The 55,169-nt window shown below is 55.2% G+C and carries 60 protein-coding genes, 2 tRNA genes, 1 other RNA gene, 1 pseudogene and 1 other annotated feature (2 of these 65 only partly in view); of the genes and pseudogenes, 30 read left to right on the plus strand and 34 right to left on the minus strand.

Annotated elements, in window-relative coordinates; all coding sequences use genetic code 11:
* Window positions 1-39: the start of a crotonase/enoyl-CoA hydratase family protein gene (locus tag AB6V08_RS07020; protein WP_368542017.1), read on the minus strand. Its footprint begins 831 nt before the window's first position; the window shows 39 of its 870 coding nt (coding positions 1-39); its start codon is at window positions 37-39; its stop codon lies off the left edge, out of view.
* Between the two features lie 193 nt (window positions 40-232).
* On the opposite strand from AB6V08_RS07020, the gene AB6V08_RS07025 reads away from it, so the two are divergent.
* From AB6V08_RS07025 to osmB, 3 genes are all read left to right on the plus strand, one after another.
* Window positions 233-415 (plus strand): protein YciZ/DeoL, encoded by a 183-nt coding sequence (locus AB6V08_RS07025; protein WP_368542018.1) that lies wholly within the window; start codon window positions 233-235, stop codon window positions 413-415.
* A gap of 42 nt (window positions 416-457) precedes the next feature.
* A complete protein-coding gene (gene yciT / locus AB6V08_RS07030; RefSeq protein ID WP_368542019.1) occupies window positions 458-1,210 on the plus strand; it encodes a DNA-binding transcriptional regulator YciT in 753 nt (250 codons plus the stop codon).
* 262 nt (window positions 1,211-1,472) lie between these two features.
* The gene (gene osmB, locus AB6V08_RS07035; protein WP_368542020.1) at window positions 1,473-1,691 is read left to right on the plus strand and encodes an osmotically-inducible lipoprotein OsmB; all 219 of its coding nucleotides are present in this window, start codon (window positions 1,473-1,475) and stop codon (window positions 1,689-1,691) included.
* Between the two features lie 104 nt (window positions 1,692-1,795).
* On the opposite strand, the gene yciH is transcribed toward osmB, so the two are convergent.
* The 5 genes from yciH to pgpB form a co-directional block, all read right to left on the minus strand.
* Complete coding sequence (gene yciH, locus AB6V08_RS07040; RefSeq protein WP_368542021.1) at window positions 1,796-2,122, minus strand: stress response translation initiation inhibitor YciH; 327 nt, start codon at window positions 2,120-2,122, stop codon at window positions 1,796-1,798.
* Window positions 2,122-2,859 (minus strand): orotidine-5'-phosphate decarboxylase, encoded by a 738-nt coding sequence (gene pyrF, locus AB6V08_RS07045; protein ID WP_368542022.1) that lies wholly within the window; start codon window positions 2,857-2,859, stop codon window positions 2,122-2,124. Before pyrF ends, yciH begins: the two co-directional genes overlap by 1 nt.
* A 184-nt stretch (window positions 2,860-3,043) precedes the next feature.
* On the minus strand, window positions 3,044-4,213 hold the full coding sequence (gene lapB / locus AB6V08_RS07050; protein WP_368542023.1) for a lipopolysaccharide assembly protein LapB: 1,170 nt from the start codon (window positions 4,211-4,213) through the stop codon (window positions 3,044-3,046).
* Window positions 4,214-4,219: 6 nt separating this feature from the next.
* A complete protein-coding gene (locus tag AB6V08_RS07055; RefSeq protein WP_368542024.1) occupies window positions 4,220-4,528 on the minus strand; it encodes a LapA family protein in 309 nt (102 codons plus the stop codon).
* Window positions 4,529-4,676: 148 nt separating this feature from the next.
* Window positions 4,677-5,444, minus strand: a complete 768-nt coding sequence (gene pgpB / locus AB6V08_RS07060) for a phosphatidylglycerophosphatase B (protein ID WP_368542025.1) — start codon at window positions 5,442-5,444, stop codon at window positions 4,677-4,679.
* A 197-nt stretch (window positions 5,445-5,641) separates the two neighbouring features.
* Between pgpB and ribA the strand changes: the two genes are divergently transcribed.
* On the plus strand, window positions 5,642-6,232 hold the full coding sequence (gene ribA, locus AB6V08_RS07065) for a GTP cyclohydrolase II (RefSeq protein ID WP_182271649.1): 591 nt from the start codon (window positions 5,642-5,644) through the stop codon (window positions 6,230-6,232).
* Window positions 6,233-6,271: 39 nt separating this feature from the next.
* On the opposite strand, the gene acnA is transcribed toward ribA, so the two are convergent.
* The 6 genes from acnA to topA all read right to left on the minus strand — a co-directional run bounded on the left by acnA (window position 6,272) and on the right by topA (window position 13,760).
* A complete protein-coding gene (gene acnA, locus AB6V08_RS07070; protein ID WP_368542026.1) occupies window positions 6,272-8,947 on the minus strand; it encodes an aconitate hydratase AcnA in 2,676 nt (891 codons plus the stop codon).
* Window positions 8,948-9,111: 164 nt separating this feature from the next.
* Entirely contained in the window at window positions 9,112-9,210 is a 99-nt protein-coding gene (gene ymiC / locus AB6V08_RS07075; protein ID WP_368542121.1) for a small membrane protein YmiC, read from the minus strand.
* 138 nt (window positions 9,211-9,348) lie between these two features.
* On the minus strand, window positions 9,349-9,519 hold the full coding sequence (locus AB6V08_RS07080) for a hypothetical protein (protein ID WP_368542027.1): 171 nt from the start codon (window positions 9,517-9,519) through the stop codon (window positions 9,349-9,351).
* Between the two features lie 2 nt (window positions 9,520-9,521).
* On the minus strand, window positions 9,522-9,662 hold the full coding sequence (locus AB6V08_RS07085; RefSeq protein ID WP_368542122.1) for a YmiA family putative membrane protein: 141 nt from the start codon (window positions 9,660-9,662) through the stop codon (window positions 9,522-9,524).
* Between the two features lie 338 nt (window positions 9,663-10,000).
* Entirely contained in the window at window positions 10,001-10,975 is a 975-nt protein-coding gene (gene cysB, locus AB6V08_RS07090) for an HTH-type transcriptional regulator CysB (RefSeq protein WP_006175683.1), read from the minus strand.
* A 187-nt stretch (window positions 10,976-11,162) separates the two neighbouring features.
* On the minus strand, window positions 11,163-13,760 hold the full coding sequence (gene topA / locus AB6V08_RS07095) for a type I DNA topoisomerase (protein WP_368542028.1): 2,598 nt from the start codon (window positions 13,758-13,760) through the stop codon (window positions 11,163-11,165).
* 399 nt (window positions 13,761-14,159) lie between these two features.
* On the opposite strand from topA, the gene AB6V08_RS07100 reads away from it, so the two are divergent.
* Complete coding sequence (locus AB6V08_RS07100; RefSeq protein WP_014070502.1) at window positions 14,160-14,411, plus strand: YciN family protein; 252 nt, start codon at window positions 14,160-14,162, stop codon at window positions 14,409-14,411.
* 34 nt (window positions 14,412-14,445) lie between these two features.
* Here the strand turns inward: AB6V08_RS07100 and sohB are convergent, their stop codons facing one another.
* The gene (gene sohB, locus AB6V08_RS07105; RefSeq protein ID WP_368542029.1) at window positions 14,446-15,492 is read right to left on the minus strand and encodes a protease SohB; all 1,047 of its coding nucleotides are present in this window, start codon (window positions 15,490-15,492) and stop codon (window positions 14,446-14,448) included.
* Between the two features lie 250 nt (window positions 15,493-15,742).
* On the opposite strand from sohB, the gene AB6V08_RS07110 reads away from it, so the two are divergent.
* Together AB6V08_RS07110 and cobO are read left to right on the plus strand one after the other, a co-directional pair.
* Window positions 15,743-16,504 (plus strand): YciK family oxidoreductase, encoded by a 762-nt coding sequence (locus AB6V08_RS07110; RefSeq protein ID WP_368542030.1) that lies wholly within the window; start codon window positions 15,743-15,745, stop codon window positions 16,502-16,504.
* A complete protein-coding gene (gene cobO / locus AB6V08_RS07115; protein ID WP_368542031.1) occupies window positions 16,501-17,100 on the plus strand; it encodes a cob(I)yrinic acid a,c-diamide adenosyltransferase in 600 nt (199 codons plus the stop codon). The genes AB6V08_RS07110 and cobO overlap by 4 nt, the downstream gene beginning before the upstream one ends.
* A 36-nt stretch (window positions 17,101-17,136) precedes the next feature.
* Here cobO and rluB read toward each other — a convergent pair whose 3' ends face one another.
* The 3 genes from rluB to rnm form a co-directional block, all read right to left on the minus strand.
* Entirely contained in the window at window positions 17,137-18,012 is an 876-nt protein-coding gene (gene rluB / locus AB6V08_RS07120; protein WP_368542032.1) for a 23S rRNA pseudouridine(2605) synthase RluB, read from the minus strand.
* Between the two features lie 95 nt (window positions 18,013-18,107).
* Window positions 18,108-18,728, minus strand: a complete 621-nt coding sequence (locus AB6V08_RS07125; RefSeq protein WP_368542033.1) for an L-threonylcarbamoyladenylate synthase — start codon at window positions 18,726-18,728, stop codon at window positions 18,108-18,110.
* Window positions 18,725-19,618, minus strand: coding sequence for an RNase RNM (gene rnm, locus AB6V08_RS07130; protein WP_368542034.1), 894 nt, complete (start codon window positions 19,616-19,618; stop codon window positions 18,725-18,727). The genes AB6V08_RS07125 and rnm overlap by 4 nt, the downstream gene beginning before the upstream one ends.
* Before the next feature lie 127 nt (window positions 19,619-19,745).
* On the opposite strand from rnm, the gene trpL reads away from it, so the two are divergent.
* From trpL to yedF, 8 genes are all read left to right on the plus strand, one after another.
* Window positions 19,746-19,790, plus strand: a complete 45-nt coding sequence (gene trpL / locus AB6V08_RS07135; RefSeq protein ID WP_106993556.1) for a trp operon leader peptide — start codon at window positions 19,746-19,748, stop codon at window positions 19,788-19,790.
* Window positions 19,767-19,861: a sequence feature (Trp leader region), on the plus strand. It overlaps the preceding gene by 24 nt.
* Window positions 19,862-19,886: 25 nt before the next feature.
* Window positions 19,887-21,449, plus strand: coding sequence for an anthranilate synthase component 1 (locus AB6V08_RS07140; RefSeq protein WP_368542035.1), 1,563 nt, complete (start codon window positions 19,887-19,889; stop codon window positions 21,447-21,449).
* Window positions 21,449-23,044 carry a bifunctional anthranilate synthase glutamate amidotransferase component TrpG/anthranilate phosphoribosyltransferase TrpD gene (gene trpD, locus AB6V08_RS07145; protein WP_368542036.1) on the plus strand — a complete coding sequence of 532 codons (1,596 nt, stop codon included), beginning with the start codon at window positions 21,449-21,451 and terminating at the stop codon, window positions 23,042-23,044. Before AB6V08_RS07140 ends, trpD begins: the two co-directional genes overlap by 1 nt.
* Window positions 23,045-23,047: 3 nt before the next feature.
* Window positions 23,048-24,406, plus strand: coding sequence for a bifunctional indole-3-glycerol-phosphate synthase TrpC/phosphoribosylanthranilate isomerase TrpF (trpCF, locus tag AB6V08_RS07150; protein ID WP_368542037.1), 1,359 nt, complete (start codon window positions 23,048-23,050; stop codon window positions 24,404-24,406).
* Window positions 24,407-24,416: 10 nt separating this feature from the next.
* Window positions 24,417-25,610 (plus strand): tryptophan synthase subunit beta, encoded by a 1,194-nt coding sequence (gene trpB, locus AB6V08_RS07155; RefSeq protein WP_368542038.1) that lies wholly within the window; start codon window positions 24,417-24,419, stop codon window positions 25,608-25,610.
* Window positions 25,610-26,419 carry a tryptophan synthase subunit alpha gene (gene trpA / locus AB6V08_RS07160; protein WP_368542039.1) on the plus strand — a complete coding sequence of 270 codons (810 nt, stop codon included), beginning with the start codon at window positions 25,610-25,612 and terminating at the stop codon, window positions 26,417-26,419. The genes trpB and trpA overlap by 1 nt, the downstream gene beginning before the upstream one ends.
* A 176-nt stretch (window positions 26,420-26,595) precedes the next feature.
* On the plus strand, window positions 26,596-27,807 hold the full coding sequence (gene yedE, locus AB6V08_RS07165) for a selenium metabolism membrane protein YedE/FdhT (RefSeq protein WP_368542040.1): 1,212 nt from the start codon (window positions 26,596-26,598) through the stop codon (window positions 27,805-27,807).
* Window positions 27,804-28,037, plus strand: a complete 234-nt coding sequence (yedF, locus tag AB6V08_RS07170) for a sulfurtransferase-like selenium metabolism protein YedF (RefSeq protein WP_003856774.1) — start codon at window positions 27,804-27,806, stop codon at window positions 28,035-28,037. The genes yedE and yedF overlap by 4 nt, the downstream gene beginning before the upstream one ends.
* A gap of 43 nt (window positions 28,038-28,080) precedes the next feature.
* On the opposite strand, the gene ompW is transcribed toward yedF, so the two are convergent.
* The gene (gene ompW, locus AB6V08_RS07175; RefSeq protein WP_368542041.1) at window positions 28,081-28,713 is read right to left on the minus strand and encodes an outer membrane protein OmpW; all 633 of its coding nucleotides are present in this window, start codon (window positions 28,711-28,713) and stop codon (window positions 28,081-28,083) included.
* 262 nt (window positions 28,714-28,975) lie between these two features.
* On the opposite strand from ompW, the pseudogene AB6V08_RS07180 reads away from it, so the two are divergent.
* The 4 genes and pseudogenes from AB6V08_RS07180 to yciA form a co-directional block, all read left to right on the plus strand.
* A pseudogene (locus AB6V08_RS07180) lies at window positions 28,976-29,065 on the plus strand (YkgJ family cysteine cluster protein); the annotation flags it as partial.
* Window positions 29,066-29,090: 25 nt separating this feature from the next.
* Window positions 29,091-29,834 carry a YciC family protein gene (locus AB6V08_RS07185; protein ID WP_368542042.1) on the plus strand — a complete coding sequence of 248 codons (744 nt, stop codon included), beginning with the start codon at window positions 29,091-29,093 and terminating at the stop codon, window positions 29,832-29,834.
* A gap of 57 nt (window positions 29,835-29,891) precedes the next feature.
* Window positions 29,892-30,431 (plus strand): septation protein A, encoded by a 540-nt coding sequence (locus AB6V08_RS07190; protein ID WP_368542043.1) that lies wholly within the window; start codon window positions 29,892-29,894, stop codon window positions 30,429-30,431.
* A gap of 104 nt (window positions 30,432-30,535) precedes the next feature.
* Complete coding sequence (gene yciA, locus AB6V08_RS07195) at window positions 30,536-30,931, plus strand: acyl-CoA thioester hydrolase YciA (protein ID WP_368542044.1); 396 nt, start codon at window positions 30,536-30,538, stop codon at window positions 30,929-30,931.
* A gap of 41 nt (window positions 30,932-30,972) precedes the next feature.
* Here yciA and tonB read toward each other — a convergent pair whose 3' ends face one another.
* Window positions 30,973-31,719, minus strand: a complete 747-nt coding sequence (tonB, locus tag AB6V08_RS07200) for a TonB system transport protein TonB (RefSeq protein WP_368542045.1) — start codon at window positions 31,717-31,719, stop codon at window positions 30,973-30,975.
* Window positions 31,720-31,925: 206 nt separating this feature from the next.
* Here tonB and AB6V08_RS07205 point away from each other — a divergent pair, with 206 nt between their 5' ends.
* A complete protein-coding gene (locus tag AB6V08_RS07205) occupies window positions 31,926-32,222 on the plus strand; it encodes a YciI family protein (protein WP_368542046.1) in 297 nt (98 codons plus the stop codon).
* 28 nt (window positions 32,223-32,250) lie between these two features.
* Here the strand turns inward: AB6V08_RS07205 and leuE are convergent, their stop codons facing one another.
* The 3 genes from leuE to AB6V08_RS07220 all read right to left on the minus strand — a co-directional run bounded on the left by leuE (window position 32,251) and on the right by AB6V08_RS07220 (window position 33,467).
* Window positions 32,251-32,886 carry a leucine efflux protein LeuE gene (gene leuE, locus AB6V08_RS07210; protein WP_368542047.1) on the minus strand — a complete coding sequence of 212 codons (636 nt, stop codon included), beginning with the start codon at window positions 32,884-32,886 and terminating at the stop codon, window positions 32,251-32,253.
* A gap of 160 nt (window positions 32,887-33,046) precedes the next feature.
* Window positions 33,047-33,175: a KPN_01571 family protein gene (locus AB6V08_RS07215; RefSeq protein ID WP_368542048.1), complete on the minus strand. Its 129-nt coding sequence runs from the start codon at window positions 33,173-33,175 to the stop codon at window positions 33,047-33,049.
* Window positions 33,176-33,293: 118 nt separating this feature from the next.
* Window positions 33,294-33,467, minus strand: coding sequence for a YciY family protein (locus tag AB6V08_RS07220; RefSeq protein ID WP_368542049.1), 174 nt, complete (start codon window positions 33,465-33,467; stop codon window positions 33,294-33,296).
* A gap of 141 nt (window positions 33,468-33,608) precedes the next feature.
* Between AB6V08_RS07220 and cls the strand changes: the two genes are divergently transcribed.
* Both cls and AB6V08_RS07230 read left to right on the plus strand, forming a co-directional pair.
* Entirely contained in the window at window positions 33,609-35,069 is a 1,461-nt protein-coding gene (gene cls / locus AB6V08_RS07225; RefSeq protein WP_368542050.1) for a cardiolipin synthase, read from the plus strand.
* Between the two features lie 33 nt (window positions 35,070-35,102).
* Window positions 35,103-35,432 (plus strand): HI1450 family dsDNA-mimic protein, encoded by a 330-nt coding sequence (locus AB6V08_RS07230; RefSeq protein ID WP_003856748.1) that lies wholly within the window; start codon window positions 35,103-35,105, stop codon window positions 35,430-35,432.
* Between the two features lie 31 nt (window positions 35,433-35,463).
* Here the strand turns inward: AB6V08_RS07230 and AB6V08_RS07235 are convergent, their stop codons facing one another.
* The 7 genes from AB6V08_RS07235 to AB6V08_RS07265 all read right to left on the minus strand — a co-directional run bounded on the left by AB6V08_RS07235 (window position 35,464) and on the right by AB6V08_RS07265 (window position 43,395).
* A complete protein-coding gene (locus tag AB6V08_RS07235; protein ID WP_368542123.1) occupies window positions 35,464-36,300 on the minus strand; it encodes an ion transporter in 837 nt (278 codons plus the stop codon).
* A 47-nt stretch (window positions 36,301-36,347) separates the two neighbouring features.
* Window positions 36,348-37,352: a murein tripeptide/oligopeptide ABC transporter ATP-binding protein OppF gene (oppF, locus tag AB6V08_RS07240; protein WP_368542051.1), complete on the minus strand. Its 1,005-nt coding sequence runs from the start codon at window positions 37,350-37,352 to the stop codon at window positions 36,348-36,350.
* Window positions 37,349-38,362, minus strand: a complete 1,014-nt coding sequence (locus tag AB6V08_RS07245; protein ID WP_368542052.1) for an ABC transporter ATP-binding protein — start codon at window positions 38,360-38,362, stop codon at window positions 37,349-37,351. Before AB6V08_RS07245 ends, oppF begins: the two co-directional genes overlap by 4 nt.
* Before the next feature lie 11 nt (window positions 38,363-38,373).
* On the minus strand, window positions 38,374-39,282 hold the full coding sequence (oppC, locus tag AB6V08_RS07250; RefSeq protein ID WP_368542053.1) for an oligopeptide ABC transporter permease OppC: 909 nt from the start codon (window positions 39,280-39,282) through the stop codon (window positions 38,374-38,376).
* A 14-nt stretch (window positions 39,283-39,296) separates the two neighbouring features.
* On the minus strand, window positions 39,297-40,217 hold the full coding sequence (gene oppB, locus AB6V08_RS07255) for an oligopeptide ABC transporter permease OppB (protein WP_368542054.1): 921 nt from the start codon (window positions 40,215-40,217) through the stop codon (window positions 39,297-39,299).
* A gap of 122 nt (window positions 40,218-40,339) precedes the next feature.
* Window positions 40,340-41,974: an oligopeptide ABC transporter substrate-binding protein OppA gene (gene oppA / locus AB6V08_RS07260; RefSeq protein WP_368542055.1), complete on the minus strand. Its 1,635-nt coding sequence runs from the start codon at window positions 41,972-41,974 to the stop codon at window positions 40,340-40,342.
* Window positions 41,975-42,747: 773 nt separating this feature from the next.
* On the minus strand, window positions 42,748-43,395 hold the full coding sequence (locus AB6V08_RS07265) for a YchE family NAAT transporter (protein ID WP_368542056.1): 648 nt from the start codon (window positions 43,393-43,395) through the stop codon (window positions 42,748-42,750).
* Window positions 43,396-43,873: 478 nt separating this feature from the next.
* On the opposite strand from AB6V08_RS07265, the gene adhE reads away from it, so the two are divergent.
* Window positions 43,874-46,552, plus strand: coding sequence for a bifunctional acetaldehyde-CoA/alcohol dehydrogenase (adhE, locus tag AB6V08_RS07270; protein WP_368542057.1), 2,679 nt, complete (start codon window positions 43,874-43,876; stop codon window positions 46,550-46,552).
* A gap of 80 nt (window positions 46,553-46,632) precedes the next feature.
* Here adhE and tdk read toward each other — a convergent pair whose 3' ends face one another.
* Window positions 46,633-47,247, minus strand: a complete 615-nt coding sequence (tdk, locus tag AB6V08_RS07275; protein ID WP_368542058.1) for a thymidine kinase — start codon at window positions 47,245-47,247, stop codon at window positions 46,633-46,635.
* Between the two features lie 551 nt (window positions 47,248-47,798).
* Here tdk and hns point away from each other — a divergent pair.
* Window positions 47,799-48,212, plus strand: coding sequence for a histone-like nucleoid-structuring protein H-NS (gene hns, locus AB6V08_RS07280; RefSeq protein WP_368542059.1), 414 nt, complete (start codon window positions 47,799-47,801; stop codon window positions 48,210-48,212).
* 207 nt (window positions 48,213-48,419) lie between these two features.
* Here hns and galU read toward each other — a convergent pair whose 3' ends face one another.
* From galU to rssA, 3 genes are all read right to left on the minus strand, one after another.
* On the minus strand, window positions 48,420-49,328 hold the full coding sequence (gene galU, locus AB6V08_RS07285) for a UTP--glucose-1-phosphate uridylyltransferase GalU (RefSeq protein ID WP_368542060.1): 909 nt from the start codon (window positions 49,326-49,328) through the stop codon (window positions 48,420-48,422).
* A 196-nt stretch (window positions 49,329-49,524) separates the two neighbouring features.
* The gene (gene rssB, locus AB6V08_RS07290) at window positions 49,525-50,538 is read right to left on the minus strand and encodes a two-component system response regulator RssB (RefSeq protein ID WP_368542061.1); all 1,014 of its coding nucleotides are present in this window, start codon (window positions 50,536-50,538) and stop codon (window positions 49,525-49,527) included.
* A 91-nt stretch (window positions 50,539-50,629) separates the two neighbouring features.
* Window positions 50,630-51,532 carry a patatin-like phospholipase RssA gene (rssA, locus tag AB6V08_RS07295; protein ID WP_368542062.1) on the minus strand — a complete coding sequence of 301 codons (903 nt, stop codon included), beginning with the start codon at window positions 51,530-51,532 and terminating at the stop codon, window positions 50,630-50,632.
* A 116-nt stretch (window positions 51,533-51,648) separates the two neighbouring features.
* On the opposite strand from rssA, the gene AB6V08_RS07300 reads away from it, so the two are divergent.
* From AB6V08_RS07300 to AB6V08_RS07320, 5 genes are all read left to right on the plus strand, one after another.
* A complete protein-coding gene (locus AB6V08_RS07300; protein ID WP_368542063.1) occupies window positions 51,649-52,107 on the plus strand; it encodes a YchJ family protein in 459 nt (152 codons plus the stop codon).
* A 48-nt stretch (window positions 52,108-52,155) separates the two neighbouring features.
* On the plus strand, window positions 52,156-52,998 hold the full coding sequence (gene purU / locus AB6V08_RS07305) for a formyltetrahydrofolate deformylase (protein ID WP_368542064.1): 843 nt from the start codon (window positions 52,156-52,158) through the stop codon (window positions 52,996-52,998).
* A 155-nt stretch (window positions 52,999-53,153) separates the two neighbouring features.
* Window positions 53,154-53,238, plus strand: a tRNA-Tyr gene (locus tag AB6V08_RS07310).
* Window positions 53,239-53,281: 43 nt separating this feature from the next.
* Window positions 53,282-53,412, plus strand: a non-coding RNA gene (locus AB6V08_RS07315) — RtT sRNA.
* 35 nt (window positions 53,413-53,447) lie between these two features.
* Window positions 53,448-53,532 (plus strand) — tRNA-Tyr (locus AB6V08_RS07320).
* Between the two features lie 167 nt (window positions 53,533-53,699).
* On the opposite strand, the gene AB6V08_RS07325 is transcribed toward AB6V08_RS07320, so the two are convergent.
* Complete coding sequence (locus AB6V08_RS07325; protein ID WP_368542124.1) at window positions 53,700-54,143, minus strand: Lrp/AsnC family transcriptional regulator; 444 nt, start codon at window positions 54,141-54,143, stop codon at window positions 53,700-53,702.
* Window positions 54,144-54,250: 107 nt separating this feature from the next.
* Between AB6V08_RS07325 and AB6V08_RS07330 the strand changes: the two genes are divergently transcribed.
* Window positions 54,251-55,147, plus strand: a complete 897-nt coding sequence (locus tag AB6V08_RS07330) for a DMT family transporter (RefSeq protein ID WP_368542065.1) — start codon at window positions 54,251-54,253, stop codon at window positions 55,145-55,147.
* On the opposite strand, the gene narI is transcribed toward AB6V08_RS07330, so the two are convergent.
* Window positions 55,144-55,169, minus strand: partial view of a respiratory nitrate reductase subunit gamma gene (gene narI, locus AB6V08_RS07335; protein WP_368542066.1) — the 3' end only. Its footprint extends 652 nt past the window's final position; 26 of the gene's 678 nt are visible here — the last part of the coding sequence; the start codon falls outside the window, past its right edge — the gene reads right to left on this strand; it ends in the stop codon at window positions 55,144-55,146. The genes AB6V08_RS07330 and narI overlap by 4 nt on opposite strands.

Genomic DNA, 55,169 nt, shown 5'->3' on the forward strand with positions numbered 1-55,169 from the left:
GGTAAACAATTTGCAGGTTGCCTGATTGATAACTGTCATAGCCTAATTCCTCATATAAAAAAGCGCCTTGCGCGCAGAATTAGACTAATCCACAGCATCTACTCACTGCATGAGTCGGGATAAAATTATCACTTTCGTTTATGTGCTTTCCTTTGCGCATTTTTTCCCTTCTCTTTTGATCCTAATTTCTGCATCATTGAAAATATTAACTTTTCGCTCCTGGGGTGAGATTATGTCTAAGATTGATGCACAGACCGTGGCACAACGTATTGATACCGTGCTGGATATCCTGGTGGCGGGCGATTATCACTCTGCTATCCGTAATCTTGAGATTCTGAAATCTGAATTACTGGCGCAAAACGGCGCCGAAACGGCACCCGATAGCGCGCAACCAAAAGCCCCGTGGGAAGTGTAATCACCACGTTTTCGACCTCGTTTTGCTTTATTAATGGATGCTATGAACTCCCGACAACAAATCATTTTGCAGATGGTCATCGATCAGGGACGCGTGAGCGTGGTCGACCTCGCTAAAGCCACTGGCGTATCTGAAGTCACAATCCGTCAGGATCTGAACCTTCTGGAAAAACAGAGTTACCTGCGTCGTGCGCATGGCTACGCCGTTCCGCTGGACAGTGAAGACGTCGAAACCCGCATGATGAACAACTATGCGCTGAAGCGTGAGCTGGCCGAGTTTGCCGCCTCTCTGGTCAACAACGGCGAGACCGTGTTCATCGAAAACGGCAGCAGCAATGCGCTGCTGGCGCGCACGCTGGCTACGCAGAAAGACATCACCATCATTACCGTCAGCAGCTACATTGCTCACCTGCTGAAAGAAACGGATTGTGAAGTGATCCTGCTTGGCGGCATCTACCAGAAAAAAAGCGAAAGCATGGTGGGCCCGCTCACCCGTCAATATGTTCAGCAGGTGCACTTCAGCAAGGCTTTTATCGGCATTGATGGTTGGCAGGCGGATACCGGCTTCACCGGTCGGGACATGATGCGTTCTGACGTGGTTAACGCCGTGCTGGAAAAAGAGTGCGAGGCGATTGTTCTGACGGACAGCTCGAAATTTGGCGCGGTTCACCCGTATACGATGGGCCCTCTCTCCCGCTTTAGCCGCGTCATCACTGACGAACGTCTGAGCGATGAGCACCGCCAGCAGCTCGAAACTACCGGCCTGACGGTCGATATCGTCAAAAAATCCGCGTAATACTTTTCTGCGTCTGATTAACGGGCGCAGATTATTTCCTCTCTGAGAGAATTCCTGGACTCCCTTTAAGACTTTTTACCTGTATAACCTGCTATAAACTCGTAAAATTAATGTTAGCGATATAACAGGAAGTGACTATCACCTGCGTGATTACGTAACGCCTGCGCGACCAGGTTTCACGGGAAAAGAAATTTATGTATGCCACCAGGCTATACTTAAAGTGCGTTTCTTTCCGTGGATCGATAATTCAGGAGAAATAATTATGTCTTTAACCAGCAAAAAATTAACCGCGGCTGTATTAGCTGTTGCTCTGGCAATGTCTCTGAGCGCTTGTTCTAACTGGTCTAAACGTGACCGTAACACAGCCATTGGTGCCGGCGCCGGTGCTGTAGGTGGTGCGGTCTTAACGGATGGTAGTGCGCTGGGTACATTAGGTGGTGCTGCTGTCGGCGGTATTATCGGTCACCAGGTGGGTAAATAATCTACATAACGGCATCCACCGGTATAAAGATATATTAAGTACATTTCAGGTCTGACTTACACGCATTAAAAAAGAGCCACGGTTTTCGCCGTGGCTCATTTATTTTATCCGCCTGCCAGTTTTACTTTCATGCCTTTGGCTTCAAGCAGCGTTTTAATTAAATCGCGCTTATCGCCCTGGATCTCGATAATACCGTCTTTCACGGCCCCGCCGCAGCCGCATTTCTTTTTCAGCTCTGCCGCGAGCTTTGCCAGTTCGGCATCGTCAAGATCGATGCCGGTCACCAGGCATACGCCCTTACCTTTTCTTCCGCTGGTCTGGCGCTGAATGCGCACAATGCCGTCGCCCTTTGGACGTTCAACGGATGCTTTAGGCTCATCGATACGCCCGGTTTCGGTGGAATAGACCAGGCGGCTGTTAGCGTCGTTCATTACGCCCCCTTCTTCAGCGATGCGTTAATGTCTTTCAGGGTTTGCGCTGGATCCGCAGACTGCGTGACCGGACGGCCAATTACCATGTAATCCACGCCTGCGGTCAACGCCTGCTCTGGCGTCATGATGCGGCGCTGATCGCCCGCCGCGCTGCCGGCCGGGCGGATACCCGGCGTGACAAGCTTAAACGCCTGACCCAGTTCAGATTTGAATCGCGCGGCTTCCTGAGCGGAACACACCACGCCGTCCAGACCGCAGCTCTGCGTCAGACGAGCCAGGCGTTCGGCGTGCCCGGCAGGTGACAACGTCACGCCCAGATCGCGCAGGTCGTTTTCGTCCATGCTGGTGAGAACGGTCACCGCAATCAGCAGCGGCGCGTCTTTACCGTACGGCACCAGCGCTTCGCGGGCAGCCGTCATCATCCGCGCCCCGCCCGAGGCGTGGACGTTCACCATCCAGACGCCGAGTTCTGCCGCAGCGGCAACGGCGTGGGCGGTGGTATTTGGAATATCGTGGAATTTGAGGTCGAGGAAGATTTCAAAACCGCGCTGTTGCAGATCGCGAACAATCTGAGGCCCAAACAGCGTGAACATCTCTTTACCGACTTTCAGGCGGCAGTCACGGGGATCAATGCCATCGACGAAGGCCAGTGCGGCATCGCGGTTATTGTAATCAAGCGCAACAACAACAGGAGAATCAGTAACTACGCGGGAAGTGGAGGATGTAACAGACGTCATGACCAGCCCTTTTCGTCTATGGGCGCGCAGCGGCGCGGAACAGATAAACGGCGAGCATTCTACCTGTCAGGGCGGCAAATTAACAGAATCGATTTTCTTTCCTGCCAGGCCAAATGCCGCACGGAGCCGCATAATCTAAAAAAGCCTTTAGTATGTTGTAACTAAAATACTGGCTTTTAAAAAATTACTGCCCGTCCAGACCGCGAATCGGCTTGATGGTGGACCAGGCGCGGCACGAAGGACAGTGCCAGTAAAGCGTATAGGCAGTGAAACCACACTTCTGGCAGCGGTAGCGCGGCTTGCTGCGCACCTGCTCGCCTACCATGTCGCGCAGCACCATCAGGCTCTCCTTGGCGCGCCCTTCTTCCGCATCGTTGAGGTGGTAATCCATCAGCTTATGGAACACGCGCATTGTCGGATGACGCTGCAGCTGACGCGTGATATACACCTGCGCCGTGTCGCTGCCCTCGTGCTCCTCGACGATATCAGACAGCATCAGCTCGGCCGTTGCGCCCGTATTCTCTTCCACGCAGCGGCGCAGGAACGCGACCCACTCATCCTGCTTGCCCAGCTGCTGATAGCAGGTTTGCAGCATTTCCAGCGTTTCGCTGACCAGCTCTTTATCCTGATCGATGACCCGCAGCAGGCACTCTACCGCTTTCGCGAAGTCGCCTTTCGCCATAAACACGCGGCCCATCATGATGGAAATGCGCGCGCTGTTGCGATCGGCGGCGGCGCCTTTCTTCAGCAGCGTCATGGCTTTTTCCATGTCGTCGTTGCCCATCTGCTGCAACGCCAGCTCGCAGTAGAAGTGTGCGATCTCGACGCGCTGTTTGTCTTTCCCGAGCTTCACCAGGCGCTCGGCGGTATCGATGGCTTTCTGCCAGTCGCTGGTTGCCTGATAAATCTGCAGCAGCTGCTGCAGCGCGCTGATGCGAAAATCGGTTTCATCCACCAGCTGTGAGAACATGTCTTCCGCGCGATCGTACAAGCCGGCCGCCATATAGTCGCGGCCCAGCTGCTGTACGGCCAGCAAACGCTGATCGTAGGTTAACGATGCGCTTTCCATGAGGGTCTGGTGAATGCGGATGGCGCGGTCAACCTCGCCGCGCGAACGGAACAGATTGCCCAGGGTGAGATGCGCCTCTACGGTGCCGGTATCCTCTTTAAGCATGTCGAGGAACAGGTCAACCGCTTTGTCCTGCTGATTACTCAGAAGGAAGTTCACCCCCGCAACGTAGTCGCGGGAGAGTCGGTTGGCTTCATCCTGCTTAGTTTGTTGCGCACTTCTGCGGCCCATATACCAGCCATAGGCTGCGGCTACAGGCAAAAGCAGAAACAACAACTCCAGCATAGTCGATTATTCCTTGACTACCGGCACACCAGAGCTAGCTGGGATGTCAGTTGCGGGCGCAATTTGCAGTTCGAGGCGTTTAATTTTGCGTTCAGCGCGTGCAAGCGAAACGCGCACTTTCAGCCAGAACAGGCCACACACCAGCCAGCCGATAATAAAACCGGCAGCGAACAAGACGGCAAGCAGGCTCGATACGCGATACTCGCCCTGGGCCAGCAGATAGTTAAACGTAACCTGCTGATCGTTTTGCGCGCCCAGGGTGACCGAAATGACAAAAATCGCCAACACCAGTAAGAAAATAAGTAAATATTTCACATGACTTCCCGTTATGTGGATCAAGCGAATAAAGTGTGTTCAATTTACCGCAATCAGCCTTATAAACTACCATTTTAGTGACGGGCGCGAAACGGAAAAAGTAACGCGCCCGTATAGGATTTATGGGTAAAATGCGGAATATCAACCGTCAGACGTCGCTTTCGTCACGTTCCGCAATTTCTTTCTTCTCTTCCGGCGGCGGAGCCAGCGGCCCACAGACTTTCTGCGCAAGCCAGGTGGCAAGGGTTACCAGCAGCCAGGAGATCAGCGTGGCGACCACTAAATCACGCGGCCAGTGCATCCCCAGCAGCAGACGACTGCCCATCACCGCCGTCGCCCAGACCAGCAGCACCGCGATTGTCACCGTGCGTCGGCGCGGCCACAGCAGACCTACCGCAAGTAACGCCCAGCTCGCCGCAAACATGGTATGCCCGGACGGGAACGCGAAGCCGGTCTCCTTTTGCCAGTGCTTGCGCAGGAATTTCGGCACGTCCTGCTGCTCGGAAAGCTGCTCTTTCACCAGCGCACCGCGATCCTTACGCTTTAAATTGTAGAACTCATCTACCGGGACATGGTGCGTTTTTTCCAGCCAGACCACGAATGGACGTGGCTCCTGCACGCGATCTTTCACCCACGACTTCAGCCCCTGTCCGACCAGAATGGCGCACGCGAGGATAGCAAAGAGCATAATCGCCGGGCGCAGTCGAAAGCGCAGACACCACAGAAACCACGCGCAGAGCAGCACGTGGGTAATGATTCCCCAGGGTTGAGTGACCGTTTCCGTTACCCAGTACAGCGTTTTAAGCCAGGTGGCGTTTTGGCCGGGCTCCCATGCCCAGCCTGAAATCCAGACCGCCAGAGGCATAATCAGTAACAGGGCCGCACCGGCAGCCGTTCGTCGTGCGATGGAAAGCATGTCATCTCCTTGTTTGCTAAGCCCAACAATCATAACTGAATTTTCTGAGAAGCGTAGAGATGTCGGATTGTGCGTTTAACGTGCGTATAGCATGGCGGTCATTAGGCGAAGTTGCTGAGCTTGTGGCAAAATGATCGGATACAGAAAGCCAAACAGGCGATAGACGCGAAACGTGTCAGCATACTCTGGAGAATCACATGCAGCTTAAACGTGTGGCAGAAGCCAAACTGCCAACCCCATGGGGCGATTTCCTGATGGTGGGTTTTGAAGAACTGGCAACCGGACAGGATCACGTCGCCTTAGTTTTCGGCGACATTTCGGGGCAGACGCCGGTGCTGTCTCGCGTCCATTCGGAGTGTCTGACGGGCGACGCGCTGTTCAGCCTGCGCTGCGACTGCGGTTTCCAGCTGGAAGCGGCGCTGTCCCACATCGCGGAAGAAGGCCGCGGCGTGCTGCTTTATCACCGTCAGGAGGGCCGTAACATCGGTCTGCTGAACAAGATCCGCGCCTATGCGCTGCAGGATCAGGGCTACGATACGGTTGAAGCGAACCATCAGCTCGGCTTTGCCGCTGACGAACGCGACTTCACGCTGTGTGCCGATATGTTCAAGCTGCTGGGGGTCGATGAGGTGCGTCTGCTGACCAATAACCCGCGCAAGGTGGAGATCCTCACGGAAGCAGGCATCAACATCGTTGAGCGCGTCCCGCTGATCGTCGGCCGCAATCCAAAAAATGCCCACTATCTCGACACCAAAGCCGCGAAAATGGGCCATCTGTTAAGCGAGTAAAGGTTGTTTGCCCGGCACGCCGCGTGCCGGGCGATAGGTTTAGTCCAGCATCTTACGAATCACGTAATGTAAAATGCCGTCGTTCTGGTAGTACGTCAGCTCGGTGGCGGTATCAATACGGCACCGGCATTCCAGCACTTCCGTTTTCCCGTCCGCTCGCGTCAGCTTCACCGGCACCGTTTTACCCGGCTGCAGGTTTTGCAGTCCGCTAATGTCGATCTGCTCTTCCCCGGTCAGGCCTAAGGTTTTGCGCGTTACTCCCTGCGGGAATTCGAGCGGCAGGATCCCCATACCAATCAGGTTAGAGCGGTGAATACGCTCGAAGGATTCGGAAATCACGACCCGCACGCCCAGCAGGCGCGGCCCTTTGGCTGCCCAGTCGCGGCTGGAGCCTGAGCCATACTCTTTCCCGGCGATGACCGCGAGCGGGATCCCCTCTTTCTGGTAGCTCATGGCGGCGTCGTAGATTGAGACCACTTCCGTCCCCGGCAGACGACGCGTCATGCCCCCTTCCACACCCGGCACCATTTCATTGCGGATGCGGATGTTGGCGAAGGTGCCGCGCACCATTACTTCATGGTTACCGCGTCGCGAACCGTAGGAGTTAAAGTCCCGACGCTCCACGCCACGCCCCTGCAAATAACGTCCTGCCGGGCTATCCGCTTTGATACTCCCGGCCGGCGAGATGTGGTCGGTGGTGACGGAATCCCCGAGCATCGCCAGAATGCGCGCGCCGTGAATATCCTGGAGCGGTGCTGGCTGCGCCTGCATCTCATCAAAGAACGGCGACAGGCGGATATAGGTTGAATCATCCTGCCAGCCGTAGGTATCAGAGCCCTCTACCGCAATGGTTTTCCACTCCGGAGTGCCTTCAAAGACCTCGGCGTACTCTTTACGGAACATCTCGCTGGAGACCTGCTCCACCGCACGGGCGATCTCCCGGGAGGACGGCCAAATATCTTTCAGATAGACCGGCTCGTTTTTGCGGTCGTGCCCGATAGGGTCGGTCACCAGATTGATATTCATGTTCCCGGCCAGCGCGTAGGCCACCACCAGCGGTGGCGACGCCAGCCAGTTGGTTTTGACCAGCGGATGAATACGGCCTTCAAAGTTACGGTTGCCCGAGAGCACCGCGCCAACGGTAAGATCGCCCTGCTTAATCGCCACTTCGATAGGCTCCGGCAGCGGGCCCGAGTTGCCGATACAGGTGGTACAGCCGTAGCCGACCAGGTTAAAGCCCAGCTCGTCCAGATACGGGGTCAGCTTCGCCTTCGCCAGATAGTCGGACACCACCTTCGAGCCGGGCGCCAACGAGGCTTTCACCCACGGCTGCGGCTTAAGGCCAAGCTCAACGGCTTTCTTCGCCAGCAGCCCCGCCGCCATCAGCACGCTCGGGTTCGAGGTGTTGGTGCACGAGGTGATGGCCGCAATCACCACCGCCCCTTCCGGCAGCTGATAAGTGTGCCCGTTCATCACATAGTCAACCGGACGGTGATCTTTCTGCGAGCTGTTCACTTCAAGCTCGTTGCTGGCGGCAAACGCGCTCGGCACGTTGTTGAGCGCCACGCGATCCTGCGGACGTTTCGGTCCGGCGAGGCTCGCTTCAACCGTTCCCATGTCGAGCTCTAGGGTGCTGGTGAAGACCGGCTCATCGCCCGGGTTGCGCCACATGCCCTGGGCCTTGGTGTAGGCTTCGACCAGCGCAACCTGCTCTTCCGAGCGTCCGCTCAGGCGCATGTATTCCAGCGTCACGTTGTCTATCGGGAAGAAGCCGCAGGTCGCGCCATATTCCGGCGCCATGTTGGCGATGGTGGCGCGGTCGGCCAGCGGCAGCGAATCGAGGCCGTCGCCGTAGAATTCAACGAATTTACCCACCACGCCGTGTTTGCGCAGCATCTGGGTGACGGTCAATACCAGGTCGGTAGCGGTGATCCCTTCGGAAAGCTTGCCGATGAGTTTGAATCCCACCACGTCAGGAATGAGCATGGAGACGGGCTGGCCGAGCATGGCGGCTTCCGCTTCGATCCCACCCACGCCCCAGCCAAGCACGCCCAGGCCGTTGATCATCGTGGTGTGGGAATCGGTGCCCACCAGCGAATCGGGATAGGCCACCCACTCTTTGTCCTGGAGTTCGCTCCAGACCGCTTTGCCGAGGTACTCCAGGTTCACCTGGTGGCAAATACCGGTTCCCGGCGGCACCACGCTGAAGCGGCTAAAGGCCTGCTGTCCCCACTTCAGAAAGACATAGCGTTCGTGGTTACGCTCCATCTCAAGGCGAACGTTCTCTTCGAAGGCATCGTCGTCGCCGAAATGGTCAACCGTGACGGAGTGGTCAATGACCAGATCAACCGGAGAGAGCGGATTGACTTTGGACGTGTCCCCGCCCAGGCGTTTCACCGCCTCTCGCATGGCGGCTAAATCCACCACGGCGGGCACGCCGGTGAAGTCCTGCATCAGCACCCTGGCCGGGCGGTAGGCAATCTCCCGATCCGCGTGGGCATCTTTGAGCCATCCGGCTAAGGCGTGGATATCGTCGGCGGTGACAGAGTCTTCGTCCTGCCAGCGTAAAAGGTTTTCCAGTAAGACTTTCAGCGACTTGGGCAACCGCGAAATGTCCCCAAGGCTTTTCGCAGCCAGCGGCAAGCTGTAGTAGTGCCAGGTTTTGTTTTCTGCCTGCAACGTATCCTTACTGGCTTCGCGTAGGGTTAACGACATAAGCTCCTCCTTAATCACAGAGATACCCTGATAATTATCAAGGCCGTAATTAAAGATAACACAAAGATGATGTAACGTTTTGATAACAACCCGAATTGATAAATCTCGGGCGTAAATTCGGAGGAGAGGAAACAAAAAACCCCGCCGCAGCGAGGTTTTATCAATCAGGAGAACGTTAGCCAGATGAGCTGGCACCAGAAGAGAATCGAGAGAGAAAACGCACCCATCCACGACCAGTATTTGAGAGTTGTCATGTTATTCATCATATCGACACCAGACTTTATTAATTAAAGACCCTGAGTCATTGCCTCAGTACTATATTGCTGATGTGTATTTATTAAAGAGTACAAAAGTGCAGAAACAGTCTTAAGACTATTAGCGTAATAACGCTTAAAACTAAATTATTGTTTTTTGGGTTCGTCTTCAGCGAACACGTCAATAAAAGCCTTTTGCTGCGCGGTAAGTTTCCAGGATGCTGGCACGGTCGTTGTCGGTTCCTTACGGGCTTTGATCGCCGTGTCATGATGCTGACACATCTGTTTTACCGTTTCTGTACGCACTGTCACTGCCATATTCAACCCCAATATTTCCAGGCCAGGAGAGCTACCACCACCCAGAACAGGGCGGAGACAACAAAGACCGCCAGCCAGGCTTTACGTTTGAGCACAGGATCCCTTTGCGGTTCTTCAGTTCCTGACGGCATTGCTAACCTCATACAATCGACACCGCTTATCATTTCGATACCAAACAATTGGTACAAGTAATCACCAGTTGAGATAAATCCTAAAGAAACTTTAGCCGAAAAGCCAGTGAATTTACGCATTCATCCCTATGAAATATTCATTCTTTTGACCAGAAATAAATAATTGAAAAGAATAATTTGCGCAGTCGTTAATTAGTTTCTACTTTTGTCGCAAATTCACGACAGTATAACCTTACGAATTAAATGGGTTATGACATTATATGGCAGTGAGATGCAGATGATGATAATTCTGATTTAGCTTTGAGAGGTTATTTCGGTATCTTTCCGCGGGGGAAAGATACCGGGTGTGATTATTTGGCGGGGAGTTTAATGTCTTTAAACATCTCTTCTATATCTTCGTTGGAACGAAGCGCTACGGCGGTATCGACAACATCGCGAGTCAGGTGCGGCGCAAAGCGCTGAATGAAATCATACATATAGCTGCGCAGGAAGGTGCTGCGGCGGAAGCCAATTTTGGTCGTGCTGTGGCTGAAGATATCATGCGCATCCAGGCGCACTAAATCCGGGTCGGAAACCGGGTCAACGGCCATGCTGGCGATAACCCCCACGCCCAGCCCCAGCCGCACGTAGGTTTTAATGACGTCGGCGTCCGTCGCGGTAAATACGATGCGCGGCGTTAAGCCCGCGCGGTTAAACGCCGTATCCAGCTCGGAGCGGCCGGTAAAACCGAAGGTGTATGTCACGAGCGGATATTGCGCCAGCTCCTCAATCGTCACCGATCCCTTCCCTGCCAAAGGATGATCCGGCGTGACCACAATCGAGCGGTTCCAGTGATAGCACGGCAGCATGACCAGGTCGTCGTAAAGATGGAGCGCTTCGGTGGCGATGGCGAAATCGGCGTTACCCTTAGAGACCGCTTCCGCAATCTGCGTTGGCGAGCCCTGATGCATGTGCAGGGAAACGCGCGGGTAACGCTCGATAAAGCCTTTAATCACGCCGGGCAGCGCGTAGCGCGCCTGGGTGTGGGTAGTGGCAATATAAAGAGACCCTTTGTCCGGCCAGGTATGCTCCCCGGCGACCGACTTGATCGCATCGACTTTTGAGAGCACTTCGCGTGCAATGCGGATGATCTCCTGCCCCGCAGGCGTCACCTGGGTGAGATGCTTACCGCTGCGGGCAAAGATTTGAATTCCCAGCTCATCCTCCAGCATACGAACCTGCTTGCTGATGCCGGGTTGCGAGGTATAAAGACCTTCTGCGGTAGAAGAAACGTTAAGGTTGTGGTTGACCACCTCAACGATATAGCGAAGCTGCTGTAGTTTCATGCCGGACCATCCGATTTAGCGCACGCGGTCAATCGTTTAAGACGATTTGATAATAAGAAAAGGGTTAGCTATAACCACTATATCATTTATAGCCTGACTGTATAGTACGGAACAATAAATAATAACGGCGTAATAAAAAAGGGCCGGAAGTCCGGCCCTTTAACAGGTAAGTTACGGTAAGTGCGGATTATTTCTTGCCTTCAACCCATTTACCGTCAACAAAGAAGGCTGACCAGCCGGTCGCTTTCCCGTCTTTCTCGGCAGCGACATACTGCTGCTTGGTTTTACGGCTAAAGCGCACAACCGTCTTGTTGCCTTCTGGATCCTGCTGCGGCGCGTCGGCCAGATAGCGCAGTTTCTCCGGCAGACGATCGCGGAAGCGGTACAGCTCTTCCACCAGCGGCGCGCGGGTTTCACGCGATTTCGGGAAGGTGTTCGCTGCGAGGAAGACCCCGGCAGCACCGTCACGCAGCACAAAGTAGGCGTCTGACTTCTCACACGGCAGCTCTGGCAGCGGAACCGGATCTTCCTTCGGCGGTGCCACTTCACCGTTACGCAGGATCTTACGCGTGTTCTTACATTCGTCGTTGGTACAGGCCATGTACTTGCCGAAACGTCCCATTTTCAGGTGCATTTCAGAACCACATTTCTCACACTCAACGATTGGGCCGTCGTAGCCCTTAATGCGGAACTCGCCCTCTTCGATCTCGTAGCCATCGCAGGTCGGGTTATTACCGCAGACGTGCAGTTTACGCTTCGGATCGATCAGGTAGCTGTCCATCGCCGTGCCGCATTTCTTGCAGCGGCGCTTCGCGCGCAGCGCGTTCGTTTCAGCGTCATCGCCTTCGAGAACGTTGAGAACTTCGTTCTCCGGCACCAGGTTAATGGTGGTTTTGCAACGCTCTTTTGGCGACAGCGCGTAGCCGGAACAGCCGAGGAATACGCCCGTGGTGGCGGTACGGATCCCCATCTTACGGCCGCAGGTTGGGCAGTCGATGCTGGTCAGTACCATCTGGTTAGGCAGCATCCCGCCCTCTTCAGGATCCTTCTCGGCTTTATCCAGCTGGGTGGTAAAGTCGCTAAAGAAGCTGTCGAGTACCTTTTTCCATTCCGCCTGATGGCTGGCCACCTGGTCGAGGCTGTCTTCCATCTGGGCGGTGAAATCGTAGTTCATCAGCTCACGGAAGTTGGCTTCCAGGCGATCGGTAACAATTTCACCCATCTTTTCAGCATAGAAACGACGGCTTTCGACGCGAACATAACCGCGATCCTGAATCGTCGAGATAATGGATGCGTAGGTCGACGGACGGCCGATACCGCGTTTTTCCAGCTCTTTCACCAGCGACGCTTCACTAAAGCGCGCAGGCGGCTTGGTGAAGTGTTGAGCCGGAAGCAGCTCAACGAGGGAGAGGCTATCGCCCTTGTTCACCGCAGGCAGGGTTCTGTCTTCGTCGCCCTTACGCAGCGCAGGCATGACTTTTGTCCAGCCGTCGAAGCGCAGGATACGGCCACGCGCTTTGAGGCGGAAATCGCCCGCCCCCACGGTCAGCGTGGTGGAATCGTACTGCGCCGGCGTCATCTGACACGCCACAAACTGGCGCCAGATCAGCTGATACAGTTTTTGCGCATCGGCTTCCATATCTTTCAGCGATTCAGCGAGGACGGACACGTCAGAAGGACGAATCGCTTCGTGCGCTTCCTGCGAGTTTTCCTTGCTGGCGAACTGATTGGCGCTCTCCGGCAGGTATTTCTTGCCGAAGTTTTCGCTGATATAGCCGCGCACCATGTTCACCGCGTCCTGGCTCAGGTTCGTTGAGTCGGTACGCATGTAGGTGATGTAGCCCGCTTCGTACAGGCGCTGCGCCATCATCATGGTTTTCTTCACGCCGTAGCCCAGACGCGTGCTCGCCGCCTGCTGCAGTGTGGAGGTAATAAAAGGTGCGCCAGGCTTGCTGCTGGTCGGCTTATCTTCGCGCTCCAGCACCTGATAGCGGGCTTTTTCCAGCAGCGCCACGGCTGCCATCGTCTGCTCACGATTCTCAGGACGGAACGGTTTGTCGTTCTGATGGCTCACCTGCAGCGGCAGCGCGTCGCCGCCCGGCGTGGTGACGTTCGCATCAATTTCCCAGAACTCTTCCGGGACAAAGGCTTTGATTTCGCGTTCACGTTCAACAACCAGACGCACGGCAACGGACTGCACGCGTCCTGCGGACAGGCCACGGGCAATCTTTTTCCACAGCAGTGGAGAAACCATGTAGCCCACAACGCGGTCCATAAAGCGACGCGCCTGCTGGGCGTTTACGCGGTCGATATTCAGTTCACCCGGCTTTTCAAACGCCTGGCGAATCGCATTCTTCGTAATTTCGTTAAACACTACACGGCTGTAGCGTTTGTCGTCGCCACCGATAACTTCCCGCAGGTGCCATGCAATGGCTTCCCCTTCGCGGTCAAGGTCGGTTGCGAGATAGATGTGGTCGGCTTTTTCAGCAAGCTGCTTCAGCTCGTTGACGACCTTTTCTTTTCCGGGCAGCACTTCGTACTGTGCGTCCCAGTTGTGCCATGGATTAACACCCATGCGGTTGACAAGCGCGCTACGTTCATCCTTTTTAGGCTTTTTAGCCCCTTTGGTGGAGGTAGAGTCTGCGCTCTTTTTGCTGGCTGAGCCACTGGTCGGCAAATCGCGGATGTGACCAACGCTGGATTTAACCACGTAGTCGTTACCCAGATACTTATTGATCGTTTTGGCTTTTGCCGGGGACTCAACGATGACGAGAGCTTTACCCATATTCACCTTTACCTAATTTAATTCTTCCAGGAATACGCCGCACGTTGATTTCCCTTCCGCTGACGACGAGCCATTGATATTGAGACTGCGTCAGGGGATATCAACCCCTTTTACTTACCGGGCGCCTGATTCACGACGTCCAGGTGATTGAGTTATCGGGTATTTTTCTCTAATCAATGTTAATTCGTGACGAATCCAGGGTCGAATGTCAAGCAATTCTGTTGCCAGAATGACGAAAGCGCACACTGTACCTGATAAAATTCGTTACGCAACTTTATTAGCACGCAAAAGCTGATTGCGCCAATTCGCAAAGCGACGCTTACCCCCTCACATAACAGGGAAAATTTGCCCCGTAAGTCCCTGCGGCGTAAACTATTGCGACTGTTTAAGGAGTAGATTATGCAGAATACAACCCAACCCATTGACCGAGCATCTCTGCTTATTGAAGCGAATAAGCTGATTCGCAACCACGAAGATACCCTGGCGGGAATCGAGGCAACGGGCGTTGAACAGCGCAACGGCGTGCTGGTCTTTAGCGGCGAATATTTCCTTGATGAACAAGGTTTACCGACCCCGAAAAGCACCGCGGTATTTAACATGTTCAAATACCTGGCCCATACGCTTTCCGAGAAGTATCACCTGGTCGATTAACGTAAAACGCGAGGCAGATGCCTCGCGTTTTCGTTTACAGAAGCGGCTTTTGACCGCGCTGTAGCCAGCGCAGCAGCAGACGATCCGCGCTCTCCGCGGCACTGTTAGTGAACCGGTCGAGCATGCGCTTGCGCTGGGTGAAACGCACGCCAACCAGCTCGTGCCCTTCCATCAGCCCTAACAGCAGGTCGTCGCTGGTGCCGACTTCATCAACCAGCCCTTTCTCCTGCGCCTGAACGCCGTACCAGTGTTCACCCGTCGCCACCTGCTCGATGTCCAGCGCAGGGCGCATGCGGTGCACGAAATCTTTAAACAGATGATGGGTTTCATTGAGGTCTTCACGAAACTTCTGACGCCCCTCTTCCGTGTTCTCACCGAGCAGCGTCAGCGTGCGCTTGTACTGTCCGGCGGTGTGCAGCTCGATGTCGATCTCTTTATTCTTCAGGAATCGGTTGAAGTTAGGGATCTGCGCCACCACGCCGATGGAGCCAATGATGGAGAACGGCGCCGCCACAATTTTATCAGCCACGCAGGCCATCATGTAGCCGCCGCTCGCGGCCACCTTATCCACCGCCACCGTCAGCGGGATCTGCTTGTCGCGCAGGCGCTGCAGCTGCGATGCCGCCAGACCATAGCCGTGTACGACACCGCCCGGGCTTTCAAGGCGCAAGACCACCCGATCCTGCGGTTTAAACACCGCTAGCACCGCGGTGACTTCTTCGCGCAATGAGGAGACCTCATGGGCATCCATGCTGCCTTTGAAATCAAGGACGTAGACGCGTGGCTTACTGTCTTCCTGCGGGAGTGCAAGCTTAGCCTTTGCTTTCGCCGCTTTGTCTTCCTGTTTGTGCTTTTTCTTCTGCGCTTTCACCCACTGCTTCTGCTGATGGCTGTCCAGCAGCGCCAGCGACATCTCTTCTTGCATCTCCTTATACTGTTCGCTCAGTCGAGTGATCCTTAACTCGCCGCGCTGACGTTTACGCTGCCTCAGGTTTACGATCAGCACAGCGATTACCGCTATTGCAATCACCACCGTCGCGATCTTGGCCAAAAACAACCCATATTCAGAAAGTAATTCCACGCGTTCCACCTTGATTAACCACGATTCTTCCCCGCCAGTGTACAACAGCCGTTGCCAGGCGTCTTGCTCGTGAAGATACCTCTGCGAGCCGCCTTCAGGAATCCCCCGTTCTGGTCGAAATATTTGCAAATTGTTAATTTCACAGAGAAGCGTCCTGTAGACTGATTGAATTCTCATGCTATTTCGGGCATAAAGCCGAAAAGTGATTAAAAGCAGGCGCAATCCATTTGCCGCGCCCAGAGGAGTCACCGTGCACTATCAACCGCAAAAAAACCTACTACAAAATCGCATTATTCTTGTTACCGGAGCCAGCGACGGGATTGGTCGCGAAGCCGCTCTGACCTACGCCCGGTACGGGGCACACGTCATTCTGACGGGACGCAATGAAGACAAGCTGCGCCGCGTGGCTCAAGAAATCGAAGACGCGGGCGGCGCGCCGGCCCCGTGGTATATCCTCGATTTACTGACCTGCACTCCCGCCTCCTGCCGCGAGCTTGCCCAGCGCATTGCAACCCGGCATCCGCGTCTTGACGGCGTGCTGCACAACGCCGGGTTGCTTGGGGAAGTTCGCCCGATGGATGAACAGGATCCGGAGATCTGGCAGCAGGTCATGCAGGTGAATATCAACGGCACCTTCTTCCTGACCCAGGCGCTGCTTCCTTTATTACTCAAATCCGATTCCGGCTCGCTGGTCTTCACCTCGTCGAGCGTCGGGAGCCAGGGGCGCGCCAACTGGGGCGCCTACGCGGTATCGAAGTTTGCCACCGAAGGCATGATGCAGGTGCTGGCCGAGGAGTATCAAAGCCGTCATCTGCGCGTTAACTGCATCAACCCGGGCGGGACGCGCACCAAAATGCGCGCCAGCGCGTTCCCGAGCGAAGATCCGCAGAAGCTGAAAACGCCCGCCGAAATTATGCCGCTCTATCTCTGGCTGATGGGTGACGACAGCCGCCGCAAAACCGGCATGACCTTTGACGCCCAGCCGGGCCGTAAGCCGGGGATTGCGCAATGAGTGAAGAACGCCACCAGCAGCGCCAGCAGCGCCAGCAGCGTTTAAAGGAACAGGTCGATGCCCGCGTCGCGGCTGCACAGGACGAGCGCGGCATTCTGATTGTGTTCACCGGTAACGGGAAAGGGAAAACCACCGCCGCATTCGGCACCGCCACCCGCGCCGTCGGACACGGTCAGAGAGTGGGCGTGATTCAGTTCATAAAAGGCGAATGGCCCAACGGCGAGCGAAACCTGTTGGAACCGCACGGCGTTGAGTTTCAGGTGATGGCGACCGGGTTTACCTGGGATACGCAAAACCGGGAAACCGATACGGCGGCCTGCCTCGCGGTGTGGGAGCACGCCAAAAGAATGCTGGCCGATCCGGCGCTGAACATGGTGTTGCTGGATGAGATCACCTACATGTTGGCCTACGACTATCTGCCGCTTGAGGCCGTTCTGGATGCACTGCGAAATCGTCCGCTTCACCAGACGGTCATCGTCACGGGTCGCGGCTGTCATCGGGATATTCTGGAACTTGCGGATACCGTCAGCGAACTACGCCCGGTTAAGCATGCGTTTGATGCCGGAATAAAAGCACAGATCGGCATTGATTACTAAGAAAAAAGCCCGGTGAATGCACCGGGCTTTTTATTTTCAATCGTTTTTACCGCGGCTGCCGGAGCGGCGATTGTTGCTCACCTGGCTATGGCGTTTCACCGCACGACGGATCTGGTTCGCCTTCATGCGACGGCGATCTTTTTCCACCGCCACTTTCGAGGTGGTTTCCGGCGTCAGCCCTACCAGCTCGCGCAGGTAGTTAGTCTGGGTTAAATCCAGCTCGGTATAGCCGCCGCGCGGCAGGCCTTTCGGCAGCAGGATGTCACCGTAGCGCACGCGGATCAGGCGGCTGACCTGTACGCCAACGGCTTCCCAAAGGCGACGCACTTCGCGGTTACGCCCTTCGGTCAGCGTAACGTTGTACCACTGGTTGATCCCTTCACCACCGGTAAATTTGATGGTTTTGAAGGCGGCCGGGCCGTCTTCCAGCTGAACGCCGCGGGACAGGTCGCGCAGCTTGTTCTCGTCAACCTGACCGAAAACACGCACCGCGTATTCGCGTTCAACTTCACGGCTTGGGTGCATCAGGCGGTTCGCCAGCTCACCGTCGGTGGTAAACAGCAGCAGACCGCAGGTGTTCACGTCCAGACGGCCAACGGCAATCCAGCGAGCGCCGCGCAGTTTAGGCAGACGGTCAAAGACGGTCGGGCGCCCTTCCGGGTCGTTACGGGTGCAAAGTTCGCCTTCCGGCTTGTAATAAGCCAGCACGCGGCAGATCTGCTCGGCGGACTCTTTTACGGAGATAAGATGACCGTCGATACGGATCTTCAGCCCCGGTACAATTTCTACGCGGTCGCCCAGGGTGGAGACTTTACCGTCCACACTCACGCGACCTGCTTCAATAATGGCTTCGATTTCACGGCGCGAACCGTGGCCGGCGCGCGCCAGCACTTTCTGTAATTTCTCGCTCATTGAGCTTCCTCAGGTGTCGCCTTCACAGGCGTCGAACAGGTCAAAACGCGGCAACGCCCCGTTTTGATGGCCGCGTAGTATAGCCGCTTACACCTTTACAAGAAAGGTTTAACATCGCCCACGCCTTCGCGGATCACTTCTGGCGAATCTTCCGTCAGGTCGATAACGGTGGTGGGCTGCTGACCCAGGTATCCGCCGTGAATAATCAGCTCGACCACTTTCTCCAGACGGTCTTTGATCTCTTCCGGGTCGGACTCGGTAAACTCGCTGCCCGGCAGCATCAAAGAGGTGGAGAGCATCGGCTCGCCGAGCGTTTCCAGCAGCGCCTGGGCAATCGGGTTAGACGGCACGCGCATCCCGATGGTTTTCCGTTTTTCCTGCAGCAGACGGCGCGGCACCTCTTTCGTCCCTTTCAGGATGAAGGTGTAGTTGCCCGGCGTGTTGTTCTTGATCAGGCGAAACGCCACGTTATCAACGTAGGCATAGGTCGACAGCTCGGAGAGATCGCGGCACATCAGGGTAAAGTTGTGGCCGTCCGGCAGCTGACGGATGCGGCAGATCCGCTCCATCGCCCCTTTGTCTTCAATTTTACAGCCCAGCGCGTAGCCCGAATCGGTCGGATAGACGATAACGCCACCTTTGCGGACAATCTCCACGGCCTGGTTAATCAGGCGGGGCTGCGGGTTATCCGGATGAATATAGAAAAACTGACTCATACTTCCCTCTCTTCAAGTTGCTGTGGCTGTTCCCAGAGCTGCCAGACAGGCTCGACGCCAGCGGGAAGCCAGAGCTTGCGCCCCAGCTCTATCCACGCGCAGGGCTGATGGAAATCAGACCCCTGCGAGGCATAAAGGCCAAACTGACGAGCATAGGTCGCGAGCTGCGAACGCTCATTGGGAGCCTGCTGGCACTGCGCGACTTCCATCGCGTCCCCGCCGCACTCGGCGAAGTGGGCCAGCAGCCTTTTCAGCCATTTAGCAGAAAGATTATACCGCCCGGGATGGGCCAGCACCGCCTTACCGCCAGAATGATGAATCACATCAATAGCTTGTTTTATTGTACACCACTGTGGCGGAACGTATCCGGTTTTCCCGCGCGCAAGATAGCGTTTGAACACGTCGGCCATGGTGGTGGCTTTGCCCGCCTCCACCAGAAAACGGGCGAAGTGGCCGCGGGTGACCGCTCCGCCGTTCGCCAGCTTCTGCGCCCCTTCCAGCGCGCCGGGGATATGCGCTTTTTCAAGGCGATCGCCAATCATCTCGGCGCGCTGATTGCGGCGCGTTTTTTGTTCTTGCAAAAATGCGCGCATTGCCGGATGGTCTATATCGATATTGAGGCCAACGATATGAATTTCATGGTTTTCCCAGACGGTTGAGATCTCAACGCCGGTAATCAGGTTGAGCGCTATCCCGCTGCGGGCAATCTCAGCGCGGGCGGCGGGGATCGCATCCGTCGTATCGTGATCGGTTATCGCCAGCGTGCCAACACGCATTTCAACGGCACGGTGGACTAAGGCTTCGGGCGTAAGCAGGCCGTCAGAGGCCTGCGTGTGGCTGTGTAAATCGTAAATTACGGCGTAGGTGGTATCGCTCAAAGCACTTCCCATCACAGGTTAGAAACATCCAGAAAGCCTATGATAACGACTTGCCGCGAAATTCTGAAATCAAGGGTTGACAACACGCCATCGAACTAGTTAACTAGTACGCAAGTTCACACGAGAAAGGTATCTGAAAATGACTGCACATTTCACTCTGCACGGCTGGTGGCGTACTTCCTGACTATCGGGCAGTGTCACACGTCTGCGAAACGCAAACAGATACCAGGCCCGCTCTCAAGCGGGCTTTTTTTTGAACAGAATAAATGAGAAGAACATCATGCAAACAGCCAAACCTGACCTCGAACTGCTGACCTGCGAGGCGGCCTATCGCCACAACCCAACCGCGCTGTTTCATCAGGTATGCGGTGCGCGTCCGGCGACCCTGCTGCTGGAATCTGCGGATATCGACAGCAAGGACGATCTGAAAAGCCTGCTGCTGGTCGATAGCGCCCTGCGCATTACCGCTTTAGGTGACACCGTCACCGTTAAGGCCCTGTCCGACAACGGCGCGGCCCTGCTGCCGCTGCTCGATGCCGCCCTGCCTGCGGGTATCGAAAACGAGCGTCACCCGGAAATGCGCATTCTGCACTTCCCGCCGGTGAGCCAGCTGCTGGATGAAGACGCGCGCCTGTGCTCCCTGTCCGTATTCGACGCCTTCCGCCTGCTGCAAAATCTGGTTACGGTGCCGGAAAACGAGCGCGAAGCGATGTTCTTCGGCGGGCTGTTTGCCTACGACCTGGTGGCCGGTTTCGAAGACCTGCCGGAGACCGAGCAAGGCAACCGCTGCCCGGACTACTGTTTCTACCTGGCGGAAACCCTGCTGGTTATCGACCATCAGAAAAAATACACCCGCATTCAGGCCAGCCTGTTTACCCCGTCCGCCTCGGAGAAAAAACGTCTTGAGCACCGCATCGCGCAGCTGCAGGAGCAGATGACCGAAGAGCCGCCTGCGCTGCCGGTGCAGCGCGTGGAAAAAATGCAGTGCGAGGTGAATCAGACCGACGACCAGTACGGCGCGGTCGTGCGCCAGATGCAGAAGGCGATCCGCGCCGGAGAGATTTTCCAGGTGGTGCCGTCCCGCCGCTTCTCCCTGCCGTGCCCGTCCCCGCTGGCGGCCTATGACGTGCTGAAAAAGAGCAACCCGAGCCCGTATATGTTCTTCATGCAGGACAACGATTTCACCCTGTTTGGCGCGTCGCCGGAAAGCTCACTGAAATACGACGCCACCAGCCGCCAGATTGAGATCTACCCGATTGCCGGCACCCGTCCGCGCGGCCGCCGTGCCGACGGTTCGCTGGATCGCGATCTGGACAGCCGTATCGAGCTGGAGATGCGCACCGACCATAAAGAGCTCTCCGAGCACCTGATGCTGGTTGACCTGGCGCGTAACGATCTGGCGCGTATCTGCACCCCCGGGAGCCGCTACGTGGCGGATCTGACCAAAGTTGACCGCTACTCCTTTGTGATGCACCTGGTTTCCCGCGTGGTGGGCGAACTGCGCAGCGACCTCGACGTGCTACACGCCTACCGCGCCTGCATGAACATGGGCACCCTGAGCGGTGCGCCGAAAGTCCGCGCGATGCAGCTTATCGCTGAAGCCGAAGGCCGTCGTCGCGGCAGCTACGGCGGCGCCGTGGGGTACTTCACCGCGCACGGCGACCTCGACACCTGCATCGTCATTCGCTCCGCCTACGTGGAAGACGGGATCGCCACCGTCCAGGCGGGCGCGGGCATTGTTCTTGATTCTGTTCCGCAGTCTGAAGCTGACGAAACGCGCAGTAAAGCACGCGCGGTATTGCGCGCCATCGCTACCGCACACCATGCACAGGAGATTTTCTGATGGCTGACATTCTGCTGCTCGATAATATCGACTCCTTTACCTACAACCTGGCAGATCAGCTGCGCGCGAACGGTCACAACGTCGTGATTTACCGCAACCACGTTCCGGCGCAGACCCTGATTGACCGTCTGGCCACCATGCAAAACCCGGTGCTAATGCTCTCTCCGGGGCCGGGCGCGCCGAGCGAAGCGGGCTGTATGCCGGAGCTGTTGACCCGCATGCGCGGCAAGCTGCCGATTATCGGCATCTGCCTGGGACACCAGGCCATCGTTGAAGCCTACGGCGGCTACGTCGGCCAGGCGGGAGAAATCCTACACGGTAAAGCCTCCAGCATTGAACACGACGGCCAGGCGATGTTTGCCGGGCTGCCGAACCCGCTGCCGGTCGCGCGCTATCACTCTCTGGTGGGGAGTAATATTCCGGCCGGGCTGACCATCAACGCCTCCTTTGAGGGCATGGTGATGGCGGTGCGTCACGATGCGGATCGCGTCTGCGGCCTGCAGTTCCACCCGGAATCGATTCTGACCTCTAACGGCGCGCGCCTGCTGGAACAAACGCTCGACTGGGCGCTTCAGAAGCTGGAGCAGACCAACACGCTCCAGCCGATTCTGGAAAAACTGTACCAGGCGCAGACCCTGAGCCAGCAGGAGAGCCACCAGCTGTTCTCCGCCGTGGTGCGCGGTGAGCTGAAACCTGAGCAGCTGGCCGCCGCGCTGGTGAGCATGAAGGTGCGCGGCGAAAGCCCGCAGGAGATCGCAGGTGCCGCCACGGCGCTGCTGGAAAACGCCGCCCCGTTCCCGCGCCCTGACTACGCGTTCGCGGATATCGTCGGCACCGGCGGCGACGGCAGCAACAGCATCAATATCTCTACCGCCAGCGCCTTCGTGGCGGCGGCATGCGGCATGAAGGTGGCGAAACACGGCAACCGCAGCGTATCCAGCCGTTCCGGCTCGTCTGATCTACTGGCGGCATTCGGCATCAACCTGGATATGAAAGCCGAACGCTCCCGCGAGGCGCTGGACGATTTAGGGGTGTGCTTCCTGTTTGCGCCGAAGTACCACACCGGTTTCCGCCACGCGATGCCGGTTCGCCAGCAGCTAAAAACCCGCACCCTGTTTAACGTGCTGGGCCCGCTGATTAACCCTGCGCATCCGCCGCTGGCGCTGATCGGGGTTTACAGCCCGGAACTGGTACTGCCGATTGCCGAAACCCTGCGCGTGCTGGGCTACAAGCGTGCGGCGGTGGTTCACAGCGGCGGCATGGACGAGGTATCGCTTCACGCGCCGACGCTGGTTGCCGAGCTGAACAACGGCGAGATCCTGAGCTATCAGCTGGAAGCCGCCGACTTTGGCTTAGCGCCGTATCATCAGGAGGCGCTGGCAGGCGGTACGCCGGAAGAAAACCGTGACATTCTCACGCGCTTATTACAAGGTAAAGGTGAGTCCGCGCACGAGGCCGCCGTGGCCGCCAACGTCGCTATGCTGATGCGCTTGCACGGCGAAGAAGACCTGAAGGTCAATGCACAAAAAGTTCTGGACGTACTGCGCTCAGGTGCAGCCTACGACCGCGTTACCGCACTTGCGGCAAGAGGGTAAAGAATGCAGACCGTTTTAGCGAAAATTGTTGCCGACAAGGCCATCTGGGTAGAAGCCCGTAAACAGCAGCAGCCGCTAGCCAGCTTTCAGAACGATGTGGTGCCGAGCACCCGCCGTTTTTACGATGCCCTGCAGGGTGCGCGCACCGCGTTTATCCTGGAGTGTAAAAAAGCGTCGCCGTCAAAAGGCGTTATCCGCGACGATTTCGACCCCGCGCGCATCGCCGGGATCTACAAACACCATGCGTCAGCCATCTCCGTGCTGACGGATGAAAAGTACTTCCAGGGCAGCTTCGATTTTCTGCCGATCGTCAGCGGCATCGCGCCGCAGCCGATTCTGTGCAAAGACTTTATTATCGACCCGTACCAGATCTGGCTGGCGCGCTTTTACCAGGCCGACGCCTGCCTGCTGATGCTCTCCGTGCTCGACGACGAGCAGTATCGCCAGCTTTCGGCGGTTGCGCACAGCCTGAACATGGGCGTGCTGACCGAAGTAAGCAATGAAGAAGAGCTGGAGCGCGCCGTTGCCCTGAAGGCAAAAGTGGTCGGCATTAACAACCGCGACCTGCGCGATCTGTCTATTGACCTTAACCGCACCCGCGAGCTTGCGCCGCGCCTCGGTGCCGGCGTGACCGTGATCAGCGAATCCGGCATCAACAGCTATGCCAACGTGCGCGAGCTGAGCCACTTTGCCAATGGCTTCCTGATTGGCTCGGCGATGATGGAGCACGACGATCTCAACGCCGCGGTGCGCCGCGTGCTGCTGGGTGAAAACAAAGTGTGCGGCCTGACGCGTGAGCAGGATGCGAAGGCCGCCTATGAAGCGGGCGCAATCTACGGCGGACTGATCTTCGTGGGCACCTCGCCGCGTGCGGTGACCCTGGAGCAGGCGCGCAGCGTGATGGCTGCCGCGCCGCTGAGCTACGTGGGCGTGTTCCGCAATGCCGATATCGCGGACGTCGCGGCCACCGCCGAGGCCCTTTCCCTGAGCGCCGTTCAGCTGCACGGCAGTGAAGACCAGGCCTATATCGATGCGCTGCGCAGCGCCCTTGCGCCGCAGGTGCAAATCTGGAAAGCCCAGAGCGTGGGTGAGTCACTGCCACCGCGCGACCTCAACCATGTCGATAAATACGTGCTGGATAACGGCCAGGGCGGCACCGGCCAGCGTTTTGACTGGTCGCTGCTGAGCGGCGAAAAGCTGGATAACGTCCTGCTGGCGGGCGGGTTAAGCCCGGATAACTGCGTAGAAGCCGCCAAAACCGGCTGCGCAGGCCTCGATTTCAATTCAGGCGTGGAGTCTCAACCGGGAATCAAAGATGCCAGCAAGCTGGCCTCGGTGTTTAAAACTCTGCGTGCATATTAAGGAAGAAAAGATGACGACATTACTTAACCCCTATTTCGGCGAGTTCGGTGGTATGTACGTACCGCAAATCCTGATGCCCGCCCTGCGCCAGCTGGAAGAAGCCTTTGTCAGCGCGCAGAAAGACCCGGCGTTTCAGGCGGAGTTTACCGACCTGCTGAAAAACTACGCGGGTCGCCCGACGGCCCTGACCAAATGCCGTAACCTGACCGAAGGCACTAAAACTACGCTGTACCTCAAGCGCGAAGATCTGCTCCACGGCGGCGCGCACAAAACCAACCAGGTGCTCGGCCAGGCGCTGCTCGCCAAACGCATGGGCAAAACTGAAATTATCGCCGAAACCGGCGCGGGCCAGCACGGCGTGGCGTCCGCCCTTGCCTGCGCCCTGCTCGGCCTGAAGTGCCGCATCTACATGGGTGCAAAGGACATTGAGCGCCAGTCCCCGAACGTATTCCGTATGCGCCTGATGGGTGCGGAAGTGATTGCGGTTCACAGCGGCTCTGCAACGCTGAAGGATGCCTGTAACGAAGCGCTGCGCGACTGGTCCGGCAGCTACGAGACCTCGCACTATATGCTCGGCACCGCGGCGGGCCCGCACCCGTTCCCGACCATCGTGCGCGAATTCCAGCGCATGATCGGCGAAGAGACTAAGGCGCAGATCCTCGAAAAAGAGGGACGTCTGCCGGATGCGGTGATCGCCTGCGTCGGCGGCGGCTCTAACGCCATCGGCATGTTTGCTGACTTTATCGACGACACCAGCGTCGGCCTGATCGGGGTTGAGCCTGCGGGTCACGGCATCGAGTCCGGCGAACACGGCGCGCCGCTGAAGCATGGTCGCGTGGGCATCTACTTCGGCATGAAGTCGCCGATGATGCAAACCGACGAAGGCCAGATTGAAGAGTCTTACTCTATCTCTGCTGGTCTGGACTTCCCGTCCGTGGGGCCGCAGCACGCCTTCCTGAACAGCACCGGCCGCGCGGACTACGTCTCGATTACCGACGACGAAGCGCTGGAAGCCTTTAAAACGCTGTGCCGCCATGAAGGGATCATCCCGGCCCTGGAGTCCTCTCACGCCCTGGCGCACGCGCTGAAAATGATGAAAGACAACCCGGAAAAAGAGCAGCTGCTGGTGGTTAACCTTTCCGGTCGCGGTGATAAAGACATCTTCACCGTTCACGATATTCTGAAAGCACGAGGGGAAATCTGATGGAACGCTACGATAACGCATTTGCACAGCTGAAAGCCCGCCAGGAAGGCGCGTTCGTTCCCTTCGTCACGCTCGGCGATCCGGGGCCGGAGCAGTCGCTCAAGATTATCGACACGCTGATTGAAGCCGGTGCCGACGCCCTGGAGCTGGGCATTCCGTTCTCTGACCCGCTGGCGGACGGCCCGACCATCCAGAACGCCACCCTGCGCGCCTTTGCCGCAGGCGTAACGCCCACCCAGTGCTTCGAGATGCTGGCCGCCATTCGCCAGAAGTACCCGACCATCCCGATTGGCCTGCTGATGTACGCCAACCTGGTGTTTAACCGCGGCATCGACGAGTTCTACGCCGAATGCGCCCGCGTCGGCGTTGACTCGGTGCTGGTGGCCGACGTGCCGATCGAAGAGTCTGCCCCGTTCCGCCAGGCGGCGATGCGCCATAACGTCGCGCCGATATTCATCTGCCCGCCTAACGCCGATGACGACCTGCTGCGCCAGATTGCCTCCCACGGACGCGGCTATACCTACCTGCTCTCCCGCGCGGGGGTAACCGGTGCCGAGAACAAAGCCGCCCTGCCGCTGCACCATCTGGTAGAGAAGCTGGCCGAGTACCACGCCGCGCCGCCGCTGCAGGGCTTTGGTATCTCTTCTCCTGAACAGGTTCGCGCAGCGATTGACGCCAACGCCGCCGGAGCGATTTCCGGCTCGGCGATCGTGAAAATCATCGAGAACAACGTGGATAAGCCGGATCAGATGCTGGCCGAGCTGAAAACCTTCGCCACCGCAATGAAAGCGGCGACCCGCAAAGCGTAACCCCTTCACCGTCTGGCACCCTGCCAGACGGTTTTCCCTCCCCGACTCATCCCGAAGTGTTACGCCAAAATTGATCCCGTCGATATTCTCGGCGTGAATGACTTTTCAATCGCTGCCGTAAGCGTATGATCCGGACTCTTTTACGTTTTAACCCTTCTGAGTTCAGAGGCTTATACATGTCATGGCATCACTTCAAACAGGCTTACCTGGTTAAGTTCTGGTCACCCGTTCCGGCGGTTATCGCTGCGGGTATTCTCTCCACTTATTATTTTGGCATTACCGGCACCTTCTGGGCGGTCACCGGCGAGTTCACCCGCTGGGGTGGGCAGCTGCTGCAGCTGGCGGGCGTGCACGCCGAAGAGTGGGGATATTTCAAGCTCATTCATCTGGACGGCACGCCGCTGACCCGCATCGACGGGATGATGATTATCGGGATGTTCGGGGGCTGTTTCGCCGCCGCGCTGTGGGCTAACAACGTGAAGCTGCGCATGCCGAAGAGCCGGATTCGCATCGTGCAGGCGGTGGCGGGCGGCATTATTGCCGGGTTCGGCGCGCGCCTGGCGATGGGCTGTAACCTTGCGGCCTTCTTTACCGGTATTCCGCAGTTTTCCCTTCATGCCTGGTTCTTTGCCGTCGCCACGGCGATTGGCTCCTATTTTGGCGCGCGCTTCACGCTGCTGCCCTTCTTCCGCATTCCGGTCAAAATGACCAAAGTCAGCGCCGCCTCGCCGCTCACGCAGAAGCCCGACCAGGCTCGCCGCCGTTTTCGCCTCGGCATGCTGGTCTTTTTCGCGATGGTCGCCTGGGCGCTGTGTACCGCGCTCAACCAGCCAAAGCTGGGGCTGGCGATGCTGTTCGGCGTCGGGTTTGGCCTGCTGATTGAACGGGCGCAAATCTGCTTTACCTCCGCGTTTCGCGACATGTGGATCACCGGGCGCACCATGATGGCGAAAGCTATCATCGCCGGGATGGCGGTAAGCGCCATCGGCATCTTCAGCTACGTGCAGCTTGGCGTTGAGCCGAAAATCATGTGGGCCGGCCCGAATGCGGTCATTGGCGGCCTGCTGTTTGGCTTTGGCATCGTGCTGGCCGGCGGCTGCGAAACCGGCTGGATGTACCGCGCCGTGGAGGGTCAGGTTCACTACTGGTGGGTGGGGCTTGGCAACGTCATCGGCTCGACCATCCTGGCCTATTACTGGGATGACTTATCCCCCGCGCTGGCAACGAGCTGGGACAAAGTTAACCTGCTGAGCACCTTCGGCCCGCTCGGCGGCCTGCTGGTCACCTACGCGCTGCTGCTGATTGCCTTTTTGCTGGTTATTGCCCAGGAGAAACGCTTCTTCCGCCGCACGGCCGCTAAACCTGAAGCCCAGGAGAATATCGCATGAAAGAGATCGTGCCTGACTACCGCCTTGATATGGTGGGAGAGCCTTGCCCGTACCCGGCAGTGGCGACCCTTGAAGCGCTGCCGCAGCTGAAGAAAGGCGAAATTCTGGAAGTGGTGAGCGATTGTCCGCAGTCCATCAACAATATTCCGCTGGACGCGAAAAACCACGGCTATACGGTGCTGGATATTCAGCAGGACGGGCCAACCATTCGCTATTTAATTCAGAAGTAGTAGAGGATATGCGCCCCGACGGGGCGCATTGAAAATGCAGGAATTAGAAACGATAACCCGCAGAGAACATAAAGACCCACGGATCCAGACGGGTGTTGATGCTTTGCTGCTGACCGTTATGCTTGAAGCGCACGTCGGTATCGATATCCATATACCAGACAGAGGCGTTGATTAACCAGTCGCGGTTAATCAGATAGTCCAGACCAACCTGCCCCGCCATCCCCCAGGAATCCTTCAGGCTCAGATCGGATAAGCCCGCTTCTTTACCGGTATCGTTGAACTTCTCGTCGAAGAAGGTGGTGTAGTTCACGCCGGCGCCGATGTAAGGACGCACCTTGCTGCTGGAATCACCGAAGTACCACTGCGCCATCAGCGTTGGCGGTAAATGGTGAACCGTGGCGATATCCCCGGTTGGCCCCAGGCCAACGCGGTGACGGAACGGCGTGGCGGCCAGAAGCTCAACGCCCACGTTATCCGTTGCCATATAGGTAAAGGTTAAACCCAGCTGTGTGTTATTGCTGACGTTAAAACCGCCCATGCCTAACACGCTATCGGAACCTTCAGTTGGACGTACCGTCGCCGAACCCGCACGAATAAAGAATTCGCCCGCTTCATGCGCATACGCGCCGCCAGAGAGACTGCTTAAGATAAGGGCTGCCACCGCTAATTTTTTCATATCCGCTCCATCGTTGTGGTTTTCATAGCGGTGGTGAATATACTCACAATTAAGTAATAAGTGATCAAACATAGATCACACTAAATCCAGTAATTTAACATTCATTGATCTGAGTTAATTTTTGATAACTATTCGAAAGACAATGACTTGTCTCTACATCAATTTTTCACATTTTTAAGGCGCTGAAAAAATGCATTTGGCGAGAAGAGATCATCATTTTGACGTCAGGCGCGGATCCTGCGCGTAAAAAATGAGCGCGACATTACCCGTGCTTTACAAAGATATGCTTTTCCATACAAGGCTTGATGCTGCCACCGCAGACTTATCCGGTGTACAATTGCCGGCTAATTAACACCTGCAATACTCAAGGAGAGTGCATGTCTATCACGGCGAAGTCCGTCTACCGTGACACGGGGAACTTTTTCCGCAATCAGTTCATTACCTTTTTACTGATAGCGTTGCTATGTGCGTTTATCACGGTGGTGCTTGGTCATGCGTTTTCACCGAGCGATGAGCAGATTGCCAGCCTCAGTCAGGGCGACAATCTTGCCGGTAGCGTGGGGTTATTTGAGCTGGTGCAGAACATGTCTCCTGAGCAGCAGCAAATCCTGCTGCGGGCCTCGGCGGCATCCACCTTTTCCGGGCTGATTGGCAACGCTATCCTCGCGGGCGGCGTTCTGCTGATGATCCAGCTGGTTTCAGCCGGTCACCGCGTGAGCGCCCTGCGCGCCATCGGCGCCAGCGCGCCGGTGCTGCCGAAGCTGTTTATCCTTATTTTCCTGACCACCATGCTGGTGCAGATTGGCATTATGCTGGTTGTGGTGCCGGGTATCCTGCTGGCGATCGTTCTCTCATTCGCGCCAGTGATGATTGTCCAGGATAAAATGGGAATATTCGTCGCTATGCGCAGCAGCATAAAGCTGGCATGGTCTAATATGCGTCTGGTTGCACCTGCGGTTATCAGCTGGCTGCTGGCCAAAACGCTGCTGCTGCTGTTTGCACCTAACTTCGCCGTGCTTACGCCAAACGTGGGCGCGGTGGTCGCCAACACGCTGAGCAACCTGATTTCAGCCGTGCTGCTGGTCTACCTGTTCCGCCTGTATATGTTAATTCGTCAGTAATCCTGAACGCCGGGCAGGTTGTTGTGTCCCGCTCAACGAAGAAGATGGAATCACAGAATGAAGCAGTTTCTTGATTTTTTACCCCTTGTCGTATTTTTCGCGTTTTATAAGCTTTACGACATTTATGCCGCGACAACGGCGCTGATCGTCGCCACTGCTATCGTCCTCATCTATAGCTGGGTGCGTTATCGCAAAGTCGAAAAAATGGCGCTGATCACCTTTGTTCTGGTCGCGGTATTTGGCGGATTAACCCTGTTCTTCCACAACGATGAGTTCATCAAGTGGAAGGTGACGGTCATTTATGCTCTGTTCGCTGGCGCGCTGCTGATCAGCCAGTGGGTGATGAAAAAGCCGCTGATCCAGCGCATGCTGGGTAAAGAGCTGACGCTGCCGCAGGAAGTGTGGTCGCGTCTGAATATTGCCTGGGCGGTATTTTTCATTCTTTGCGGGCTCGCCAACATCTACATCGCCTTCTGGCTGCCGCAGAATATCTGGGTCAACTTCAAGGTGTTTGGCCTGACCGCGCTGACGCTTATCTTTACGCTGCTCAGCGGCGTATATATTTATCGCCATATGCCGCAGGACGATAAACAGTAATCGTTAATCGCAGAACGCTCGCCGCACGGGCGTTCTGCTCTATTCTCTCCAGCCGCAATTCATAGTAGCATCCCGCCTGAAGTCTTCCGTTACGAGTTAAAACAATGACAACAAATAACGCCCCGCAGGGCGAACTGGTTTTACGCACATTAGCAATGCCCGCAGACACTAACGCCAATGGCGATATTTTTGGTGGCTGGTTGATGGCACAAATGGATATGGGTGGCGCAATTCTCGCTAAAGAGATTGCTCACGGGCGCGTGGTGACCGTCAGAGTCGACGGTATGACCTTCCTGCGTCCGGTTGCCGTGGGCGATGTCGTCTGTTGCTACGCGCGTTGCGTGAAGCGCGGTAACACGTCGATTTCGATTAATATTGAAGTCTGGGTGAAGAAAGTCTCTTCCGAGCCGATTGGACAGCGCTACAAAGCTACGGAAGCGCTGTTTATTTATGTGGCGGTCGATGGCGACGGTAAACCGCGCCAGCTGCCCGCGCAGTAATCGTCGGGCAAAAAAAAAGCCTCCTGAGCGGAGGCTTTTTTTTATTCCATTTGCGCCCCGCCGTTCAGGCGGAACACGATATTGACAATCAATCCACTTCCCGGCTTGCCCGCCTCGTAGCGCCACTTGCGCATTGCGGCCTTCACGTCGCGCTCGAACATGTTAGACGGCTGCGCGGAGAGGATTTGCACGTTGTCCACGCGGCCATCGGCGGTGACGTCAAACTTCACGCGCACGCGACCTTCGATACGCAACGCCTGGGCGCGCGCCGGATACTGCGGCTGGTTGCGGCTTAACGCGCGAGGCCCCGCCGGGGCGGCTACCGTCGGTTTCGCAACCGGCGGCGTATTGTTCATCACCGAACGCGCCGGGGCGCTGTTTTCGACGGGCGCGGCGCGTGTTTCAACCGGACGCTCTTCGCGTTTCGGGCGCTCCTCGACCTTTTTCACCGGTTTAGGTTTTGGCTTCGGCTTTGGCTTGGGTTTCGGCTCAGGCTTGTGGATCACCACCGGCGCCTCTTTCGGCGGCTCCGGAACCACTTCTGGCTCCGGCTCTGGCTCGGGTTCAGCAACCGGCTGTGGCGGAGGAGGCGCAACCTGCGGTGGCTCAAGCTCCGCTGGCGTTACCATGGTCACAGAAATAGGCTGCGCGGGCGCTGGCATTTCAATAACCTGATGAACCGAGGTATAGAGCAGACCCGCCACAACGGCACCGTGAATAACGACGGAGAGCAACGTCGGCCAGGGAAAGCGGCGAGGTAAATCAAGGGTCATCGAAGTCATAATCATCAGAGTTTAAAAACCAGACCGTTAGTTTAAATGCAAATAGCAATCATATTCAATAAGACACTGTGTCTTCACCCGCTTAAAGCGCGCGAGCGGGCAAAAAAGGCGCATCCAGATCAGGGTATTAACAATGTTGTTATCTTTACATTGCAGTCACTTGTGCTTTCACATAACGTAATCGCCACTTTTACTGGTTAAGGAGCTCCGCCGTGCTTTATGTGATCTACGCAGAAGATATTGCTGATTCCCTCGAAAAACGCCTTTCAGTGCGCCCTGCCCATCTGGCGCGTTTACAGCTGTTACAGGATGAAGGTCGATTACTGACCGCAGGCCCAATGCCCGCCGTCGACAGCAACGACCCTGGCGCGGCAGGCTTTTCTGGCTCAACGGTTATCGCGGAGTTTGAATCTCTGGAAGCCGCTCAGGCCTGGGCCGAAGCCGACCCTTACGTGGCGGCAGGCGTCTACGCCAAGGTCACCGTGCGTCCGTACAAAAAGGTGTTCTAATGTAAAAGGCTCCCGAGGGAGCCTTTTTTCAGTGCAGCGACGCCAGTCGCGCGGCAAACCCAACAAACAGCAGCCCTATCAGGCCATTTCCCAGCTTCGCCAGTTTCTTTTTGGTTTTCAGATAGCGCGTCACGAACGCGCCAGAGAAAATCAGGAAGCTCATATACATAAAGCTAATCAGCTCAAGCGTGGTCGCGAGGATCAGGAACGAGGTTCCGGTATTTTCGGCGCGCACGTCAATAAACTGCACAAAGAACGACACGTAAAAGAGAATCGCTTTCGGGTTGGTCAGGCTTAATACCAGCGAACGTTTCATGATCATGCTGGCAGGCTCGGTGCCGCTTTCATGGGCACTGTTCTTGCGGGTAACGACAGACCACAGCATTTTGCCGCCCAGCCACAGCAGATAAAACGCGCCTAAATAACGCACGATATTAAACAGCACCGGCGTAGTCTGAATCAACGCCGCCACGCCCGCCCAGGCCAGAAACATCAGAACCGCATCGCCAATAAAGACGCCCGTTGCCGCCAGATAGCCTTTTTTAACACCATGACCAATGCCAGTTTTCAGCACAAACAGTGTGTTTGGCCCCGGAACCAGAACGATAAAAAATGCGCCCACCACGTAGGTCCAGAAATTCAGCACACCAAACTCCGCAAACACGACTCCCTCCTTTTGCTTAAAAAAATAATGGGAACACCGCTGCAAAATCGGTATTCCCGGTACGACGCGCGTATTGTACGCCGATAAAGTTCTCAAGATAAGACGCGACCGGCAGCAAAATTATCCCCGCCGACGCTCGATTTTCGCGATCCCTGTTGCTTCAGTAAAACAGCTGCGTCATCAAGCCAGCGAATACATTCTCCAGCGCAGAAAATGACGACAGGCCTAAATTTTCTCTGAGCGCATCCAGCGCAAAAAGCACAATAAATACCCAAAGATAAGGATTCATCTTTTATTTCATGATGTTAAACAGAGGACAGTATATCGCACAGCCTCGTGGGTTGAGACTGCAAATATTAATAGCCTTGAGATAAACATCGGGCACCTTAACGATGCCCTGGTGATTTTCAGAATTCCTGGAAGGCAAACACTAACGCGTTACGGTGTCTGCTCAGTCCACATTTCCTGATGGCGTGAATACGCATATTGCGGCGGGATTGTGCTTCCAGCCAACGAGCCTTACGACGACTCACCTGTCGCAACATGCGCCAGCGCCCTACTTCATTTCTACTGCGCTTCATGTCTACAACTCTTTCTTTAACTGAAGCGCCATTATAGACCCAACCCTGCGGCAAACCAGCTTTTATCTGCCGTTTTTATTTGCCAGATGAAGCCGGATGCGTACACTCATAACAACACGCTTTCAAAAGGATTTTTTATTTATGACAACCTTCTACACCGTGGTGAGTTGGCTGGTCATTCTGGGATACTGGCTGGTTATCGCGGGGGTGACGTTACGCATCCTGATGAAACGCAGAGCCGTACCCTCTGCCATGGCCTGGCTTTTGATAATTTACATCCTGCCCCTGGTCGGGATTATCGCCTATCTCTCCTTCGGTGAACTTCATCTTGGCAAGCGTCGCGCCGAACGCGCCCGCGCCATGTGGCCGTCTACCGCGAAGTGGCTGAACGATCTTAAAGCCTGCAAACATATTTTTGCCGAAGAGAACAGCAGCGTCGCCGCGTCGCTGTTTAAGCTCTGCGAGCGCCGTCAGGGCATTGCCGGGGTCAAAGGTAACCAGCTTCAGCTCCTGACCTCGTCCGACGACGTGATGCAGGCGCTTATTCGCGATATCCAGCTGGCGCGACACAACATCGAGATGGTGTTTTACATCTGGCAGCCGGGCGGGATGGCGGATCAGGTGGCTGAATCACTGATGGCGGCGGCCCGCCGCGGCGTGCACTGCCGCCTGATGCTGGACTCCGCGGGCAGCGTGGCGTTTTTCCGCAGCCCGTGGGCGACGATGATGCGGAACTCGGGCATCGAAGTGGTCGAGGCTCTCAAGGTCAACCTGCTGCGCGTCTTCCTGCGCCGCATGGATCTGCGCCAGCACCGTAAAATGATCATGATTGATAACTACATTGCCTATACCGGCAGTATGAACATGGTCGACCCGCGCTTCTTCAAGCAGGATTCCGGCGTGGGGCAATGGATTGACCTGATGGCGCGTATGGAAGGCCCGGTCGCCACCTCGATGGGCATCGTGTACTCCTGCGACTGGGAGATTGAAACCGGCAAGCGCATTCTGCCGCCTCCGCCTGACGTGAATATCATGCCGTTTGAAGAGGCCAGCGGACACACCATCCATACTATCGCCTCCGGCCCCGGCTTCCCGGAGGATCTGATTCACCAGGCCCTGCTGACGGCGACCTACTCCGCCCGCGAATACCTGATCATGACCACCCCCTACTTCGTGCCGAGCGACGATCTGCTGCACGCCATCTGCACGGCGGCGCAGCGCGGCGTGGACGTCAGCATTATTATGCCGCGCAAGAATGACTCGGTTCTGGTGGGCTGGGCCAGCCGCGCGTTCTTTACGGAGCTGCTGGCGGCGGGCGTGAAAATCTATCAGTTTGAGGGCGGCCTGCTGCACACCAAGAGCGTGCTGGTCGACGGCGAGCTGAGCCTGGTGGGCACCGTTAACCTCGATATGCGCAGCCTGTGGCTCAACTTTGAGATCACGCTGGTCATCGACGATGCCGGTTTTGGTGGCGATCTGGCCGCCGTTCAGGACGACTATATCTCCCGTTCACGCCTGCTGGATGCGCGGCTGTGGATGAAACGTCCGCTGTGGCAGCGAATTGCCGAACGACTGTTTTACTTCTTCAGTCCGTTGCTGTAAAACGTGCCCAACGATGTTTAACAGGTAGTCATCATGGAAATGGATCTGAACAATCGCCTGACCGAAGACGAAACCCTCGAACAGGCCTACGACATTTTTCTCGAACTGGCGGTTGATAACCTCGATCCCGCAGACGTGATCCTCTTCAATCTGCAGTTTGAAGAGCGCGGCGGCGCCGAGCTGTTCGATCCGGCTGAAGACTGGGCAGAGCACGTCGATTTCGACCTCAACCCGGACTTCTTCGCCGAGGTTGTCATTGGCCTGGCCGACGAAGACGGCGGCGAGATTAACGACATCTTTGCCCGCGTGCTGCTGTGCCGGGAGAAAGACCACAAGCTGTGCCATATCCTCTGGCGCGAATAGTAAAAAAGGCTGCGATGGCAGCCTTTTTTATTTAATCCGGCAGCTCGCCGCCGCAGCGGTTGCAGTACCGGGCGCTGTTCTCATGCCCTCTCTGCCTGCATGCCGGGCACTGGCGCTCAAACTGGCGCTTCTGAAATGCCGAGCTCATGTGGGTGGTAATCAGCCCCGTCGGGATCGCAATCACCGAATAACCAATCAAAATCAGCACCGACGCGACGATCCGCCCAAGCGGCGTATGGGGCGTGATATCGCCGTACCCCACCGTCGTGACGGTTACGATGGCCCAGTACACCGAGGCATTCAGCGTCGTGAAGCCGTACTTCGGCCCCTCAATCAGATACATCAGCGCGCCAAACACAATCATCACGATGGCAATAAACGAGTAAAACAGCGCCAGCTGATGGCGGGCGCTGACGATCGCCGTCCAGAACACGCGCAGCGACGGCATAAAGCGCAGCAGCTTGAGGATACGCAGCACCCGGATGGCACGCATCGCTCGCCAGGCAAAGACGTAGTCGAGGCTGATTTCCGGCCATAGCCACATGACGTACAGAGGCAAAATGGTCGCGAGATCGATAAGCCCCCAGAAGCTAAAGGCGTACTTCGCCGGGTTCGGCCAGCAGCAAATCCGCAGAAGATATTCCGCGGTAAACACCAGCGTGACGATGAGCTCCAGCCAGACAAACACATGCCATTCGTCGAAGGTCAGGTGGTACTGCGTACCCGCGCCGGACTCGACAAAAATAATGATCACGCTGAGCAGCGCAAACAGGCCGCAAAGGCCTTCAAAGCGCCGACCTGAACGCGTTTTAAGATCGAACAGCGTGTGATAAAGCCGCTGACGGACTGAGGGGGATGACCGCGACACAATAACCTCGCAAATAAAAAGGGCTGACATCGTGTCAGCCCTTGCGATTATAACGGGTCTACTTTAAGGCAGGAAACCGCATGTCGGAAACTGCCTTCCAGAACCGGTCGCGTTTGTGCGCATTCCGGCCCGGCGAGCGGGCACCGGGTGCGGAAAACGCAGCCCGATGGCGGGTTGATCGGCGACGGCAGCTCGCCTTCCAGAAGCTGGATGGTTTTATTTTTTTCCAGATCCGGGTCAGGAACCGGCACCGCCGACATCAGCGCTTTCGTATAAGGGTGCAGCGGATTGTGGTACACCTCGTCGTAGGTGCCCAGCTCAACCGCATGGCCCAGATACATCACCAGCACGCGGTCGGAGATGTGTTTAACCACCGCCAAATCGTGAGCGATGAAGATCAGCGACAGGCCCATTTCACGCTGGAGTTTTTGCAGCAGGTTGACCACCTGCGCCTGAATGGACACGTCCAGAGCGGATACCGGCTCATCGCAGATAATCAGCTTCGGCTCAAGGATCAGGGCGCGGGCAATACCGATACGCTGACACTGTCCGCCGGAGAACTCGTGCGGATAGCGGTTGATGAGGTTCGGCAGCAGGCCCACTTTCATCATCATCGCTTTTACGCGGTCGCGCACTTCCTGACGGGGCATCTTCGGATGATAGGTGCGAAGCGGCTCGGCGATGATTTCACCGATGGTCATACGCGGGTTCAGCGACGCCAGCGGATCCTGGAAAATCATCTGGATATCGCTGCGCACGTCGCGCCACTCTTCCGGCTTCATGCCCAGCAGATCTTTACCGAGCCAGGCCACTTTACCGCCGGTCGCTTTGACCAGGCCGATGATGGCGCGGGCAAAGGTCGACTTCCCGCAGCCGGACTCGCCCACCACGCCGAGGGTTTCCCCTTCGTACAGGCGCAGCGTGACGCCATCCACCGCTTTCAGGGTTTTCGGCGGCTGCCAGAACCACTGTTTGCCGTCCTTAATGTCGAAATGCACTTTCAGATCGGCAATTTCGAGCAGCACGTTTCTTTTTTCGTCTAATGCGTTCATACCAGCTCCTCATGCGGCTTAAAGCAGGCGCGCAGGCGGCCTGGTGCAAACTCTTCCAGCGGCGGAGCGCTGTTGCAGATTTCCATCGCGTGCGGGCAGCGCGGCTGGAACGGACAGCCTTTCGGCAGACGCAGCAGGTTTGGCGGGTTGCCCGGGATGGTCAGCAGCGATTCACCTTCCGCATCAAGACGCGGCACCGCGTTCAGCAGGCCGATGGAGTACGGGTGCGCCGGGTTGTAGAACACGTCGCGCGCCTTGCCGTACTCCATGGTACGACCGGCGTACATCACCAGCACTTTGTCGCAGATCCCGGCGACCACGCCGAGGTCATGGGTGATCATGATGATCGCGGTGTTGAACTCGCGCTTGAGCTCGTTCAGCAGGGTCATGATCTGCGCCTGAACGGTCACGTCGAGCGCTGTCGTCGGTTCGTCGGCGATCAGCAGCTTTGGCCGACACAGCAGCGCCATCGCGATCATCACGCGCTGGCGCATGCCGCCGGAAAACTCGTGCGGGAACATGCGCATACGCTTACGCGCTTCGGGCATTTTGACCGCGTCGAGCATTTTGACCGACTCTTCAAACGCCTCGGCCTTGCCCATGCCCTTATGCAGCATCAGCACTTCCATCAGCTGTTCGCCCACGCGCATGTACGGGTTTAACGAGGTCATCGGATCCTGGAAAATCATCGAAATCTGCTCGGCGCGCAGCTTGTTCAGCTCGTGCTCCGGCAGGTTGAGGATCTCGCGTCCGTTGAACTTAGCGGAACCGCCGATAACGCCGTTGCTGGCCAGCAGGCCCATCAGCGCGAACGCGGTCTGGGATTTACCGGAACCAGATTCCCCCACGATGCCCAGCGTTTCGCCGGCGCGCAGGTTGAAGTTGAGATCGTTTACGGCCGTCACATCGCCATCAGGCGTTTTAAACGTTACGCGCAGGTCGTTCACGTCAAGCAGGATACCGTCCTGCGCTTGCGCCGCTGGCGCAGATGCCGTTTCAATAATTGTCATCACGGCGCTCCTTAACGATCTTTCGGGTCGAGGGCATCACGCAGGCCATCGCCGATAAAGTTGAAACAAAACAGGGTCACCACCAGGAAGCCCGCCGGGAACAGCAGCAGCCACGGTGATACTTCCATCGAGTTGGCGCCATCGCTCAGCAGCGCGCCCCAGCTACTCAGCGGCTCTTGCGTACCCAGCCCCAGGAAGCTCAGGAAGGATTCGAACAGGATCATGCTTGGCACCAGCAGCGAGGCGTACACCACCACCACGCCCAGCACGTTTGGCACAATGTGGCGCACCACGATATTAGCGGTTGAAACACCGCCGACCTGCGCGGCTTCGATAAACTCTTTACGCTTGAGGCTCAGGGTTTGACCGCGCACGATACGCGCCATATCGAGCCAGGACACCATGCCGATGGCAACGAAGATAAGCAGGATGTTTTGACCAAAGAAGGTGACCAGCAGAATAACGAAGAACATGAACGGGAAGGAGTTTAAGATCTCCAGCAGGCGCATCATGACCGAGTCAATTTTCCCGCCGAGATAGCCCGACAGCGAGCCGTACAGCGTGCCGACGATCACCGCGACCAGCGCCGCGGCAATACCGACCATCAGCGAAATACGGCCGCCAATCGCCACGCGCACCAGCAGGTCACGCCCGGAGGAGTCGGTACCAAAATAGTGACCGGACTCCATATCCGGGGCGCTGGACATCATGCCCCAGTCGGTATCGAAATAGGTGAACTGCGACAGCATCGGCGCCAGGGTAACGAACAGCGCAATGATCACCAGGACAATCAGGCTGGCAACGGCTGCGCGGTTGTGCATAAAGCGACGACGGGCGTCTTGCCAGAGGCTACGTCCTTCGACTTCCAGTTTTTCACTGAAGTTTTCCAGCGCCTCGCTGTTTTTCTTACTCAACATCATGGCGTGCTCCAGTGTTAGTAACGGATTTTCGGATCGATAACGGCATACAGCACATCGACCACGGCGTTAAAGAGAATGGTCAGGGCGCCGACGAGGATCGTCAGGCTCAGCACCAGTGAATAGTCACGGTTGAGCGCGCCGTTAACGAACAGCTGACCAATTCCCGGCAGACCATAGATGGTTTCAATAACCATCGACCCCGTGATGATACCGACGAAAGCCGGGCCCATGTAGGACAGCACGGGTAACAGCGCAGGCTTGAGCGCATGGCGGAAAATAATCCGACGCATCGGCAGCCCTTTTGCGCGCGCGGTGCGGATGAAGTTGGAGTGCAGCACTTCAATCATCGAGCCGCGGGTAATACGCGCGATGCTCGCGATGTAGGCCAGCGATAATGCCACCATCGGCAAAATCATGAACTTCAGCGCCCCGCCGTTCCAGCCGCCTCCGGGCAGCCATTTCAGCGTAATGGCAAATATCATCACCAGTAACGGCGCGACAACGAAACTGGGGATAACCACCCCGGTCATTGCGACCCCCATTACCGCATAATCCCATTTGGTATTTTGTTTTAGTGCCGCAATAACGCCTGCGGTAACGCCGAGAACGACAGCCAGAATGAATGCCGCAGCACCCAGCTTCGCGGATACCGGGAAGCTCGACGCCACCAGGTCGTTAACGGAATAGTCTTTATATTTGAATGACGGCCCGAAATCGCCGTGCGCCAGCTGCTTCAGATAATTGAAGTACTGGGTGGAGATAGGATCGTTTAAATGGTATTTCGCTTCGATGTTCGCCATTACTTCTGGCGGCAGCGCGCGCTCGCTGGTAAATGGACTACCGGGAGCCAGACGCATCATGAAGAATGAAATCGTAATAAGAATAAAAAGCGTCGGAATCGCTTCAAGACAGCGACGTAGGATAAATTTCAACATTGCCCGTACCTTCTGGCGTGTGCCTTTTACACCGATTTTTCAGGCGTACCCGTAAATCGTGTGTATATAGTGCGATGAATTAAGACACAGTAGGGCAAATAACTTTGCCCCACGGATTGCCATTAATGCTTAATGATGTACAGATCTTTGGTGTAGATATTGTCCATCGGGTCTTTGCCGGTATAACCGCCAACCCAAGGTTTCACCAGACGCGCGTTCACGTAATAGTAAACCGGGACAATCGCAGAATCTTTGCCTAACTGCTGCTCTGCTTTGTCGTACAGGGCAGTACGTTGCGCTTCATCAGTCACTTTCAGCGTGTCTTTCATGATCGCATCAAACGCCGGGCTCTTATAATGCGCGGTGTTCATGGAGCTGTCGGACAGCATGGTGTTCAGGAAGGATGTTGGTTCGTTATAGTCAGCACACCAGCCGGCGCGCGCCACGTCGTAGTTACCCTGGTGACGGGTATCCAGGAAGGTTTTCCACTCCTGGTTCACCAGCTTCACGTCCACGCCCAGGTTTTTCTTCCAGATAGAGGCCGCCGCGATCGCGAGTTTCTTGTGCAGATCGGAGGTGTTGTACAGCAGGTTGAAGGTCAGAGGCTTGTCAGCGGTGTAACCGGCTTCGGCCAGCAGTTTCTTCGCTTCTTCATTACGTTTTTCCTGAGTCCAGGAGAACCACTCTGGTTTGGTCAGCTTCGCGCCGTCGGTATATGGCGGGGTGTAGCCGAAGGCAGGCAGGTCGCCCTGCGCCTTAACTTTGTTCACGATGATATCACGATCCAGACCCAGCTTCAGCGCGGTACGAACGCGAGCATCGTTGAATGGTGCTTTCTGGTTGTTGATTTCATAGTAGTAAGTACACAGATACGGGTCGACGTGAACTTCTGTCGGGATCTCTTTTTTCAGCTTCTGGAACAGTTCGATCGGCAGGTTGTTATAAGTCATGTCGATCTCGCCGCTGCGGTAACGGTTAACGTCCGTCACTTCGGAAGAGATCGGCAGATAGGTAATCTGGTCAACGATGGTTTTCGCGTTATTCCAGTAGTTAGCGTTACGCTCCATCACGATACGTTCGTTTACGACCCAGTCCTTCAGCTTATAGGCACCGTTAGTGACGATGTTGGCAGGCTGAGTCCATTTCTCACCGAACTTCTCGATAGCGGCTTTATTGACTGGAGACATTGCCGGGTTAACCAGCAGCTTGTAGAAATACGGGACAGGCTCGCTCAGCGTCACTTCCAGAGTGTGGTCGTCGATGGCTTTCACGCCGAGTTCTGTTGGAGCTTTTTTACCGTCGATGATTTCATCAACGTTGAGGATGTGGCCGTACTGCGGATAGCTGGCGTATGGGGAGGCGGTTTTTGGGTCAACCAGACGCTGCCAGCTATAAACGAAATCTTGTGCGGTAACCGGTTCGCCGTTGGACCATTTCGCGTCTTTACGCAGGTGGAATGTCCAGACTTTGAAATCTTTGTTATCCCAGCTTTCAGCAACGCCCGGGATTGGGTGACCGTCTTTAGTGGAGGTGATCAGCAGGCCTTCAAACAGGTCGCGGCTGATGTTGGCTTCAGGTACGCCTTCAATTTTGTTCGGGTCCAGCGACTGCGGCTCGGCGCCGTTGTTGCGGATCATAGTTTGCTTTTCTGCCAGCGTAACGCCAGCCGGTACGTCGGCAGCCATTGCCATATTACCCGCGATTAACGCAGTAAAGATTCCCGCTGCAATAAGACTTTTTTTTGTGATGATGGACATTGTGTTGATACTCCACTCATTATAATTACTGGCTTCGCCAGCTGTGTAATCCCCTGTTGGGGCCTGTACAGTGCAGGAGTTTTTTTTGCTACTGTCAGGTTCTTTTTTTACTTCTCGCTATCACCGACTTCTTTATTACTGACCGCTCGTATGGCCGTCTTGCGTCGATTCTTACCACGCCTCCCCTGTATTGAGGCATGTGTTGAATTTGGGAGCGTTGTCTTATATGACAATAATTCTCATTTACTTGTTTAATGCCGCAAAATATAAGGCCGGAAAGTACCAAATGGCGGAAATCCACGCCAATACATTTTGCAAATTTGTTAAGCAATTCTCTTTTACGGCGATTGCCGTTTCAGTGCGGGCGGCCCTGCCAGGCATTGAAGGTCAGTAAAAGTCTCTGACATTCAACGTGATAGAGAAAATTTTCTCTATTAGCGCGTCGCTGCGCTGTGAATGACTGGTTTTGTACGAAAATTTAACAACTGATTATTATTTAGCACATTCATCTAAGGGAACGTTGAAATTACTAATATCATTTCGGTTATCCGTCATCAAGCCCCAGAGTATCATGTGATTAAAATAACAGACTGATTGCATGGTTTCTGCGCAAACGCATTAATGCCGAATTGTTAACTGACTGAAAATTAAGGCAAGGATATTATTAGTAGAATTTATTATGGCATATCTCCTATTCAACTTTATTTATATGATTTGCTGATAATGACGTAAAAAAAACGGAGCCATCGGCTCCGCTCTTTCATATGAAATCGTTAGTGCAATAATCCCGGGAAAATGCTTTTTATTCCCGTTACGATGAATTCAATCCCCAACGCCATCAGCAGCAGACCCATGATACGGGTGATGACGTTGATGCCGGTTTGCCCGAGCAGCCGCACCAGCCACGGCGCCATGCGGAATACGCCCCAACAGCACAGCGCAAATACCGCTATCGCCACGGAAAAACCGATCAGGTGCATAATATTGTGGTAGCGCGTGCCCCACACTATCGTCGAGCTGATTGCACCGGGGCCGGCCATCAGCGGCAGCGCCAGCGGCACCACGCCAATACTTTCGCGGATCGCCGTTTCTGATTTTTCCTGCTTGTTTTGCTTATCCTCGCCCAGCTTGCCGCTGATCATCGACATCGCAATGGTCACCACCAGGATCCCACCCGCAATGCGGAACGAATCAATGGAGATACCAAACAGCTGCAATATTGCGTCACCCAGGTAAAGGGAGGTCAGCAAAATAATGGCGACCGAGAGGTTGGCCGTCAGGTTAGTTTTGTTTCTGGCCGCCGCGGTCTGGTAGCTGGTCATACTAATGAAGACAGGGATGATCCCCACCGGGTTAACCAGCGCAAACAGACCAATAAAGAACTTAAAATATGTAGGGAAATCAAAGAGCGACTGAATCACGTTAAATTCCGCTTGTGAGCATGGGCAGGAGCCGACAAAGTGTGATGATAAATCCGCGCTGAAGATACGCTTTTTATCAGCACACTTCACCAGAAATCTACGTCAAAACGTTATCAATTCATGATGTTAAACATTTGTTTAATCAATGATAGCGCCACTTCCAATAGTTACTTAATTATTTAACACTGGATAATTCTCAACGAAATATGGCTGCTGAAAGGTATCAGCTTGGGGAAAAATTGATGTAGATCACGATTTCCGTACTCAGAAGTGAGTAACCTTGCTTACGCCGCCAGGGAGATCACCTATCAAAAAGTATGATGCTAAGGTAAGGCTCTTTTAGTAAATTAGTGGACAGAGTTGCTGAGTAACCCGTTGTTTTACTATGTGTTACGCAAGTATTTACGGCTCTGACTATACTGTCAGTCGTATCGAACGCTGGTTTACTAAAAGAGTTTAACATTATCAGGAGAGCATTATGGCTGTTACTAATATCGCTGAACTGAACGCACTCGTCGAGCGCGTCAAAAAAGCCCAGCGTGAATATGCCAATTTCACCCAAGAACAGGTTGATAAAATCTTCCGCGCCGCCGCTCTGGCTGCTGCAGATGCTCGAATCCCTCTCGCTAAAATGGCCGTTGCCGAATCCGGCATGGGTATCGTTGAAGATAAAGTGATCAAAAACCACTTTGCTTCTGAGTATATCTACAACGCCTATAAAGATGAGAAAACCTGTGGCGTTCTGTCTGAAGACGACACTTTCGGTACCATCACTATTGCTGAACCTATCGGCATTATTTGCGGTATCGTACCAACCACTAACCCAACCTCTACCGCCATCTTCAAATCGCTGATCAGCCTGAAGACCCGTAACGCAATCATCTTCTCCCCGCACCCGCGTGCTAAAGATGCAACCAACAAAGCAGCAGATATCGTACTGCAGGCAGCTATCGCGGCGGGCGCACCAAAAGACCTGATCGGCTGGATCGACCAACCTTCCGTTGAACTGTCCAACGCCCTGATGCACCACCCGGACATCAACCTGATTCTGGCAACCGGTGGTCCAGGCATGGTTAAAGCCGCATACAGCTCCGGTAAACCAGCAATCGGCGTAGGCGCAGGTAACACCCCTGTTGTTATCGACGAAACTGCAGATATCAAACGTGCTGTTGCATCCGTTCTGATGTCTAAAACCTTCGATAACGGCGTAATCTGTGCTTCTGAGCAGTCTGTTGTTGTTGTTGATTCCGTGTACGACGCAGTGCGTGAGCGTTTCGCCAGCCACGGCGGCTACCTGCTGCAGGGCAAAGAGCTGCAGGCGGTTCAGAACATCATCCTGAAAAACGGCGCGCTGAACGCGGCTATCGTAGGTCAGCCAGCGTACAAAATTGCGGAACTGGCAGGCTTTACCGTTCCGGCTACCACCAAGATCCTGATCGGTGAAGTTAAAGTTGTAGACGAAAGCGAGCCGTTTGCTCACGAGAAACTGTCTCCAACGCTGGCAATGTACCGCGCGAAAGATTTCGAAGACGCAGTAGAGAAAGCAGAGAAACTGGTCGCCATGGGCGGTATCGGTCACACCTCTTGCCTCTACACTGACCAGGACAACCAGCCAGAACGCGTGGCTCACTTCGGTCAGATGATGAAAACCGCACGTATCCTGATCAACACCCCGGCTTCTCAGGGTGGTATCGGTGACCTGTACAACTTCAAACTCGCACCTTCCCTGACTCTGGGTTGTGGTTCATGGGGTGGTAACTCCATCTCTGAAAACGTTGGTCCAAAACACCTGATCAACAAGAAAACCGTTGCTAAGCGAGCTGAAAACATGTTGTGGCACAAACTTCCGAAATCTATCTACTTCCGCCGTGGCTCCCTGCCAATCGCGCTGGATGAAGTGATTACCGATGGCCACAAACGTGCGCTCATCGTGACTGACCGTTTCCTGTTCAACAACGGCTATGCAGACCAGATCACCTCTGTGCTGAAAGCGGCTGGCGTAGAAACTGAAGTCTTCTTCGAAGTTGAAGCTGACCCAACGCTGAGCGTTGTTCGTAAAGGTGCTGAGCTGGCGAACTCCTTCAAACCAGATGTGATCATCGCACTGGGTGGCGGTTCCCCAATGGACGCCGCGAAAATCATGTGGGTAATGTACGAGCATCCAGAAACGCACTTCGAAGAACTGGCGCTGCGCTTTATGGACATCCGTAAACGTATCTACAAGTTCCCGAAAATGGGCGTAAAAGCGAAAATGATCGCGGTTACCACCACTTCCGGTACTGGTTCAGAAGTGACGCCGTTTGCGGTTGTTACTGACGACGCGACAGGTCAGAAATACCCACTGGCTGACTACGCTCTGACTCCAGACATGGCAATTGTTGACGCCAACCTGGTGATGGATATGCCTAAGTCTCTGTGCGCATTCGGTGGTCTGGATGCCGTGACTCACGCCCTGGAAGCCTATGTTTCTGTACTGGCATCTGAGTTCTCTGACGGTCAGGCTTTGCAGGCGCTGAAACTGCTGAAAGAAAACCTGCCAGCGTCCTACAACGAAGGGGCTAAAAACCCGGTAGCACGTGAGCGTGTACACAGTGCAGCAACTATCGCGGGTATCGCGTTTGCTAACGCCTTCCTGGGTGTTTGTCACTCAATGGCGCACAAGCTGGGTTCTCAGTTCCACATTCCTCACGGTCTGGCGAACGCCCTGCTGATCAGCAACGTTATCCGCTATAACGCGAACGACAACCCAACCAAGCAGACTGCGTTCAGCCAGTACGACCGCCCACAGGCACGTCGTCGCTATGCCGAAATCGCAGACCATCTGGGTCTGAGCGCACCGGGCGACCGTACTGCTGCGAAGATTGAGAAACTGCTGGCATGGCTGGACAGCATCAAAGCTGAGCTGGGTATTCCTAAATCTATCCGTGAAGCAGGCGTTCAGGAAGCTGACTTCCTCGCTCATGTAGACAAGCTGTCTGAAGATGCCTTCGATGACCAGTGTACTGGTGCTAACCCGCGCTACCCACTGATCTCCGAGCTGAAACAGATCCTGCTGGATACCTACTACGGCCGTGAGTTCAAAGAAGGTGACGTTGCCACCGCGAGCGTTGCTGCTCCGGTAGTAAAAGCTGACAAAAAAGCGAAGAAAAGCGCTTAATTGACAGCCCAATAAAAAACCCGCCAGATGGCGGGTTTTTTTATGTCTGAAAGCAGAGGTAATAAAAATATAACCCTGCCTTATTTCCGGTTATCGTTCTGAATTGCCGTCAGCGACCCTACCACTAACGCTTCTTTATAATGTTTACGACACACGGAAACGTAGCGCTCATTGCCACCGATAACCACCTGCTCTCCATCCGCATAAGGCTTGCCCGCCTGATCGAGGCGAAGCACCATACTGGCTTTGCGGCCGCAGAAGCAGATTGTTTTTAATTCGACGAGCTTATCTGACCATGCGAGTAAATACTGGCTGCCGGGAAATAGCTCGCCGCGGAAGTCCGTGCGCAGGCCGTAGCACAGAACGGGAATATCGAGCTCGTCCACCACTTCTGATAGCGCGTGGACCTGCTCGCGGGTCAGGAACTGGCTCTCATCCACCAGAACGCAATGTACGGGCCGTGAAGCATGCTCTGTGCGGATATCGTCTAACAGGTCGGTCTCAGGGTTATACAGCTTTGCAGGGGACGAAAGGCCTATTCTGGAGCTGACTTTGCCCGCACCAAAGCGGTCGTCAATCTCAGCGGTGTATACAATGGTGTGCATCCCCCGCTCCTGGTAATTGTAAGAGGACTGAAGTAATGCGGTGGATTTCCCTGCATTCATTGCCGAATAGTAGAAATAAAGTTGTGCCATTGGCCGTAAAACCCTAATCAATGTGTAATATTCCCAATGAGTCATTGTACCATATTTTGTCTCTACATCAGCGACACGCCGCACAGACTGCGGGTTTCAGAGCGAACTATTCCGAGTGCAAATTAAGAAAATAATGCGTTAAAACATGCAGTAATGGCATTTAAGCGCCAAGAAGTGTTATCCGTTCAGTTCTGGATAACACTTCTTTTTATACTGGATTCCTGAAGCGGCAAAATTCACTATTTATTAACTATTACCGATGTCACTTTGGTTTTCCGGAGTAATACAAAAGGCTGATATTTATCCGCCGCAACTATAATTCCTGCGGGAAATGTCACAAAAACAAACATGTGTTCGACATCTTTATGATGTTTGAAGCGATAACAAGCGGACCAGAGAACGGATGAAATTTAAGTTAGCGTTATTAATTATAGCTACCCATATTTAGTAATTTTTGAATTCCTTACATTCCCACCTATTGCACAACTCAATTTATCGCTCTATTATTAGGACAACAAACCACCCCCCATTATAAGTTTGAGATTACTACAATGAGCGAAGCACTTAAAATTCTGAACAACATCCGTACTCTTCGTGCGCAGGCAAGAGAATGCACCCTCGAAACGCTTGAAGAAATGCTGGAAAAATTAGAAGTTGTAGTTAATGAGCGTCGTGAAGAAGAAAGCGCAGCTGCTGCTGAAATCGAAGAACGTACTCGTAAACTGCAGCAATATCGCGAAATGCTGATTGCTGATGGTATCGATCCAAACGAATTGCTGAACAGCATCGCTGCCGCTAAAACTGGCACCAAAGCAAAACGCGCTGCACGCCCTGCTAAATATAGCTACATCGACGAGAACGGCGAAGAGAAAACCTGGACCGGCCAGGGTCGTACTCCTGCTGTTATCAAGAAAGCAATGGATGAGCAGGGTAAACAACTGGATGACTTCCTGATCAAGGAATAATCAGACCTCATTCTAAAAAATCCCGCTAAGGCGGGATTTTTTGTGCCTGTAATTCGCGCAGCACATCCCCTTACACTCTGTCATATAGCGTCATACCGCTATTTAAAGTACCTGACAAAACGCGTTCACCGGGACACTACCATTTTTTATGGGCATAAAAAAACCGGTGGGCATCGCCACACCGGTTTAGTTCAACCAGGTATCAGATTATTTTTTAATACCCAGGGTCTGCTGGAGCCAGGATTTAAATTCTTCACCCAGCGTATTATGGCGGATGCCATATTCCACAAACGCCTGCATATAACCGAGCTTATTACCGCAGTCGTGGCTCTTACCTTTCATGTGGTAGGCTTCAACGGTTTCTTTCTCGATCAGCATATCGATGGCGTCGGTCAGCTGGATCTCGTCACCCGCGCCTGGAGGCGTTTTCGCCAGCAGCGGCCAAATCTCTGCGCTCAGGACATAACGCCCTACCACAGCGAGGTTAGACGGCGCGACGTCCGCTTTTGGCTTCTCAACTACGCCAACCATTGGCACGCTTTCGCCTGGCTCAAGATTAACGCCCTTGCAGTCCACAACGCCGTACGCGGTGACGTCAGCCACTGGCTCAACCATGATCTGGCTGCTGCCGGTTTCGTCGAAGCGTTTAATCATGTCCGCCAGGTTGTCCTGAGACAGATCGGATTCAAATTCGTCCAGAATAACGTCTGGCAGAATAACGGCCACTGGCTCATTACCGACAACCGGATGCGCACACAGAACCGCGTGGCCCAGGCCTTTAGCCAGACCCTGACGAACCTGCATAATGGTGACATGCGGAGGGCAAATAGACTGAACTTCCGCTAACAGCTGGCGCTTAACGCGTTTTTCCAGCATGGCTTCAAGTTCAAAACTTGTATCAAAATGGTTTTCAATCGAGTTTTTAGATGAATGCGTAACCAGAACGATTTCGGTAATACCGGCGGCAATACATTCATTCACAACGTACTGGATTAATGGCTTATCAACCAACGGCAGCATCTCTTTAGGGATTGCCTTCGTCGCGGGTAGCATCCTGGTTCCCAATCCCGCTACCGGGATAACGGCCTTTCTGACTTTCGAATTTAGGGCAGCCATTGAAATTCTCCTGAGCTGTTCAAGTTTTGAACTTATTCAATAAATAACGCGTTGAGTATATCAGCCTCACCGTGCAGTCCGGGTCTGAAAAGGACGCGTTGCCGATCAATTAGGACAAATACGCATAAGCTGGCAGTGATAGTAGCACCGCCCGTAAAACTGCGGTAAAGCAATCTGATGAATAAAATCCAACTGCTTATTCCGTGGACAACATTAAACGCAGCCGCCCCCCCGCTCCCCAAATTTGGCACTGCCAGGAGGCGCAGCGGTGGCTAATTTGATTGAGATAAGCTGTTCCCAATGTTCCCAGCGGAACACCGTTGCTTACCTGTATTTGATGCTCCCCCGTATTAAGCGAGGCGTTTAGCCCGGCGGATACCAGGATGAGATTTTTTAAACCGCTGTGATAATAACCCACCAGGAGCGGAAATTGCCCCGGTAAATTTGCCTGGCGAAAAAGATGATTAACCTGTTTTAGCAAACTGCCCAACTCAGGAAGTCTTTGACCCTGGTGTGATAACTGCTCCTGCAATAGCCCATTAAATAGCGCCCGAAGTAATAACGCGGCTAAAACACCGTTATCTCCGGCACGGGTGACGTCCAGACAATAAAAGGCAAGGTCGGAATCTGATAAGGGAGCAATATCAAGCACCAGACCGGGCTGGTCAGCGGCCACCAGCTGGCGATAATTTACGCGGCAGTGGGAAATAGATTGTTGCACCGGAGGCTGAAGCTCTTGCAACAGTTTCGACGCGGCCAGTGGATTGCTGACCAGCGCGTCCCAGTCCTGGAAAAGACGCTCCTCTTCCTCGACGCGGGAATTAAACATATTGGGATAAAGGCACGCCAGCACCGTTTCGCGCAGGCGATGCAGATCTTTAACCGGCTTTAGCAAAATATCCTGCACGCCAAGCCGTAGCGCCTTCGCGATATCCGCCATATTTTCCGTCGCAGAGATCACCAGAATAGGCAGCTGGTTCCCCTCGTTACGAAGATGTTCGACCAGCTTAAGGCCGTTCATGCGCGGCATAGCGATATCACAGATCATCAGATCCGGCGTGATAGTGACCATTTTCTCCAGCGCGTCGACACCGTCCTCTGCGAGTGAAGTGCTTGCGCCTAATGATGATAACCACGAATCCAGCAGCGATCGGAAAACCGGCTCGTCTTCAACTATCAAAATGTGTTTTCCGGCCAATGGCTGCGTCATGGTTCCTCCCCTGGCTGACAGTAACTAAATAGTGGCATGCTATCGGCACTATCGCCTGTCAGATTTTGCTGAAGTAATCAAAAAAAGGTGCTCAGGCTGAAGTCCGTACAAACGGCATCAGCTCATCCATTTTCTTCTCTACGGCTAACGAACCCGCGGCAATGGCGGATTCTGCACGATGGAAATCCAGGGTCGCGATTTGAGGGCAATAGGGTTGAATAAGAATGTCAGGAGGGTCTCCGGCCATGCGGTTGCGCTTCAGGCGGTTTTCAAGCACCTGGATGGAGGTCGTCATGATTTCCATTGCCGTTGGCGCTGCCGCCGCGCGGCGGGTAGCCATTCGCCCAATCCGACCGCGCAGGCGCTCATGCCAGGCGAGTTTTTCACCTTCGGCATCTTCGCTTTGCACGTTGACGGGTAACAGTTCTTGCTGCATCAGGTGCGCGTCGTGCTGCAGGTCAACCGCAATCACGATATCCGCGCCCATCGCACGGGTGAGTGAGATAGGAATAGGGTTTACCACCCCGCCATCTACCAGCCAGTAACCATTGTGCGGCACCGGCGCCATGAGGCCCGGCATACTGCAGGACGCGCGCACGGCGAGATGAATATCGCCCTCGGTGAACCACAGCTCGCGCCCCGTGCTCAGGTTGGTCGCCACGGCGCCGAACGGCATCTGACAGTCACTGAAGTCTTCGAGGGGCATGATCCGGCGGAACTGGTTAAAGACGCGTTCGCCGCGCAGCAAACCGCCGCGCTGCCAGGAGAGATCCATCAGACGCAGCACGTCCCAGTAGCTGAAGGAGCGCACCCAGGTTTCAAGTTCCGGAAGCTTCCCACAGGCGTAAGCAGACCCGACAAGCGAACCGATAGAACATCCTGCGACGATATCGATATCAATACCCATCTGCTTAAGCGCATTGATTACACCGATATGCGACCAGCCCCGGGCTGCACCCGATCCCAGCGCCAGTCCAATTTTTACCTTTCTCATTAGCCCTGTTTTACTTCCCCTGGATTCCTGACATAGCGTCAACGCAACTGCTCAGTTAACATGGTGCTACCCGAAGCGTTTTACGCTCATAATTTTTTTGTTCCAGGAAGAGAATCGTGTCTCAACTCTGCCCCTGTGGTAGCGCTCTGGAGTATAGCCTATGTTGCCAGCGATATCTTTCTGGCGAACAGGTTGCACCAGACCCGTCACACCTAATGCGTTCGCGATATACTGCTTTTGTGATCAAGGACGCAGACTATCTTATCAAGACCTGGCACCCATCCTGCCGTGCCGCCGATTTCCGACAGGATATCGAAGCCGGATTCGCCAATACGCAGTGGCTGGGTCTTACCGTCTTTGAATCCACCGCGGGCAGCCAGGCTAACGAAGGTTACGTCAGCTTTGTGGCCCGCTTCATCGAAGGCGATAAAACGTCTGCCATCATTGAGCGTTCTCGTTTTTTACAGGAAAACGGGCAATGGTATTATATTGACGGCACGCGTCCACAGTTTGGTCGTAATGACCCCTGCCCTTGCGGTTCAGGTAAAAAATTTAAAAAGTGCTGCGGGCAGTAACGCCCGACAGCTCAGACTTCGCAAATACTCAAACAGGATTTCCCGGCGATGCAATCATTACAACGTAAAGTTCTGCGCACTATTTGTCCCGACCAGAAGGGGCTAATCGCACGAATTACCAACATCTGTTACAAACATGAACTGAATATCGTGCAGAACAACGAGTTCGTTGACCACCGTACCGGCCGCTTCTTTATGCGTACCGAGCTGGAAGGCATTTTCAACGACACCACCCTGCTTGCCGATCTTGATAGCGCCCTGCCGGAAGGCTCCGTGCGCGAGCTGACCCCAGCGGGCCGTCGCCGCGTGGTGATTCTGGTGACCAAAGAGGCGCACTGCCTGGGCGATCTGCTGATGAAAGCCAACTACGGCGGTCTGGACGTGGAAATTGCCGCCGTTATTGGTAACCACGATACGCTGCGTACCCTGGTTGAGCGTTTTGATATTCCGTTTGAGCTGGTGAGCCACGAAGGCCACACCCGCGAAGAGCATGATGAGTTGATGGCCCAGGCCATTGAAGCGCATAACCCGGACTACGTTGTGCTCGCGAAGTACATGCGCGTGCTGACGCCATCGTTTGTGTCTCGTTTCCCGAACAAGATCATCAATATCCACCACTCGTTCCTGCCGGCCTTTATCGGCGCGCGTCCTTACCATCAGGCGTACGAGCGCGGCGTGAAGATCATCGGTGCTACCGCGCACTACGTGAATGACAACCTGGACGAAGGCCCAATCATCATGCAGGACGTGATTCATGTGGATCACACCTACACGGCTGAAGACATGATGCGTGCCGGGCGTGACGTCGAGAAGAACGTTCTGAGCCGCGCGCTGTACCAGGTGCTGGCCCAGCGGGTCTTTGTGTACGGTAACAGAACGATTATTCTTTAATCCTTCGGAAAATGAATTGATTAGCTTTGCAGCTTTACGGATAAAAAGCAGGCAAACAACGTCATTTACCTAAAGGAAAGCTTTACAGGGGCGCATCATTTGATATGATGCGCCCCGCTTCCAACCGAAGCAGGCCAGTATAAGCATTACCCCGTGGTGGGGTTCCCGAGCGGCCAAAGGGAGCAGACTGTAAATCTGCCGTCATCGACTTCGAAGGTTCGAATCCTTCCCCCACCACCATTATTCACCACAGCGATGTGGTAACACCGATGAGAAAACGTGAAGTTTGCGCTTATCGGGAAGGGTGAGAACCTTCGATTAAGGTTCGACTCTCGCGAAGCGAGAGAACGTTGCCAAAGGCAATGGCCCGAAGGGTGAGGAGCGAAGCGACGAATAATCCTTCCCCCACCACCATCTTCAAGCTGTACCTCAAAATATGAATTACCCCTGGTGGGGTTCCCGAGCGGCCAAAGGGAGCAGACTGTAAATCTGCCGTCATCGACTTCGAAGGTTCGAATCCTTCCCCCACCACCATCGCTTCCAAATCGCTTCAAATCTCCGATTTATAAAATAACAACAGTTGAATCCGATTCTGCGCACCTGTTTTCCCCGGCTGCGCTGCGCTTACCTGGGCGACAAAACGATAACACCGCACCGTATTCGTAGGCCTGGTAAGGCGCAGCCGCCACCTGGCAAAAACGCTACAACGGCGGCAATCGACGCGTCACCGGTGAACTCTTCACAATCGACGTATTGCACTGGGCATGTTCCGCCAGGCCGTCCAGCACCACATCAAGCTGCTCGATGGAGCGCACCACCAGCCGAATCACAAAGCAATCCTCTCCGGTGACCTTGTCACTTTCAATGCACTCGGGCATCGCCTGAATATATTTATCCACCTTGTGCAGCAGCCCGGGTAACGGCCTCACCCGCACCAGCGCCTGCAGCGTATAGCCCAGCGCGGCTAAGTTTACGCGCGCGCCATAGCCCTGAATCACGCCCCGCTCCTCAAGCCGCTTCAGGCGCTCCGCCGTGCTGGGCGACGTCAGCCCTACCCGTGCGCTGAGGACTTTCAGCGACACGCGCGCATCCTCGACCAGGCAGGCTAAAATCTGCCGATCGATGTTATCGAGAAGGTAATCCATCGTTTTCACCTGATTTAAAAAAGCCATTCATCTCTTTCACCTTATATCACGCCTGTAAAAGCCGACAGCCTTTATCGAAAATAGAGCCATCAATCAGGAGGTGAACGATGCGTGATTTACATAAAGGCGTCTGGCAAATGAGCCTGGCGATGCTGATCTCGGGCTCTATTGGAGCCTTTGTTTTGCTATCGGGCCTACCGGTCACCGAGGTGGTGTTCTGGCGATGCCTGATCGGGGCCGTGGCGCTCTTCATCTTTATCCGGATCGGCGGACAGCCGTTCAGCCCGCTTACCAAAGTCACGCTGGGGCTGGCCATCCTCGGCGGCGTTGCGCTGGTGGTGAACTGGCTGCTGCTTTTTGCCGCCTACGAGCGTATCTCGATTGGCCTGTCGACGGTGGTCTACAACACGCAGCCGTTTATGCTGGTGATGATGGGCGTCCTGCTCGGCGAGCGCGTGAGCCTGGCGAAATGGGGCTGGCTTCTCCTCGCCTTTGCGGGCGTGGTGATTTTGCTCTCCAGCGAAATGACCGGCAGCCGCGGCAGCGGCTGGCTCGTGGGCATCGGTCTGGCGCTGGGTGCGGCCTTCTTCTACGCGCTCACCGCCATCATCACCCGCAGGCTGAAAAGCATCGCGCCGCAGCATATCGCCTTTATTCAGGTCATTACCGGGGTGGTCATGCTCCTGCCGCTGGCGCAGATGCCCGCGTTCTCCGCTGAATTCCCGTGGGCGATTTTACTGACGCTCGGTATTCTGCACACCGGCGTTATGTATCAGCTCTTATACAGCGCCATCCAGAAGCTACCGACTCCCGTTACCGGCTCCCTGTCCTTTATCTATCCGCTGGTGGCGATTGTGGTCGACAGCCTGGTCTTCGGGCATACGCTAACGGCAACGCAGCTGGCGGGCGGCGTGCTGATCCTGTTTGCCGCGGCGGGCAATAACCTGGGCTGGGGCGAAAAAAAACCCCGCGAGCGCGGGGTTGGGATTAAAACGGCGAACTAGCGACGGGCGCGAACAATCTGGT

The organism is Enterobacter soli (assembly GCF_964208575.1).
Taxonomy (GTDB): Bacteria; Pseudomonadota; Gammaproteobacteria; order Enterobacterales; family Enterobacteriaceae; genus Enterobacter; species Enterobacter soli_A.

Excerpts from the sequence above, each read along its gene's own strand:
- pyrF (WP_368542022.1), bottom strand. The coding sequence starts at position 2,859 with ATGACGTCTGTTACATCCTCCACTTCCCGCGTAGTTACTGATTCTCCT.
- tonB (WP_368542045.1), bottom strand. The coding sequence starts at position 31,719 with ATGATTATGACTTCGATGACCCTTGATTTACCTCGCCGCTTTCCCTGG.
- oppC (WP_368542053.1), bottom strand. The coding sequence starts at position 39,282 with ATGATGTTGAGTAAGAAAAACAGCGAGGCGCTGGAAAACTTCAGTGAA.
- yciH (WP_368542021.1), bottom strand. The coding sequence starts at position 2,122 with ATGAACGACGCTAACAGCCGCCTGGTCTATTCCACCGAAACCGGGCGT.
- trpD (WP_368542036.1), top strand. The coding sequence starts at position 21,449 with ATGGCTGACATTCTGCTGCTCGATAATATCGACTCCTTTACCTACAAC.
- lapB (WP_368542023.1), bottom strand. The coding sequence starts at position 4,213 with ATGCTGGAGTTGTTGTTTCTGCTTTTGCCTGTAGCCGCAGCCTATGGC.
- AB6V08_RS07215 (WP_368542048.1), bottom strand. The coding sequence starts at position 33,175 with ATGAATCCTTATCTTTGGGTATTTATTGTGCTTTTTGCGCTGGATGCG.
- yciA (WP_368542044.1), top strand. The coding sequence starts at position 30,536 with ATGACAACAAATAACGCCCCGCAGGGCGAACTGGTTTTACGCACATTA.
- trpA (WP_368542039.1), top strand. The coding sequence starts at position 25,610 with ATGGAACGCTACGATAACGCATTTGCACAGCTGAAAGCCCGCCAGGAA.
- ompW (WP_368542041.1), bottom strand. The coding sequence starts at position 28,713 with ATGAAAAAATTAGCGGTGGCAGCCCTTATCTTAAGCAGTCTCTCTGGC.
- adhE (WP_368542057.1), top strand. The coding sequence starts at position 43,874 with ATGGCTGTTACTAATATCGCTGAACTGAACGCACTCGTCGAGCGCGTC.
- AB6V08_RS07025 (WP_368542018.1), top strand. The coding sequence starts at position 233 with ATGTCTAAGATTGATGCACAGACCGTGGCACAACGTATTGATACCGTG.
- AB6V08_RS07325 (WP_368542124.1), bottom strand. The coding sequence starts at position 54,143 with ATGGATTACCTTCTCGATAACATCGATCGGCAGATTTTAGCCTGCCTG.
- trpB (WP_368542038.1), top strand. The coding sequence starts at position 24,417 with ATGACGACATTACTTAACCCCTATTTCGGCGAGTTCGGTGGTATGTAC.
- tdk (WP_368542058.1), bottom strand. The coding sequence starts at position 47,247 with ATGGCACAACTTTATTTCTACTATTCGGCAATGAATGCAGGGAAATCC.
- ymiC (WP_368542121.1), bottom strand. The coding sequence starts at position 9,210 with ATGAATAACATGACAACTCTCAAATACTGGTCGTGGATGGGTGCGTTT.
- AB6V08_RS07080 (WP_368542027.1), bottom strand. The coding sequence starts at position 9,519 with ATGGCAGTGACAGTGCGTACAGAAACGGTAAAACAGATGTGTCAGCAT.
- rssA (WP_368542062.1), bottom strand. The coding sequence starts at position 51,532 with ATGAGAAAGGTAAAAATTGGACTGGCGCTGGGATCGGGTGCAGCCCGG.
- AB6V08_RS07125 (WP_368542033.1), bottom strand. The coding sequence starts at position 18,728 with ATGAGTCAGTTTTTCTATATTCATCCGGATAACCCGCAGCCCCGCCTG.
- topA (WP_368542028.1), bottom strand. The coding sequence starts at position 13,760 with ATGGGTAAAGCTCTCGTCATCGTTGAGTCCCCGGCAAAAGCCAAAACG.
- hns (WP_368542059.1), top strand. The coding sequence starts at position 47,799 with ATGAGCGAAGCACTTAAAATTCTGAACAACATCCGTACTCTTCGTGCG.
- oppA (WP_368542055.1), bottom strand. The coding sequence starts at position 41,974 with ATGTCCATCATCACAAAAAAAAGTCTTATTGCAGCGGGAATCTTTACT.
- AB6V08_RS07230 (WP_003856748.1), top strand. The coding sequence starts at position 35,103 with ATGGAAATGGATCTGAACAATCGCCTGACCGAAGACGAAACCCTCGAA.
- rnm (WP_368542034.1), bottom strand. The coding sequence starts at position 19,618 with ATGGGAAGTGCTTTGAGCGATACCACCTACGCCGTAATTTACGATTTA.
- trpCF (WP_368542037.1), top strand. The coding sequence starts at position 23,048 with ATGCAGACCGTTTTAGCGAAAATTGTTGCCGACAAGGCCATCTGGGTA.
- pgpB (WP_368542025.1), bottom strand. The coding sequence starts at position 5,444 with ATGCTTTCCATCGCACGACGAACGGCTGCCGGTGCGGCCCTGTTACTG.
- yedF (WP_003856774.1), top strand. The coding sequence starts at position 27,804 with ATGAAAGAGATCGTGCCTGACTACCGCCTTGATATGGTGGGAGAGCCT.
- oppF (WP_368542051.1), bottom strand. The coding sequence starts at position 37,352 with ATGAACGCATTAGACGAAAAAAGAAACGTGCTGCTCGAAATTGCCGAT.
- AB6V08_RS07100 (WP_014070502.1), top strand. The coding sequence starts at position 14,160 with ATGCAGAATACAACCCAACCCATTGACCGAGCATCTCTGCTTATTGAA.
- yedE (WP_368542040.1), top strand. The coding sequence starts at position 26,596 with ATGTCATGGCATCACTTCAAACAGGCTTACCTGGTTAAGTTCTGGTCA.
- AB6V08_RS07190 (WP_368542043.1), top strand. The coding sequence starts at position 29,892 with ATGAAGCAGTTTCTTGATTTTTTACCCCTTGTCGTATTTTTCGCGTTT.
- AB6V08_RS07245 (WP_368542052.1), bottom strand. The coding sequence starts at position 38,362 with ATGACAATTATTGAAACGGCATCTGCGCCAGCGGCGCAAGCGCAGGAC.
- cls (WP_368542050.1), top strand. The coding sequence starts at position 33,609 with ATGACAACCTTCTACACCGTGGTGAGTTGGCTGGTCATTCTGGGATAC.
- oppB (WP_368542054.1), bottom strand. The coding sequence starts at position 40,217 with ATGTTGAAATTTATCCTACGTCGCTGTCTTGAAGCGATTCCGACGCTT.
- cobO (WP_368542031.1), top strand. The coding sequence starts at position 16,501 with ATGAGTGAAGAACGCCACCAGCAGCGCCAGCAGCGCCAGCAGCGTTTA.
- rluB (WP_368542032.1), bottom strand. The coding sequence starts at position 18,012 with ATGAGCGAGAAATTACAGAAAGTGCTGGCGCGCGCCGGCCACGGTTCG.
- rssB (WP_368542061.1), bottom strand. The coding sequence starts at position 50,538 with ATGACGCAGCCATTGGCCGGAAAACACATTTTGATAGTTGAAGACGAG.
- AB6V08_RS07085 (WP_368542122.1), bottom strand. The coding sequence starts at position 9,662 with ATGAGGTTAGCAATGCCGTCAGGAACTGAAGAACCGCAAAGGGATCCT.
- AB6V08_RS07185 (WP_368542042.1), top strand. The coding sequence starts at position 29,091 with ATGTCTATCACGGCGAAGTCCGTCTACCGTGACACGGGGAACTTTTTC.
- AB6V08_RS07140 (WP_368542035.1), top strand. The coding sequence starts at position 19,887 with ATGCAAACAGCCAAACCTGACCTCGAACTGCTGACCTGCGAGGCGGCC.
- osmB (WP_368542020.1), top strand. The coding sequence starts at position 1,473 with ATGTCTTTAACCAGCAAAAAATTAACCGCGGCTGTATTAGCTGTTGCT.
- yciT (WP_368542019.1), top strand. The coding sequence starts at position 458 with ATGAACTCCCGACAACAAATCATTTTGCAGATGGTCATCGATCAGGGA.
- AB6V08_RS07330 (WP_368542065.1), top strand. The coding sequence starts at position 54,251 with ATGCGTGATTTACATAAAGGCGTCTGGCAAATGAGCCTGGCGATGCTG.
- galU (WP_368542060.1), bottom strand. The coding sequence starts at position 49,328 with ATGGCTGCCCTAAATTCGAAAGTCAGAAAGGCCGTTATCCCGGTAGCG.
- cysB (WP_006175683.1), bottom strand. The coding sequence starts at position 10,975 with ATGAAACTACAGCAGCTTCGCTATATCGTTGAGGTGGTCAACCACAAC.
- ribA (WP_182271649.1), top strand. The coding sequence starts at position 5,642 with ATGCAGCTTAAACGTGTGGCAGAAGCCAAACTGCCAACCCCATGGGGC.
- acnA (WP_368542026.1), bottom strand. The coding sequence starts at position 8,947 with ATGTCGTTAACCCTACGCGAAGCCAGTAAGGATACGTTGCAGGCAGAA.
- purU (WP_368542064.1), top strand. The coding sequence starts at position 52,156 with ATGCAATCATTACAACGTAAAGTTCTGCGCACTATTTGTCCCGACCAG.
- AB6V08_RS07220 (WP_368542049.1), bottom strand. The coding sequence starts at position 33,467 with ATGAAGCGCAGTAGAAATGAAGTAGGGCGCTGGCGCATGTTGCGACAG.